52 protein-coding genes, 1 other RNA gene and 1 pseudogene (1 of these 54 only partly in view) are annotated in these 57,219 nt (G+C 64.1%); 16 read left to right on the top strand and 38 right to left on the bottom strand.

From position 1 onward, the window contains the following. The 9 genes from IVB42_RS28005 to miaA all read right to left on the bottom strand — a co-directional run. Window positions 1–279: the 5' end (the start) of an SDR family oxidoreductase gene (locus IVB42_RS28005; RefSeq protein ID WP_018454345.1), read on the bottom strand. 573 nt of this gene lie to the left of the window's left edge; the window shows 279 of its 852 coding nt (coding positions 1–279); its start codon is at window positions 277–279; the stop codon falls past the left edge of the window. 472 nt (window positions 280–751) lie between these two features. After that, entirely contained in the window at window positions 752–1,771 is a 1,020-nt protein-coding gene (gene ilvC, locus IVB42_RS28000; protein WP_007600992.1) for a ketol-acid reductoisomerase, read from the bottom strand. Window positions 1,772–1,918: 147 nt separating this feature from the next. Continuing rightward, complete coding sequence (locus tag IVB42_RS27995) at window positions 1,919–2,521, bottom strand: LysE family translocator (protein WP_018454344.1); 603 nt, start codon at window positions 2,519–2,521, stop codon at window positions 1,919–1,921. Between the two features lie 7 nt (window positions 2,522–2,528). Further along, window positions 2,529–3,404 carry an EamA family transporter gene (locus IVB42_RS27990; protein ID WP_018454343.1) on the bottom strand — a complete coding sequence of 292 codons (876 nt, stop codon included), beginning with the start codon at window positions 3,402–3,404 and terminating at the stop codon, window positions 2,529–2,531. Window positions 3,405–3,473: 69 nt separating this feature from the next. Continuing rightward, window positions 3,474–4,163: a class I SAM-dependent methyltransferase gene (locus tag IVB42_RS27985; RefSeq protein ID WP_007613338.1), complete on the bottom strand. Its 690-nt coding sequence runs from the start codon at window positions 4,161–4,163 to the stop codon at window positions 3,474–3,476. 3 nt (window positions 4,164–4,166) lie between these two features. After that, entirely contained in the window at window positions 4,167–4,709 is a 543-nt protein-coding gene (ilvN, locus tag IVB42_RS27980; RefSeq protein WP_007613340.1) for an acetolactate synthase small subunit, read from the bottom strand. A 23-nt stretch (window positions 4,710–4,732) separates the two neighbouring features. Further along, window positions 4,733–5,716 (bottom strand): threonine dehydratase, encoded by a 984-nt coding sequence (locus tag IVB42_RS27975; RefSeq protein WP_026232715.1) that lies wholly within the window; start codon window positions 5,714–5,716, stop codon window positions 4,733–4,735. Window positions 5,717–5,721: 5 nt separating this feature from the next. Then, entirely contained in the window at window positions 5,722–7,497 is a 1,776-nt protein-coding gene (locus IVB42_RS27970; RefSeq protein WP_018454341.1) for an acetolactate synthase 3 large subunit, read from the bottom strand. Window positions 7,498–7,827: 330 nt separating this feature from the next. Continuing rightward, entirely contained in the window at window positions 7,828–8,784 is a 957-nt protein-coding gene (gene miaA / locus IVB42_RS27965) for a tRNA (adenosine(37)-N6)-dimethylallyltransferase MiaA (protein ID WP_018454340.1), read from the bottom strand. A gap of 11 nt (window positions 8,785–8,795) precedes the next feature. Here miaA and serB point away from each other — a divergent pair, with 11 nt between their 5' ends. Beyond that, window positions 8,796–9,701 (top strand): phosphoserine phosphatase SerB, encoded by a 906-nt coding sequence (serB, locus tag IVB42_RS27960; RefSeq protein WP_018454339.1) that lies wholly within the window; start codon window positions 8,796–8,798, stop codon window positions 9,699–9,701. Between the two features lie 122 nt (window positions 9,702–9,823). Here serB and IVB42_RS27955 read toward each other — a convergent pair whose 3' ends face one another. The 11 genes from IVB42_RS27955 to IVB42_RS27905 form a co-directional block, all read right to left on the bottom strand. Further along, entirely contained in the window at window positions 9,824–11,326 is a 1,503-nt protein-coding gene (locus tag IVB42_RS27955; RefSeq protein WP_018454338.1) for a Do family serine endopeptidase, read from the bottom strand. 144 nt (window positions 11,327–11,470) lie between these two features. Further along, complete coding sequence (locus tag IVB42_RS27950; RefSeq protein ID WP_018454337.1) at window positions 11,471–11,677, bottom strand: DUF2065 domain-containing protein; 207 nt, start codon at window positions 11,675–11,677, stop codon at window positions 11,471–11,473. Window positions 11,678–11,748: 71 nt separating this feature from the next. Then, window positions 11,749–12,645, bottom strand: coding sequence for a protease modulator HflC (locus IVB42_RS27945; RefSeq protein ID WP_018454336.1), 897 nt, complete (start codon window positions 12,643–12,645; stop codon window positions 11,749–11,751). Next, entirely contained in the window at window positions 12,642–13,778 is a 1,137-nt protein-coding gene (hflK, locus tag IVB42_RS27940) for an FtsH protease activity modulator HflK (RefSeq protein WP_007600977.1), read from the bottom strand. The genes IVB42_RS27945 and hflK overlap by 4 nt, the downstream gene beginning before the upstream one ends. 153 nt (window positions 13,779–13,931) lie before the next feature. Then, window positions 13,932–14,441, bottom strand: coding sequence for a dihydrofolate reductase (locus IVB42_RS27935; RefSeq protein ID WP_018454335.1), 510 nt, complete (start codon window positions 14,439–14,441; stop codon window positions 13,932–13,934). Further along, window positions 14,441–14,926, bottom strand: a complete 486-nt coding sequence (locus IVB42_RS27930; protein ID WP_018454334.1) for a GNAT family N-acetyltransferase — start codon at window positions 14,924–14,926, stop codon at window positions 14,441–14,443. Before IVB42_RS27930 ends, IVB42_RS27935 begins: the two co-directional genes overlap by 1 nt. Before the next feature lie 5 nt (window positions 14,927–14,931). Further along, window positions 14,932–15,726: a thymidylate synthase gene (locus tag IVB42_RS27925; RefSeq protein ID WP_007613362.1), complete on the bottom strand. Its 795-nt coding sequence runs from the start codon at window positions 15,724–15,726 to the stop codon at window positions 14,932–14,934. A gap of 221 nt (window positions 15,727–15,947) precedes the next feature. After that, on the bottom strand, window positions 15,948–17,513 hold the full coding sequence (locus IVB42_RS27920) for a tripartite tricarboxylate transporter permease (RefSeq protein WP_018454333.1): 1,566 nt from the start codon (window positions 17,511–17,513) through the stop codon (window positions 15,948–15,950). Between the two features lie 7 nt (window positions 17,514–17,520). Beyond that, window positions 17,521–18,282 (bottom strand): tripartite tricarboxylate transporter TctB family protein, encoded by a 762-nt coding sequence (locus IVB42_RS27915; protein WP_018454332.1) that lies wholly within the window; start codon window positions 18,280–18,282, stop codon window positions 17,521–17,523. Between the two features lie 95 nt (window positions 18,283–18,377). Further along, complete coding sequence (locus IVB42_RS27910; protein WP_018454331.1) at window positions 18,378–18,908, bottom strand: chromate transporter; 531 nt, start codon at window positions 18,906–18,908, stop codon at window positions 18,378–18,380. Further along, complete coding sequence (locus IVB42_RS27905) at window positions 18,905–19,522, bottom strand: chromate transporter (RefSeq protein WP_247394830.1); 618 nt, start codon at window positions 19,520–19,522, stop codon at window positions 18,905–18,907. The genes IVB42_RS27910 and IVB42_RS27905 overlap by 4 nt, the downstream gene beginning before the upstream one ends. Window positions 19,523–19,606: 84 nt before the next feature. Here IVB42_RS27905 and ssrA point away from each other — a divergent pair. The 7 genes from ssrA (at window position 19,607) to IVB42_RS27870 (ending at window position 25,172) form a co-directional block, all read left to right on the top strand. Then, window positions 19,607–19,973: a transfer-messenger RNA gene (gene ssrA, locus IVB42_RS27900) on the top strand. 114 nt (window positions 19,974–20,087) lie between these two features. Further along, window positions 20,088–20,603 carry a ClpXP protease specificity-enhancing factor SspB gene (locus IVB42_RS27895; RefSeq protein WP_018454329.1) on the top strand — a complete coding sequence of 172 codons (516 nt, stop codon included), beginning with the start codon at window positions 20,088–20,090 and terminating at the stop codon, window positions 20,601–20,603. Between the two features lie 99 nt (window positions 20,604–20,702). Continuing rightward, entirely contained in the window at window positions 20,703–22,148 is a 1,446-nt protein-coding gene (gene fumC / locus IVB42_RS27890; RefSeq protein WP_244561280.1) for a class II fumarate hydratase, read from the top strand. A gap of 276 nt (window positions 22,149–22,424) precedes the next feature. After that, window positions 22,425–22,613: a DUF4169 family protein gene (locus IVB42_RS27885; RefSeq protein WP_018454327.1), complete on the top strand. Its 189-nt coding sequence runs from the start codon at window positions 22,425–22,427 to the stop codon at window positions 22,611–22,613. After that, a complete protein-coding gene (locus IVB42_RS27880) occupies window positions 22,610–22,864 on the top strand; it encodes a ribbon-helix-helix domain-containing protein (protein WP_018454326.1) in 255 nt (84 codons plus the stop codon). Before IVB42_RS27885 ends, IVB42_RS27880 begins: the two co-directional genes overlap by 4 nt. A gap of 140 nt (window positions 22,865–23,004) precedes the next feature. Then, on the top strand, window positions 23,005–23,280 hold the full coding sequence (locus IVB42_RS27875) for a FeoA family protein (protein ID WP_018454325.1): 276 nt from the start codon (window positions 23,005–23,007) through the stop codon (window positions 23,278–23,280). 20 nt (window positions 23,281–23,300) lie between these two features. Further along, window positions 23,301–25,172, top strand: coding sequence for a ferrous iron transporter B (locus IVB42_RS27870; RefSeq protein ID WP_018454324.1), 1,872 nt, complete (start codon window positions 23,301–23,303; stop codon window positions 25,170–25,172). 169 nt (window positions 25,173–25,341) lie between these two features. Here IVB42_RS27870 and IVB42_RS27865 read toward each other — a convergent pair whose 3' ends face one another. Further along, window positions 25,342–27,003 carry a hypothetical protein gene (locus IVB42_RS27865; RefSeq protein ID WP_018454323.1) on the bottom strand — a complete coding sequence of 554 codons (1,662 nt, stop codon included), beginning with the start codon at window positions 27,001–27,003 and terminating at the stop codon, window positions 25,342–25,344. A 319-nt stretch (window positions 27,004–27,322) separates the two neighbouring features. Continuing rightward, window positions 27,323–28,498 (bottom strand): GAF domain-containing sensor histidine kinase, encoded by a 1,176-nt coding sequence (locus tag IVB42_RS27860; protein ID WP_018454322.1) that lies wholly within the window; start codon window positions 28,496–28,498, stop codon window positions 27,323–27,325. 143 nt (window positions 28,499–28,641) lie between these two features. On the opposite strand from IVB42_RS27860, the gene IVB42_RS27855 reads away from it, so the two are divergent. Continuing rightward, a complete protein-coding gene (locus tag IVB42_RS27855) occupies window positions 28,642–29,139 on the top strand; it encodes a GNAT family N-acetyltransferase (protein WP_018454321.1) in 498 nt (165 codons plus the stop codon). 15 nt (window positions 29,140–29,154) lie between these two features. Here the strand turns inward: IVB42_RS27855 and IVB42_RS27850 are convergent, their stop codons facing one another. The 5 genes from IVB42_RS27850 to IVB42_RS27830 form a co-directional block, all read right to left on the bottom strand. Then, on the bottom strand, window positions 29,155–29,640 hold the full coding sequence (locus tag IVB42_RS27850; RefSeq protein ID WP_085360657.1) for a DUF417 family protein: 486 nt from the start codon (window positions 29,638–29,640) through the stop codon (window positions 29,155–29,157). A gap of 269 nt (window positions 29,641–29,909) precedes the next feature. Continuing rightward, window positions 29,910–30,152 carry a hypothetical protein gene (locus tag IVB42_RS27845; protein WP_018454319.1) on the bottom strand — a complete coding sequence of 81 codons (243 nt, stop codon included), beginning with the start codon at window positions 30,150–30,152 and terminating at the stop codon, window positions 29,910–29,912. A 58-nt stretch (window positions 30,153–30,210) separates the two neighbouring features. After that, window positions 30,211–31,329: a DUF2336 domain-containing protein gene (locus IVB42_RS27840; RefSeq protein ID WP_018454318.1), complete on the bottom strand. Its 1,119-nt coding sequence runs from the start codon at window positions 31,327–31,329 to the stop codon at window positions 30,211–30,213. 326 nt (window positions 31,330–31,655) lie between these two features. Continuing rightward, window positions 31,656–35,279, bottom strand: a complete 3,624-nt coding sequence (locus tag IVB42_RS27835; RefSeq protein WP_247471380.1) for an AsmA-like C-terminal region-containing protein — start codon at window positions 35,277–35,279, stop codon at window positions 31,656–31,658. Between the two features lie 139 nt (window positions 35,280–35,418). Further along, window positions 35,419–36,648 carry a cytochrome P450 gene (locus tag IVB42_RS27830; RefSeq protein ID WP_018454316.1) on the bottom strand — a complete coding sequence of 410 codons (1,230 nt, stop codon included), beginning with the start codon at window positions 36,646–36,648 and terminating at the stop codon, window positions 35,419–35,421. Between the two features lie 127 nt (window positions 36,649–36,775). Between IVB42_RS27830 and IVB42_RS27825 the strand changes: the two genes are divergently transcribed. From IVB42_RS27825 to IVB42_RS27810, 4 genes are all read left to right on the top strand, one after another. Further along, window positions 36,776–37,387 (top strand): TetR/AcrR family transcriptional regulator, encoded by a 612-nt coding sequence (locus IVB42_RS27825; protein WP_018454315.1) that lies wholly within the window; start codon window positions 36,776–36,778, stop codon window positions 37,385–37,387. Window positions 37,388–37,574: 187 nt separating this feature from the next. Continuing rightward, the gene (locus IVB42_RS27820; RefSeq protein WP_018454314.1) at window positions 37,575–38,111 is read left to right on the top strand and encodes a hypothetical protein; all 537 of its coding nucleotides are present in this window, start codon (window positions 37,575–37,577) and stop codon (window positions 38,109–38,111) included. 59 nt (window positions 38,112–38,170) lie between these two features. Next, complete coding sequence (locus IVB42_RS27815) at window positions 38,171–38,524, top strand: hypothetical protein (RefSeq protein ID WP_026232714.1); 354 nt, start codon at window positions 38,171–38,173, stop codon at window positions 38,522–38,524. A 22-nt stretch (window positions 38,525–38,546) separates the two neighbouring features. Beyond that, window positions 38,547–38,969 (top strand): hypothetical protein, encoded by a 423-nt coding sequence (locus IVB42_RS27810; RefSeq protein WP_247397559.1) that lies wholly within the window; start codon window positions 38,547–38,549, stop codon window positions 38,967–38,969. A gap of 76 nt (window positions 38,970–39,045) precedes the next feature. On the opposite strand, the gene IVB42_RS27805 is transcribed toward IVB42_RS27810, so the two are convergent. Both IVB42_RS27805 and IVB42_RS27800 read right to left on the bottom strand, forming a co-directional pair. After that, a complete protein-coding gene (locus tag IVB42_RS27805; protein WP_026232713.1) occupies window positions 39,046–39,501 on the bottom strand; it encodes a hypothetical protein in 456 nt (151 codons plus the stop codon). A 114-nt stretch (window positions 39,502–39,615) separates the two neighbouring features. After that, on the bottom strand, window positions 39,616–40,104 hold the full coding sequence (locus IVB42_RS27800) for a MarR family winged helix-turn-helix transcriptional regulator (RefSeq protein WP_231190451.1): 489 nt from the start codon (window positions 40,102–40,104) through the stop codon (window positions 39,616–39,618). 120 nt (window positions 40,105–40,224) lie between these two features. Here IVB42_RS27800 and IVB42_RS27795 point away from each other — a divergent pair, with 120 nt between their 5' ends. Continuing rightward, entirely contained in the window at window positions 40,225–41,133 is a 909-nt protein-coding gene (locus IVB42_RS27795; protein ID WP_026232712.1) for an alpha/beta hydrolase, read from the top strand. Between the two features lie 56 nt (window positions 41,134–41,189). After that, entirely contained in the window at window positions 41,190–41,993 is an 804-nt protein-coding gene (locus IVB42_RS27790; protein ID WP_018454308.1) for an isocitrate lyase/phosphoenolpyruvate mutase family protein, read from the top strand. Window positions 41,994–42,088: 95 nt separating this feature from the next. Here the strand turns inward: IVB42_RS27790 and IVB42_RS27785 are convergent. The 6 genes and pseudogenes from IVB42_RS27785 to IVB42_RS27760 form a co-directional block, all read right to left on the bottom strand. Then, a pseudogene (locus IVB42_RS27785) lies at window positions 42,089–43,394 on the bottom strand (glycoside hydrolase family 130 protein). A gap of 44 nt (window positions 43,395–43,438) precedes the next feature. Further along, on the bottom strand, window positions 43,439–45,715 hold the full coding sequence (locus tag IVB42_RS27780) for a glycosyltransferase family 4 protein (RefSeq protein ID WP_018454306.1): 2,277 nt from the start codon (window positions 45,713–45,715) through the stop codon (window positions 43,439–43,441). A 370-nt stretch (window positions 45,716–46,085) separates the two neighbouring features. Then, entirely contained in the window at window positions 46,086–47,039 is a 954-nt protein-coding gene (locus tag IVB42_RS27775) for a GAF domain-containing protein (RefSeq protein WP_247471389.1), read from the bottom strand. After that, window positions 46,988–47,833, bottom strand: a complete 846-nt coding sequence (locus tag IVB42_RS27770) for a PAS domain S-box protein (RefSeq protein ID WP_247397492.1) — start codon at window positions 47,831–47,833, stop codon at window positions 46,988–46,990. The genes IVB42_RS27775 and IVB42_RS27770 overlap by 52 nt, the downstream gene beginning before the upstream one ends. Before the next feature lie 172 nt (window positions 47,834–48,005). After that, window positions 48,006–49,298 carry an MFS transporter gene (locus tag IVB42_RS27765; RefSeq protein ID WP_018454302.1) on the bottom strand — a complete coding sequence of 431 codons (1,293 nt, stop codon included), beginning with the start codon at window positions 49,296–49,298 and terminating at the stop codon, window positions 48,006–48,008. Window positions 49,299–49,398: 100 nt separating this feature from the next. After that, window positions 49,399–51,789 carry an EAL domain-containing protein gene (locus IVB42_RS27760; RefSeq protein WP_018454301.1) on the bottom strand — a complete coding sequence of 797 codons (2,391 nt, stop codon included), beginning with the start codon at window positions 51,787–51,789 and terminating at the stop codon, window positions 49,399–49,401. Between the two features lie 349 nt (window positions 51,790–52,138). Here IVB42_RS27760 and IVB42_RS27755 point away from each other — a divergent pair, with 349 nt between their 5' ends. Further along, on the top strand, window positions 52,139–53,272 hold the full coding sequence (locus IVB42_RS27755) for an ABC transporter substrate-binding protein (RefSeq protein ID WP_018454300.1): 1,134 nt from the start codon (window positions 52,139–52,141) through the stop codon (window positions 53,270–53,272). Between the two features lie 6 nt (window positions 53,273–53,278). Here the strand turns inward: IVB42_RS27755 and IVB42_RS27750 are convergent, their stop codons facing one another. From IVB42_RS27750 to IVB42_RS27740, 3 genes are read right to left on the bottom strand one after another with little or no spacing between them, the layout of a single operon-like run. Next, the gene (locus IVB42_RS27750) at window positions 53,279–54,256 is read right to left on the bottom strand and encodes a hydroxyacid dehydrogenase (protein ID WP_018454299.1); all 978 of its coding nucleotides are present in this window, start codon (window positions 54,254–54,256) and stop codon (window positions 53,279–53,281) included. Between the two features lie 12 nt (window positions 54,257–54,268). Further along, complete coding sequence (locus IVB42_RS27745; protein WP_018454298.1) at window positions 54,269–56,146, bottom strand: TRAP transporter large permease subunit; 1,878 nt, start codon at window positions 56,144–56,146, stop codon at window positions 54,269–54,271. Window positions 56,147–56,153: 7 nt separating this feature from the next. After that, a complete protein-coding gene (locus tag IVB42_RS27740) occupies window positions 56,154–57,185 on the bottom strand; it encodes a TRAP transporter substrate-binding protein (protein ID WP_085350285.1) in 1,032 nt (343 codons plus the stop codon). Window positions 57,186–57,219: the final 34 nt, after the last annotated feature.

Raw genomic sequence — 57,219 nt, 5'->3', positions numbered from 1 at the left:
CACGGGACCGGCGACCGCGACGCCGGCGTTGTTGACGAGACCGGCCAGCGTCTCGCCGCCCAGCGCCTCGCGGACTTTTCGCGCAGCCGCGAGGACCGCCGCCTCGTCGGTGACGTCGAACAGCAGCGCCGTGAAGTTCGTACCGAATTCACCCATGAGCCGATCCGCATCGGCCTGCTTGCGGACACTACCGAAAACACGATAGCCGCGCCCGATCAGAAACTTCGCAATGGCCCAGCCGATGCCGGTGGACGCGCCGGTGACGACGACGGATCGCATGATCTTCCTCCCCAAGAGCTCCCGCGATCATGCAGGCGAAAGGTGCCGGGGCGCAATGCCGTCCACCGCTCAAGGAGACGCCGCGGGTGTCAGTTCTTAAGTTGAAGGCGAGGTGCGAACCTCGCGACGTGCGATTGATTGCATCCTGAAGGTATGGATGAAGAGCCGAATCCTTGACCCTGAAGACGCTGGGCTTTTGAGGATCGGGAGCTTCTGAGAAATTCCGAAAACAACGCGAGACCAAGAATGTGGTTTAAGCGTCAGTTCTTCATGCTCAGGGAGCACTTCAGCTCGCGAAGAATTTGAATGAAGCAGCAATGCTTCGCGCGAGACGAAAAGAGCGAGACCGCTGGTTGCGATCTCGCTCGAATATAATCGCGAAGATTTAAGAATTGGTTTGGCGAGCGAAGCTTGTGTTTTCGCTCGCGTGTCCGGATGCGGCGCAACCGATACGCCGCATCCGAACGGCCGCTTAGTTCTTCGACTTGTCGACCAGCGCGCCCTTCTTGATCCAGGGCATCATGTCGCGCAGCTTGGCGCCGACTTCCTCGATCGGGTGCTCGGCGAGCTTGGCGCGGGTCGCCTTGAACGAGGTCTGGTTGACCTTGTTCTCGAGCATCCAGTCGCGGGCGAACTTGCCGGACTGGATGTCGTTCAGAACCCGCTTCATCTCCTTCTTGGTCTCGTCGGTGACGATGCGCGGGCCGGTGACGTACTCACCGTACTCCGCGGTGTTGGAGATCGAGTAGTTCATGTTGGCGATGCCGCCTTCATAGATCAGGTCGACGATCAGCTTCACTTCGTGCAGGCACTCGAAATAGGCCATCTCCGGGGCGTAGCCGGCTTCGACCAGCGTCTCGTAGCCGCCCTTGATCAGCTCGACCAGGCCGCCGCAGAGCACGACCTGCTCGCCGAACAGGTCGGTCTCGCATTCTTCCTTGAAAGTGGTCTCGATGATGCCAGCACGGCCGCCGCCGACGGCGGAGGCGTAGGACAGGCCGAGGTCGTGGGCGTTACCCGAGACGTCCTTGGCGATCGCGATCAGGCAGGGCACGCCGCCGCCACGCTGGTATTCCGAACGCACCGTGTGGCCGGGGCCCTTCGGCGCGATCATCAGAACGTCGAGATCGGCGCGCGGGTCGAGCAGGTTGAAGTGGACGTTGAGACCGTGCGCGAAGACGAGGGCGGCGCCCTTCTTCATGTTGTCGTGCAGGTGCTCGCGGTAAATGTCGCCCTGGAGCTCGTCCGGGGTCAGCATCATGACCAGGTCGGCCCATTTGGCGGCCTCGGCGACTTCCATCACCTTGAAGCCGGCAGCTTCCGCCTTCTTGGCCGAGGCCGAACCCTTGCGGAGCGCAATCGCCACGTCCTTGACGCCGGAATCCTTCAGGTTCAGCGCATGGGCGTGGCCCTGGCTGCCATAGCCGACGATGACGACCTTCTTGCCCTTGATCAGGTTCAGGTCGGCGTCGCGATCGTAATAAACACGCATGGTCGTTTCCTCGTTCAGGGGCCGGAATCGGCCGTTGGTCAGGTCTTGTCGGTCAGGTCTCGGACGGTGAAATTTGCGGATTTCGGGGGCTGTCTAGAGCATTTTCGGCCCCCTGGGAAACCCGTTTCTGCATGGAAAGCTGAGGCATCATGCATCCATAACGACGGGGTAGAGAGACGCCAGCAGCAGGATCGCCATCAGGATGTTGAAGGCGCGGACCAGCCGCTCGGAGGTCAGCACCGGCCGTAGTGCAGTGCCGAACAGGACCCAGACCACGGTCGAGACCGCGCCGACGAGTAGGCTGACCAGGGTCTGGATCGCGATATTGATGGGGAATCGGGCAATCGCCGCGTAGGCGGTGATTGTGCCGATCACGATCACCCAGCCCTTGGCGTTGATCCACTGGAACATCGCCGCGCCCCAGAAGGTCATCGGGCCGCGGCCGGTCTCGCCGTCCGGCGTGGTCGGGCCGGACAAAGCAATCACGGCGGCAAGGTAAATCAGATAGACCGCGCCGGCGTATTTCAGGATGGTCTGAAGGATCGGATAGGCCAGAAACACTGTGCCGAGCCCGAGACCCACGGCGGCGATCATGAAAGCAAAGCCGATGACGATACCGGCGATGTGGGGGATGGTGCGCCGAAAGCCGTAGGTCAGGCCCGAGGCCAGCAGCATGATGTTGTTCGGCCCGGGCGTGAAATACATCACGACCATAAAGGCGAGGAAGGCATAGAAGAGCGAATAGGCCATAGTCACCTCACGCGGTCTTCGGCAGGACTTGCGGACGCTTCGCGAGCACCATCACCGCGATACCGCCGATCACGGTGAGCATGCCGGCGAGACGCAGCGGGCCGAACCGCTCGCCGAACACGATGCTGGACGCAGCCGAGCCGACGAACGGCACCAGCAGCGCGAACGGCACCACTTGCGCAGGGGGATAGTCACGTAGCAGCCGGCCCCACAGCCAATAGGCGATGCTGGTGGAGATGCCGCCGATCAACAGCAGGCAAATGAGGCCGGTGAGCGACATGTGGATCAGCGACTGCCAGGTCGGCGTTGGTCCGTTGACGACCAGCGTGAGCGCGAACAGCGGCACCGCGGTGGCGAGGCACAACCAGGCGAACAGATCGAACATCGGCACGCCGCGGGCGCCGCGCAGCAGGACATTGCCGACCGCAAAGCTGACCGGCGCGATCATCAGCACGGCGAAGGCACCGACGCTGAAATCATAGCCGACCGTGCCGCAGATCATCAAAAGGCCGATGGCTGCGATGACGATGCCCAGCGTCTGCACCGGCGTCGGCCGCTCACCGAATGCGATCGCGGCAAAGCCGATCGTGAACAGCGCCTGGCTCTGCACGACGACGCTGGTCAGCCCCACCGGCACGCCATGGGCGATGCCATAGGCCTGGCTCAGAAATTGGCCGAGAAAGAGCGTGAAGCTGATCGCGATCAGGAGCGACCAGGCGACTTTGGGCTTGCGGATGAATAGGCACGGCACCGCGGCAATGGTGAAGCGCATCGCCGTCATCAGCTCCGGCGAAAATTCGTCGAGCGCGATCCGGCTCGCCACGAAGGCAAGCCCCCAGATGACCGCCACCAGGATGGCGATGAGGATGTCGGCCGGCTTCATTGTCGTTCCCGGTTCTGCCCTGTCGTGCAGCCCTGTTTGTTGTTCTGGTCGAGCCTTGCTCGCCGGCCGTTACGTGGAGGAATTGGGTTTCCGCAGCAGATAGGTGCCGTGCATCGGGGCGTGGTAATCGGCCGAGACCAGCGTGAAGCCGACGTCGGTCAGCATCCGCTCCATGACCCAGCCGAAAGTGGAATACTCGTCGCGCATGTGGGTGACGACGCTTTCACGCGGGACATCGTGGTTCTTGATCTCAAAGTCGGCCCATTGGTCAACGTCGCGCTCGACGGCATCGGGCATCGAGGCGTAGACGATGTCGCGCAAATAGAAAGTGGCACCGGGCTTGAGCGCGCGATAGATCCGCGACATGGCTACCGCCTTCCAGAAATCCGGCAGATGGTGCAGCGTGAACTCGCTGACGATCAGGTCATAGGATTCCGGCCGGTAGGCGAAGCTGAGCAGGCCGGCGGACTGCGTGCGCACGGGCGCCTTGCGGTCGCGCGCGTAGATCTCGGCGAGCGCCAGCATCGCGGGCGAGATGTCGATGGCATCGACCTCGGCGCCCATCAGCGCCGCCTCGGTCGCGAGCACGCCGTTGCCGCAACCGATATCGGCAATGCGCCAGCCGCGCTGGACGCCGAGCATTTTCAGCGCGGCGCGCGCCCGTAGATCGGCATCGTCATGACTGTCGTAGATCGAGGCCACTGCAGGCCCGATCCCCATCCGGTTCCGCTCGTTGTAATACCAGTCGCGCGCCAGCATGGCTCACATTCCCTCAGGCCCGCGACCAATCGCGGCAACACCGGTGCGCGACACTTCGACAAGGCCAAGCGGACGCATCAGGTCGATAAACTGATTGATCTTGTCTGTATTGCCTGTGATCTCGAACACGAAGCTCTCGGTGGTGGCATCGATCACGCGGGCGCGGAACGCGTCCGCCAGCCGCAGCGCCTCGACGCGATGCTCGCCCTGCCCGCGTACCTTGACCATCGCCAGCTCGCGCTCGATCGAGCGCTTGGTCAGCGTCATGTCGACGACGCGATAGACCGGGATCATGCGGTCGAGCTGATGCTTTATCTGCTCGATCACCATGGGCGTACCCGTGGTGACGATAGTGATGCGCGAGAGATGCTTCTGGCTCTCGGTCTCCGAGACCGTGAGGCTCTCGATGTTGTAGCCGCGCCCCGAGAACAGGCCGATGACGCGCGCGAGCACGCCGGGCTCGTTCTGCACGAGCACCGAAAGCGTATGCGTCTCGTTCGGGTCGTGGCGCTCCTCGATGAAATAGGCAGATGCGGGCTGGTTCATTGTCGTCCCCTTCATTCTCGTCGTTACGCCGTCGCCTGATGAGCGACCGGCGCATCCGTCCCGACCCAACCGCGGAACAGATCGAAATCGATATTGCCGCCGGACAGCACGAGACCGACGCGCTTGCCCGACAATCCTGTCTTGTCCTGAAGCGCCGCGGCGAGCGCGGCGGCGCCGGCGCCTTCGGCGAGATTGTGCGTGTCGGTCCAGAGCGCATGGATCGCGAGCGCGATTTCATCGTCCGTCACCTGGACGATACGCGAGGCGCCCTTGAGGATGACCGCGAGCGCTTCCGGATCGGGAATCCGCGTCGCCATGCCGTCCGCGAGCGTGTTGCTGGTCTCGGTGGTCACCACCTGACCCGCCGCGAACGACAGCGCGTAGGACGGCGCCTCGGTCGACTGCACGCCCACGATCTCGGTCTTCAGGCCGAGCAGATCGCGCGCCATGATACAGCCGCAGATCCCCGAGCCTTGCCCGATCGGCACATAGAGGATGTCGAGATCGGGCGCGGCCCGGAACAATTCGAGCGCATAGGTCGCCACGCCCAGCACCAGGTCCGTATGGAACGACGGCACCATGTGCAGCCCGGCGAACTGCGCGTGGCGTCCGGCTTCCTCGCGTGCGGCCTGAAAGTCCTCGCCGTGCTCAACGAGTTCGGCGCCGAACGCCTTCATCGCGCGGTTCTTCTCGACCGAATTGCCGCGCGGCACATAGATCACGGCAGTTACGCCATGGCGGCTCGCCGCAAAGGCGAGGCTCTGGCCATGATTGCCGCGCGTCGCCGAGATGATGCCCGGAATGTTCGGCCGTTCGCGCTTCAGCCGATCGAGATAGACCAACCCGCCGCGCACCTTGAAGGCGCCCGTCGGCGTGTGATTCTCGTGCTTGACCACGACCTGCGTGCCGAGCCGCTCGGCGAGCAGCGGCCAGGCGTGCGCCGGCGTTGCCGGCACCGCCTGCCCCACGATCGCATGTGCGCGTTCGAGCTCGTTCAGGTCGAACATCACGCTCACACCAGCGCCTTACCGCCGGCGAACGCCTTCGCGGTGGCTTCGTCGTTGGCCTGCTCCGGCAACAGCATCTCGTTGTGCGCCTTGCCGGAGGGGATCATCGGGAAACAGTTTTCCAGCGACGCGACGCGGCAGTCGAACAGCACCGGGCGCTTGACCGAGATCATCTCCTGGATGGCGCCGTCGAGATCACCGGGCTTGTGCACCTGGAGGCCGACGCCGCCGTAGGCTTCCGCGAGCTTGACGAAGTCCGGCATCGCCTCCGAATAGGAATGCGACAGGCGGTTGCCATGGAGCAGCTGCTGCCACTGCCGCACCATGCCCATGTACTGGTTGTTCAGGATGAAGATCTTGATCGGCAGCTCGTACTGCACAGCCGTCGACATCTCCTGCATCGTCATCTGCACCGAGGCATCACCCGCGATGTCGATGACGAGGCTGTCGGGATGGGCAACCTGCACGCCAACCGCGGCCGGCAGGCCGTAGCCCATGGTGCCGAGACCGCCCGAGGTCATCCAACGATGCGGCTCCTCGAAGCCGTAGAACTGCGCGGCCCACATCTGATGCTGACCGACCTCGGTGGTGATGTAGGTGTCCTTGCCGCGCGTCGCCTCGAACAGGCTCTGGATCGCATGCTGCGGCAGGATGACGTCGTTGCTCTTCCTGAAATAGAGCGAGTTGCGGGCGCGCCACTGCGCGATCTGCTGCCACCAGGCCTTGATGTCGGGCTTCTTCGCCTCCGCCTTGAACACCTGGAGAATGTCGCCGAGGATGTTGCCGCAGTCGCCGATGATCGGCACGTCGACGCGGATGTTCTTGTTGATCGAAGACGGGTCGATGTCGATGTGGATCTTCTTCGACCCCGGCGAGAACGCATCGACGCGGCCGGTGATGCGGTCGTCGAAGCGCGCGCCGACGCACAGCATGACGTCGCAATCATGCATGGTCATGTTGGCTTCATAGGTGCCGTGCATGCCGAGCATGCCGAGCCAGCTCTTGCCCGAGGCGGGATATGCGCCGAGGCCCATCAGGGTGGAGGTGATCGGAAAGCCGGTGACCTCGACCAGCTCGCGCAGCAGCCTGGTCGCCTCGGGACCGGAATTGATCACGCCGCCGCCGCTATAGATCACGGGGCGCTTGGCGCCTGCGAGCAGCGCGACGGCCTTGCGGATTTGCGTCGCATCGCCCTTCACGCGCGGCGCGTAGGAGCGATGCACGTCGGATTTGCGCGGCGGATGATAGGTGCCGGTCGCGAACTGCACGTCCTTGGGCACGTCGACGAGCACCGGGCCCGGCCGACCCGTGGTCGCAACGTAAAACGCCTCGTGCAGCACCTTTGCGAGATCGTTGACGTCGCGCACCAGCCAGTTGTGCTTGGTGCAGGGGCGCGTGATGCCGACGGTGTCGCATTCCTGGAACGCGTCGTTGCCGATCAGGTGCGTCGGCACCTGGCCGGAGATGCAGACCAGCGGGATCGAGTCCATCAGCGCGTCGGTGAGCGGCGTCACCATGTTGGTGGCGCCGGGGCCGGAGGTCACCAGTGCAACGCCCGGCCTGCCGGTCGAACGCGCATAGCCCTCGGCGGCGTGGCCCGCGCCCTGCTCATGCCGAACCAGGATGTGCTGGACCTCGCTTTGCTGGAAGATCTCGTCGTAGATCGGGAGCACCGCGCCGCCGGGGTAGCCGAAAATGTCGGTCACGCCATGATCGATGAGCGCGCGGACGATCATCGCGGCGCCGGTCATCTGGTTCGGATCGTGGCTCTTGTCGCTCATTGGCTTGCTCCGGATGCGCTGTTGTCAGCGGCTTCGTTCGTGTCGGGTTTTCGGAAATAAAAAAGGCCCCGAAGAGGGCCCATGCACACCGCCTGTCATGTGGATGGCAGCTAGCCACCCCCGGCGGTGTGCCTGGGTACGACGGCGATAAGGAGTTTGGTAATAATGTTACGCATGGCAGGTGCCCGGCTTCCCAAAGGTTGCGCGAAACATAGCGGCCAGCGCCCCGATGTCAAGGCAATGCGGCCGTTCCCGCGCGATTTTGGCAGTGTAGCGGTGTTCCCGGGGTTGGGCGAGAGGTAAATTCGGGAGCCGAGGCACAAAAGCGTGTCAGCCTTGGTCCCGCGCCGCGTTCACGATCGCCGCCAGCCAGCCCCGAATCTCCCCCGGCTTCACCCACTCGAATTCGGGCAATTGGTGCCGGAACCAGGTGAACTGCCGCTTGGCGTAGTGGCGGGTGTCGGCGCGGCCGATGGTCGCCGCCTGCTCCAGGCTGAGCTCACCGCGCAGATGCCGGATTAGCGCCGGCACGCCATGAGCCTTCATCGCCGGCAGCAGCGGATCGAGGTTTCGGGCGGCGAGACGCACCGCCTCCTCTAGCGCGCCGGCACCCAACATGGCGTCGAAGCGGGCGTCGATGCGCGCATAGAGCTCGTCGCGCTCGGGCGCGAGGAACACCGCCCGAAAACTGTCCTTGGGCAAGAGCGGCGGCTGGCCCTCATGATGCCAGTCCAGCAGCGAACGGCCGGTGGCTTCGACCACTTCGAGCGCGCGCGCAATGCGCGTGCGATCGCGACGGTTCAAGCGCTCGGCCGCCCGCGGATCGGAGGCTGCGAGTTCGTCGTGCAGCGCTTCGACGCCGTTCCGCTCCAGCCGCGCCCGGACGTCCTCGCGCACCTCGAGAGGGATCGGTGGCACCACGGAAAGGCCCGCCGTGAGCGCCTTGAAATAGAGCCCGGTGCCGCCGATGAAGATCGGCAGGCGCCCTTCGGCTTTCGCCGCTTCGAGCGCCTTGGCCGCGTCGCCCACCCAGGCACCGGCTGAAAAATTCACGGCCGCATCGACATGGCCGTACAGGCGATGAGGCACCTGCGCCTCGTCGCCAAGGGTGGGGCGCGCGGTGATGATGCGGAGGTCACGGTAGACCTGCATGGAATCGGCATTGATCACGACCCCGCCCGCAGCGAGCGCAAGCTCGAGCGCCAGCGCCGACTTGCCGCTGGCGGTCGGGCCTGCGATAAGCACCGCCTTGCCAACATGCCTTCTGCCGACTTGCCCCTCGCTCACGAAAACCTCAAATGTCCCTCGTTGCCACGCTGATCTGCAACCCGAATAATCCCGCGCTCGACTCGACCATCGTCGACGGCGCCCGCGCCGTGCTGCCTCAGGCAGCTCCCGCGCACTGGCTGTTCGACGGGGTTGCAGTCGACATCCCGTTCGGCGCCGACAGTAACCTCGAAGGCGACCGTCACGCCATCGAGCAGCGGCTCCGCGAGCTTCGCGGCGACCTGCCCATCGACATCGTGGTGCAGCCAGTCGGCTTCCGGCGCAAGAAGCTTTTTCTCGCCGACATGGATTCCACCATGATCGGTCAGGAATGCATCGACGAGCTCGCCGATTTCGTCGGGGTGAAGGCCCATGTGGCCGCCATCACCGAGCGCGCGATGCGCGGCGAGATCGAGTTCGAGCCGGCGCTGCGCGAGCGCGTCGCGCTGCTCAAGGACCTTCCCGCCAGTGCCGTCGACGAGGTGCTGGCCAAGCGCATTACGCTGACGCCGGGTGGCCGCGAACTGGTCGCGACCATGCGCGCCCATGGCGCCTATGCCTGCCTCGTCTCCGGCGGCTTCACGCTTTTCACCAGCGCGGTCGCCACCAGGATCGGTTTCCAGGAGAACCGCGCCAACGAGCTCGTCGTCCGCGACGGCAAGTTCACTGGCGAGGTGAAGGAGCCGATTTTGGGGCGCGCGGCAAAGCTCGCGACGCTGGTGGATCTGATGGAATCGTTCGATCTCGACGACATCGACTCGCTGGCGGTCGGCGACGGCGCCAATGATCTCGCGATGATCCAGGCGGCGGGGCTGGGCGTGGCGTATCACGCCAAGCCCGCGGTGGCCGCCGCTGCGGCGGCGCGGATCGATCATGGCGATCTCACCGCGCTGCTGTACGCGCAGGGGTATCGGCGCGAGGAGTTCGTGGAGGCGTAGCCTCCTCCTCTCCGCCGTCATGCCCGGGCTTGTCCCGGGCATCCACGTTACGCTCGTCCGCATGGCAAGGCGTGGACGGCCGGGTCAAGCCCGGCCATGACGAGAGGTGAAAGCGAGCGCTCTTACTGCACGCTCAGCGCGACAAAACGCAGCTCGCCGTCGGCGTTCGACACCAGCAGCAGCACCGATTTCTTGCCGTCCTTCTTGAGCTGGTCGACCCGTTTCTGGATGTCGGCGCCGCTGGAGACGGCCTCCTGCGCCACCTCGACAATGACGTCGCCGGCCGAGAGGCGCTTCTCGGCGGCATCCGAATTGGCGTCGACATTGGTGACGACCACGCCCTTGACGCTGTCCTTGATCTTGTAGCGCGCACGCAGGTCCTTGCTCAGCGCGGCGAGATCGAGGCCGAGCGCCTTCTGTGTCACGGTCTTTTCAGGCGGAGGCTCGTCGGTCTTCACCGCGGCCTGCACCTTGTCGGCATCCTGCAACCGGCCGAGCGTGACCTTCTTGGTTTCCTCCTGGCTCTTGCGGATGATGACGACGTCGACCTCCTTGCCGACCGCCGTGTCGGCGACCACGCGAGACAGATCCTTCGGGTCCTTGACGTCCTTGCCGTCGAACTTGACGACGACGTCGCCGGGCTCGATGCCGGCCGGTTTGGCCGGGCCCTTGTCGTCGACACCGGCAACCAGCGCGCCGCGCGGCGGCTTGATGTTGAGGCTCTCGGCGATCTCGTCGGTGACGCTCTGGATGCGCACGCCAAGCCAGCCGCGGCGCAATTCGCCGAACTGGCGGAGCTGGTCGACGACACCCGCCACCGTCTTCGACGGTACGGCGAAGCCGATGCCGATCGAGCCGCCGGACGGCGAGATGATCAGCGTGTTGACGCCGATGACGTCGCCATCGAGGTTGAACAGCGGACCGCCGGAATTTCCGCGGTTGATGGAGGCGTCGGTCTGAATGTAGCTGTCGTAGGGACCTGAGGAGATGTCACGGTTCTTCGCCGAAACGATACCGGCCGTCACGGTGCCGCCGAGGCTGAAAGGATTGCCGATCGCGACGACCCAGTCGCCGAGGCGCAGCTTGTCGGAATCACCGAACTTCACCGACACCAGCGGCTTCGACGGCTTGAACTTGAGCACGGCAAGGTCGGTCTTCTTGTCGACTCCGACCAGTTCGGCCTTGATCTTGGTCCCGTCGTTGAGAATGACGTTAATCTCATCGGCGTCCGCGATGACATGGTTGTTGGTGACGACGACGCCTGACGTGTCGATGATGAAGCCACTTCCGAGCGAGTTGGTCTTGCGCGGCGCCGGGCTGTTCTCGCCGCCCTTGCTGCCGCCGCCGGGACCCTTGCGGTTCTTGAAGAAGTCGTCGAAGAACTCCTCGAAGGGCGAACCGGGCGGCAGTTGCGGCATGGCATTGCTGCCGCCGCCCCCGCCCTTGGCTTCGACGGTCTGCGAGGTCGAGATGTTGACGACCGCGTCAATCACCTTCTCGGCGACGTCGGCGATGCCATCCGGTCCGCGCGCATAGGCCGGTGTGCCGAGTGCGCTGAAAGCGCCAACGGCGAGCGCGGCCAGCCCTAAGCGCAAACGGGTCGGGGCAATGGTGGCAGCGGTCATTGTGATCTCCAGGAAACAAGGATTCGACGTCAAGACTGCGCTCGAACGGGGGGACGGCGCAAGCGCGGACCTTAACGGGCCTCAAGACCCGGATAATAAGGCGAAAACCGGTCCCTCGCCTTCACTTTGGCGTTGGTGCGACGGCTAAATTGGACGTCGCATAACCCAGATCAGGACCAGGCCGGCCACGGCCGAACCAATGCCGACCGCCCGCAGGACGTTATCCGGCGTGGCCATCGCGCTTTTCATGGCCTTGCGCATCCAGGCCGGACTTGCCGCGAACATCAAGCCTTCCAGCACGAACAGGATGCCCAAACCGATGAGGAAGTCGGCGAACGCAATGGACCTCATCGGATTGGAACCTCCCGTTGTGCTGTTCTTGTCTGGACGAAGGGCGGCCAGACTTGCCGCCCTTGTCTCACTTACGGCTTCGCTGGCGTCGTGGTCGCCGTCTTGCCGGACGGGTTACCAAAGAACCGGAAGAAATCCGAGTCCGGGCGCAGCAGGAAGCGGGTGTCGTTCGCGCGCAGCCCGGTCTCATAGGCCGCCATCGAACGGTAGAAGGCGAAGAAATCCGCGTCCTGGCCGTAGGCTTCGGCGAACAGACGGTTGCGCTCGGCATCGCCGACGCCGCGCGTCTGCTCGGCCAGCGACCTTGCATCCGCCTCGATCACGGTCGCCTCGCGGTCGGCCTTGGAGCGGATCTCCTGGGCCTTCTGGCCGCCCTGCGCGCGGAACTCGGCGGCTTCGCGCTCGCGTTCCGTCTTCATGCGCTGATAGACCGCCTGGCTGTTCTGCTCCGGCAGATCGGCGCGGCGGATCCGGACGTCGACGACCTGGATGCCGTAGCCGTCGGCCTCGTGGTCGAGCTGATCGCGGATGCGCTGCATCAGCTTCTCGCGGTCGTCGCGGACCACGTTGATGAAGGTGACCTCGCCGAGCACGCGGCGCAGCGCAGCGTTCAAGAGCGTGGTGAGCTGGATGTTGGCGGCCTGGATCGAGCCGATGCTCTGATAGAAGCGGAGCGCGTCCTTGATGCGGTAACGCGCGAAGGCGTCGACCACGAGCCGCTTCTGGTCGGACGCGATCGCTTCCTGCGACGGGTTCTCCAGATCGAGGATGCGCTTGTCGATGTTGATCACCGAATTCCACGGCGCCTTGAAGTGCAGGCCGGGAGCGGTAACGACATCGACGGGCTTGCCGAACTGCAGCACGATGGTCTGCTCGGTCTGCGCCACCGTGAACAGGGACATGTAGCCCACGATCACGACGAGCAGGAGGCCGAGCAGCGTGACGATACCTGTGACCGGAGATCTCATCGGTTGCCTCCGGTCGTCTGCTGGCCGGTTGCAGGCGGCCGCTTGGCCGTCAACTCGCTGAGCGGCAGATAAGGCACGACGCCCTGGCCCGACTGGCCGCCGTCATAAATGAGCTTTTCCGAACCGCCGAGCACGCGCTCCATCGTCTCCAGATAAATCCGTTCACGCGTCACGTCGGGCGCCTTCTTGTATTCCTCGTAAACCTTCAGGAAGCGCGAGCTCTGGCCCTTGGCCTCGGCGACGGTCTGCTCCCTGTAGCCTTCGGCGGCCTGCATGATCTGCGCCGCACGCCCGCGTGCCTGCGGCACGACCTGGTTGGCATACGTCTGCGCCTCGTTCTGCAGCTGCTCGAGATTGGCGCGCGCCGCCTGGACGTCGCGGAAGGCGTCGATCACCTGCGCCGGCGGGTCGACCTTCTGCATCTGCACCTGGCTGATCTGAATGCCGGCGCCGTAGCTGTCCAGGGTCTTCTGGATTAGTTCCTGTACGCCTTGTTCGGTAACGTTGCGCGCGCCGGTCAGGATCGGCTGGATCTGCGAGCGGCCGATCACCTCGCGCATCGCGCTCTCGGCGACCGCCTTCACGGTGCCTTCGGGATTCTGGATGTTGAAGAGGAAATCGCCGACGCCGTTGGGCTTGATGCGCCAGAGCACGGTGAAGTCGACGTCGACGATGTTCTCGTCGCCGGTCAGCATCAGGCTCTCTTCCGGCACGTCACGAATGGAGCGGCCGCGCCGCGCCGGGTCGTCGATCAGCGTCATGCCGATGGAGATGGTGGAAACGCGCAAGGCCTTTGGCAGCAGCACGGTCTCGATTGGATAGGGCAGATGGTAGTTCAGGCCGGGCTCCACGGTGCGGACATGCTTGCCGAAGCGCAGCACGACGCCGAGCTCTTCGGACTGCACCCGGAAGAAGCCCGACAGCAGCCAGAACGCGACGATGAGCAGCACGATCAGCGTGATGCCGATGCCGGAGAAATAGCCACCCGGCATGATCTGCTGGAGGCGATCCTGGCCGCGCCGCAGAAGATCTTCCAGATCCGGCGGCCTTGGCCCGACCGGTTGCGGGCCGTTGCCCCATGGTCCCTTCGGACCCGAGCCCCATGGGCCACCGCCCTGATTCTTCCACGGCATTCGACGCTCTCCTCGGCAGGGTGAAATTGCCCCCGCCCGCTTTGTCCGGTCCGGCTTTATAGGGGACAGGCAGGTCCCTTACAACGCAGCCCTCGCCGCCCTCCGAGCTAAGCTTGGGGGCAGAAAAGTCAATGTTAACATTGGCAAATGCGGTTAATGGCCTGCCCGCCGACGATATGTCACATAGGAGTAGTCGGCGCTGTCGTGGGGTCCGGCAGGATGACGGATGCGTTCAACCTCATCCCACTCTGCCCTGTCGATGTCGAAATGCGTGTCGCCTTCGGGCCGGGCATGCACTTCGGTGATCTCGAGGCGATCGGCGCGATCGAGCCATTGCCGAAAGATTTCGGCGCCGCCAATCACGGCGATCTCGGCGACCGAACGCCGCAGGGCATCGCCGCGCGCGATGGCGTCTGCGGCGGCAGTCGATGTCGTCACGATGGCGCCGGCGGCGCGATAATCCGCATCGCGCGTGACGACGATGTTGGTGCGGCCGGGAAGCGGCCGGGGCAGGGATTCGAAGGTCCTGCGGCCCATGATCACGGGCTTGCCGATCGTGAGCGCCTTGAAGCGCGCCATGTCGGATTTCATTCGCCACGGCATTGCGTTGCCGGCCCCGATGACGCCGTTCTCCGCGATCGCGACGACGAAGACGATCTCCATCAGGTCGCGCTCCCGGCAAGCCGCGTCAGCGCCGGACCGGTGACGCGGCACAGCGTCCAGTCCTCCAGCATGATGGCACCGAGCGATTTGTAGAACGCGATCGACGGCGCGTTCCAGTCAAGCACCGCCCATTGCAGCCGGGACCAGCCGTTCTCGACGCATTCCCTGGCGAGGTGCACGAGCAGAGCCTTGCCGAGGCCCCTGCCCCGATGCGATGGCCGCACATACAAATCTTCGAGATAGATGCCGTGGCGGCCGCTGAACGTCGAAAAATTCGCAAACCACACCGCGAAGCCGACCGGCTCGCCGTTCCACTCGGCGAGAGCGCAATGGAGTTGCGGTCGTTCGCCGAACAGTGCGTCGGCGATGTCAGCCTCGGTCGCCTCGACCTCGTGCGAAAGTTTTTCGTACTCGGCGAGCTCGCGGATGAAAGCGAGAACCAGCCCGGCCTCACCGGGACGCACACGGCGGATGTTGAGCTGCATCGACTTCAGACCGCGACCGCGGCCTTGATGTGCGGATGCGGATCGTAGCCGACGAGCTCGAAGTCCTCGTAACGGAAGGAGAAGATGTCCTTCACGTCGGGGTTGATCCGCATCACCGGCAGCGCGCGCGGTGCGCGCGTGAGCTGGAGCTTCGCCTGCTCCAGATGGTTGGAATAGAGATGGGTGTCACCGAACGAATGCACGAAGTCGCCGGGCTTCAAGCCCGTGACCTGCGCCACCATCATGGTGAGCAGTGCGTAGGAGGCGATGTTGAAGGGGACGCCGAGGAACACGTCGGCCGAACGCTGATAGAGCTGGCACGACAGCTTGCCGTTGGCGACATAGAACTGGAACAGGCAGTGGCACGGCGGCAACGCCATCTTGTCGACCTCGGCCGGATTCCAGGCCGAGACGATCAGGCGGCGCGAGTCCGGGTTGCGCTTGATCATGTCGATCACATTCGCGATCTGATCGATGCTGCGTCCGTCCGGCGCGGGCCAGGAGCGCCACTGGTGGCCGTAGACGGGGCCAAGATCGCCGTTGGCGTCGGCCCACTCGTCCCAGATGGTGACGCCGTTGTCGCGCAGATATTTGATGTTGGTATCGCCTTTCAGGAACCACAACAGTTCGTGCACGATCGCCTTCAGCGGCAGGCGCTTTGTCGTCAGCATCGGAAAACCGGCGGACAGGTTGAAGCGCATCTGATGGCCGAACACCGACAGCGTGCCGGTGCCGGTCCGGTCGGTCTTTTCGGCGCCGTCTGAAAGAATCCGCTCGAGCAGGTCCTGATACTGGTGCATGTGCGTGAGCCTTTGGGGAGGCGGCGAACTTAGCGGCCGCCCCCGCGCTGCGACAGCGGCGATTCGCCATCCATGCGCATTATACCCGGAAAAGTGAGCGCTCCCGGTGCAAACGACAAGGGGCGGAACTCAGCGTCCCGCCCCTTGTCTATCAGATTGATCCTGCTGGCCAACTTGCCGGCTTGGGTTCGGGTCACGGCGCGCCGACGCTGGCGGCGCCCCTAGTTTTCGGATTCGGTGAACACCTCGTCGCGCTTGGCACGCAACGCCGGCAGCACCGTGAGCACCAGGAGGAAAGCGGCGATGCCGAGCAGCACGGCCGACAGCGGACGCGTCAGGAACACGCTCCAGTCGCCGCGCGAGATCAGCAGCGCGCGGCGCAGGTTCTCTTCCATCAGCGGTCCGAGCACCATGCCGAGCAGCAGCGGCGCCGGCTCGAAATCGTGCTTGATCAGCCAGTAGCCGACCAGACCGAACACGCCTGCCAGGATGACGTCGACCGGCGCGTTGTTCACCGAGTAGATGCCGATCGCGCAGAAGATCACGATCGAGGGGAACATCAGCCGGTAAGGGACGCGCAACAGCCGCACCCAGATTCCGACCAGCGGCAGGTTGATGATGATCAGCATCAGATTGCCAATCCACATCGAGGCGATCATGCCCCAAACCAGCTCCGGCTGCTTCTGCATCACCTGCGGACCGGGCACGATGCCGTGGATGGTCATCGCGCCCACCATCAGCGCCATCACGGCATTGGGCGGGATGCCGAGTGTCAGCAGCGGGATGAAGGAGGTCTGCGCCGCGGCATTGTTGGCGCTTTCCGGCGCCGCCACGCCTTCGATCGCACCGCGGCCGAACCGCGACGGGTTCTTGGCGATCTTCTTCTCGAGCGTGTAGGACGCAAAGGACGCGATGACCGCGCCGCCGCCCGGCAGGATACCGAGGATCGATCCGAGCACGGTGCCGCGCAGGATCGCAGGCGCCGAGTCGATCAGGTCTTTCCTGGTCGGCATCAGGCCGGTGATCTTCTGCTGCACGAGGTCGCGGTTCATCTCGGCGCCGGCGTCGAGGTTGCGGATGATCTCGGCGAAGCCGAACACGCCCATCGCCACCGTCGCAAAGCCGAGACCGTCGGCAAGCTCCGGAATGTTGAACGCCATGCGCGAGGCGCCGGTCTCGATGTCGGAGCCGACCATCGACAGCATCAGGCCGAACACGATCATCGCGATCGCTTTCAGGACCGAGCCCTTGGCCAGCACCACCGCAAAGATCAGGCCGAGCACCATCAGCGAGAAATATTCCGCCGGGCCGAACGCCAGAGCGAGCTTGGTCAGCGGCGCACCGAGCACGGCGATGAGCACGGTCGCAACGCATCCGGCGAAGAACGAGCCGATCGCCGCGATCGCCAGCGCCGGGCCGGCACGGCCTTGCTTCGCCATCTGGTGACCGTCGATGGCGGTAACGACCGACGTCGCCTCACCGGGAATATTGACCAGGATCGAGGTGGTGGAGCCGCCGTACTGGGCACCATAATAGATGCCGGCGAGCATGATCAGCGCGCCGACCGGCGGCAATCCGAACGTGATCGGCAGGAGCATCGCCACGGTTGCGACGGTGCCGATACCGGGCAGCACGCCGACCAGTGTGCCAACCAATGCGCCAATCAGGCACATGAGAATATTGATCGAGATCGGGAGCGACAGACCGTAGAGCCACCAGGGTGACCACCAGGAGATCTGAAACACCACACCGAAACCAAGGCCCAGATTGTGGAAGAGATCGAACATCACACCCTCACTGAACCAGGAAGCGCGGGAACATCGGCATCGGCAGGCCTAGCACGTAGGGGAAGAGCAGCGCGCAGCCGAGCGTCAGGCAGGCGCCGACAATGAGCGCTTCGACCCAGCGTGTCTCATGCGTACCCATCGCCGCGATCATGAAGCTTGCGAACGCCGTTACCACCACCCCAAGCGGACGAATCGCCAGCGCGAAGAAGACGATCGAGAACATCACGAAGAGCGGCCCACGCCAGGCATAGTGCGCCATGCTGGGCCCGTCGGTCAGCAGCCCCGTCAACGCGATGCCGGCGCCAAGTGCGACGAGGAGCCCGCCAAACATCCGCGGCGCCGTGCCGGCGCCAAAGGAGAAGCCCCGCATCCCCTGCAAATCGCTAGAGGCCCACAGTGCGAACAAGGCGAGCGCCATCAGCACGATTCCGCCGACATAGTCCTGCGCGGACCTGATCGTCATGAAGAACGTGAGAATCGCCACCGCAAAGATCGGATAGGAATAGATCAGCGCCAGCAGCACATCGGATGACGCCTTCTTGGTGTCACCGCCGACCGCCCCGAGCAACGCGCCGGGCGCCCCCGCGAGCAGCGCAGTCGCGTGGCTGATGACGACGGCGGCCGGCCCGCGTCCAGCGCCCCAGCCAAAGATCGTCCCGAACGACCAGATGAATTCGAAAATCTGCGGCGCTATGGCCAGCAGACAAAAGCTGATCACCACCGAGGTGTTTCGGTTGGCTGTCGCCGAGTGGCCCATCGTATCGGCCATGCATGTCTCCTCCGCGACCCGTAAGCCACGAGCACTGTTGTTCTAATCGGCTGGAAATCGATGCCCCCGCCCGGATCCCTGCCTAGCCATTTTCATTACACAATGCCAGCAAAACCCAACAAGCCCCCGACGAGCAAAATCCATAGTGGATTGATGCGCGAGACGGATGCGACCACTGCAACCGTCGCGGTCAGAAGCAGCGCAGCAAGCGTACGATCGGTCGACTCGGCGAGGATCAGGGCGCTCGCCGCCATCAGGCCGATCGAGAGCGGAACCAGTGCAGCCTGGATCAGCCCGGGCCAGCGCGATTGGTTCGGCCGGTTGAGGAGCCGGCTGACATAATAGGCAAGCAACGCGGTGGGCAGGCACATGGCCAAAGTCGCCGCCAGGGCGCCGGGGATGCCGGCGACAGCATAGCCGATCAACGTGACGATAAGCACATTCGGACCTGGTGAGAGCTGCGCGATCGCATAGGCATCGGCGAACTGCTTGTCGGTCATCCAGTGATGCACATCGACCGCGATGCGGTGCATCTCGGGCACCGCCGCCGCGGCACCGCCGACCGCGAACAGCGACATCAGACCGAAGGTCGAGATCAGCCCCCAGATCGGGTTCTCCGCGTTCATGCTGCTACCTTCCGCCGCATCAGGAAAGTGGCGCCGACGCTGACGGGGATCGCGACCAAAAGCACGGCCTGGAGCGGCAGGCGAAGGACGCCGATGGCGAGGAACACGCCCAGCATCAGGATGAGCGCCAAGGCGTCCAGCCGCTTGAGCAGCGGCGTCATCATCCGGAAGACCACCGCGATCAAGAGGCCGACGGCCGCACAGGAAATGCCCGCGAGGATGCGGCGCAGCACGTCCACATCGCCGAACCGGGCGTAGATGATCGCGAGCACCGTCATGATCAGCGTGGGCGGCAGCAACAGCCCTGCAAAGGCGGCAATGCCGCCGGCGATCCCGCGCAGCCGCGCGCCGAACACCATCGAGAGATTGACGATGTTGGGCCCGGGCAGGAAATGGCAGAGCGCAAAAGTCTCGTTGAACTCGTCCGCCGTCATCCAGCGGTGCTGCTCGACGATGGCCTGCCGGGCGAATACCAAAACCCCTCCGAAGCCCGCCAGCGACATCCTGGCGAAGGCGAGGAACAGCGCGAGCAAGCCCGGCGGAACGGCGCTGGTGGCTGGACCGTCCGGCTCTTGAACTCGTTGTTGCGCGACCGGTGCGGAATCCTCGGACATGTCAGGAGCTTAGAACGCCGGCCGGCAGGCGGCCAAGCCTGCCGGGAACCTATCCAGAGGGAACCTCGGAATGATCCCTCGAAACACCTGTTATTTGAAACGTTTGCCCCCTATATTGGGAGTGCCGGTTCGCCGGCTATGGAAATAAACGGTCGTCGCAATAAACCATTCGGACCCGGGGGCGGTACCCGGCGCCTCCACCAAAGCCCACCAGCGGGCTGGCCCTGAAAGCGGGCTTTGGCGGGGGCGAAATAGGATCGACGAGGGCGTAAAGGGCGTTCTTTTTCCCGGTATTGTTCCGCCGTTATCGGGCTATGCAATAGTTGCCAACGACAACTTTGCTCCGGTTGCTCAGGCTGCGTAACGCAGTTTGAAAGACCATTCTGAAGTCCTAACGGGTTAAGCTCCGTTAGGCGGGGTTCGGAGGCACCTGGCAACAGAAGCCTCCACTTACCTCTTATTTCCTACCCCGCGGGGACTCCTGCTGACCCGTCAGGCGCGGTACTATTGCGACTTGGCGAGTCGGGCCGGCAGGGCCCAGCTCCTGGAATGCAACAGGACCACCATGGCGACCGATCATATCCGATACGATGTGCTGGCCCGCGACGCGCTGCGCGGCGTGTTGCGCAAGGTGCTGACCGACGCCGCGTCCCAGGGACTACCCGGCGAGCATCATTTCTTCATCACCTTCGTGTCGAAGGCGGAGGGCGTGAAGCTGTCGTCGCGGCTGCTGGCCCAATATCCAGAAGAGATGACAATCATCCTGCAGCACCAGTTCTGGGATTTGACCGTGCTCGAGGACCGCTTCGAGGTCGGCCTGTCTTTCGGCGGCATTCCGGAGCGGCTGATCGTGCCGTTCAGCGCCATCAAGAGCTTCCTTGATCCGTCCGTGAAATTCGGCCTCCAGTTCGACACCTCCGATGTCGCCGACGTCTCGGCCGAGACCTTGCCGGCCGCTCCCGCCCCGTCCGCGGTCGCGGTGGCCCCTGCCACTGACCCTGCGGAAGGCACTGAGGAGCCGGCGGCTCCGAACCAGGGCGGCGCCGAAGTCGTGCGATTGGATCGTTTCCGCAAGAAATGATCTAGATCGGGTCGGCGCCCGTCGCAGGCGGCCAAACTCCCTATATAGAGGCACATGATGAGGCCGCGCGGCATTTCGCGCGGCGGAATGGATGTGCTCATGGCCAAAACTTCCCTCTCGAAGACTTCCCCCTCGAAGACCGACGGCTCCTCGCGCCCGGCGACCCGCACCGAGACCGACAGCTTCGGCCCGATCGAGGTCCTCGCCGATCGTTATTGGGGCGCGCAGACCGAACGCTCGCGCCAGAATTTTCGCATCGGCATCGATCGCATGCCGATCTCGCTCGTGCATGCGCTCGGCATCGTCAAGCTCGCCGCAGCGCAGTCCAACCAGGAGCTCGGTTTGCTCGACCAGCGCCGCGCCAACGCCATCATCCGCGCTGCGCGCGAGGTGATCGAGGGCAAGCTGGACGATCATTTTCCGCTGGTGGTGTGGCAGACCGGCTCGGGCACCCAGAGCAACATGAATCTCAACGAGGTCATCGCCAACCGCGCCAATGAGATCCTGGGCGGCGAGCTTGGCGCCAAGAAGCCGGTGCATCCCAACGATCACGTCAACATGAGCCAGTCGTCGAACGACTCGTTCCCGACCGCGATGCATATCGCGGCGGCAAGCCGCATTACCGCCGATCTGGTCCCTGCCCTTGGCGAATTGCTGCGTGCACTGCGCAAGAAGGAGAAGGAGTTCGCAAAGATCGTCAAGATCGGCCGCACCCACACCCAGGACGCGACGCCGTTGACGCTCGGCCAGGAATTTTCCGGCTATGCCGCACAGGTCGAAAGCGGCATCGCCCGGCTCAAGGTCGCGGTGAAGGAGCTCTATCCGCTGGCGCAGGGCGGCACCGCCGTCGGCACCGGCCTCAATTCGAAGCCGCGCTTTGCAAAACTGTTCGCAAAGCACGTTGCCGGGATTACCAAGCTGCCGTTCACCAGCGCGGCCAACAAATTTGAGGCGCTGGCTTCGAACGACGCCTATGTATCGGCGCACGGCGCCATCAATTCGGTCGCGACAGGCCTGTTCAAGATCGCCAACGACATCCGCCTGCTCGGATCGGGTCCGCGTTCGGGCCTCGGCGAACTCATGCTGCCGGAGAACGAGCCGGGCTCCTCGATCATGCCGGGCAAGGTCAATCCGACGCAGTGCGAGGCGATGACGATGGTGTGCTGCCAGGTGTTCGGCAATCACACCGCGATCACGGTCGCCGGCAGCCAGGGCCATTTCGAGCTCAACGTCTATAAGCCCGTACTGGCCTACAACATGCTGCACTCGATCCGGCTGATGGCGGACGCCGCGCGCTCCTTCACCGAGCATTGCGTCAGCGGCATCCGCGCCGACGAGAAGCGCATCAAGGAACTGATGCAGCGCTCGCTGATGCTGGTGACGGCGCTCGCCCCCAAGATCGGCTACGACAACGCGGCCAAGGTGGCCAAGACGGCGCATGCCAACGGCACCACCCTGAAGGAAGAGGCGCTGCGGCTTGGCTTCGTCTCAAGCGAGGAATTCGACCGCCTGGTGCGCCCCGAGAAGATGACCAGCCCGGGATAAATTCCGAATTCCGATAGCCATCCGTAATGATACGGAGCCCCTAGCTCCATTAAATGTAGGGCTTAAAGGACGGGATTTGATTACCGTCAATGTCGCGGCGGGATTGCGTGTTACGTAGCCCCTCCGCCCCCACGGGGCGGAATTCATCGTTTGATGGCCCAAGGGTCGATTGACGAGGACAAGCGAATGGCGATCAAGTCTCATCGGGCGCAATTCGGCGCACAGTTTCTGAATGTTTCATCCTGCCCACGGAGGATCGGATGATGGAGACGCGACATGGCGAACGTCATCAACCTGAATCGTTTCCGGAAGCGCGCCGAGCGGGAAGCCACGGCGAAGCAGGCGGACGCCAACCGAACGAAGTTCGGCCGCACGAAGGCGGAGCGGTCGGCGGAGGAGACGCGCGCGGATCAGGCGAAGACGCACCTGGACCAGCACCGGATCGATTGCGAGGAGCAGCCATGAAGTCGCCCGTCGTGAAACGGTCGATCGTCGTCGCCGGCCACAAGACCAGTGTCAGCCTGGAAGAGGCGTTCTGGAACGGCATGAAGGAGATCTCGGGCCTGCGCAACATGACGCTGTCCGAGCTGGTCGGCGAGATCGACAGCAACCGCCAGCAGGGCAATCTGTCCTCGGCGATCCGCCTGTTCGTGCTCGACTACTTCAAGAGCCGCGCCATGGCCGCCATCCAGGCGGAAAAGGTCCCGGCCCAGTAGCCGTCTTTGCGCCGATCCTTGATGCCGATCCTGGCGCCGATCGCTTCTGTCACGAAGCTGGTACTTTAAAATCACTCTAAGGTGCAGTTTCAGCGACCGAGCGCGCTTGACCTCGATGCCCTGCGTTGAAAATACAGGGCATGACCGACATCCATGATACGCGTCCGCAGATGCCGCTGGGCCTGGCCCAGCGCGGCTATACCGGCGTCATCCAGCACCTTTCCCCCAAGGACGCAGGCTCGGCACTCTCGGACATCGAACTCGAGAGTCGGCTGATCGAGCTCGGCTTCGTCGAGGGCGCGCGGGTCGAGATCCTGCACGAGGGGTTGGTCGGCCGCGACCCGATCGCCGTGCGGGTCGACAGCATCACCATCGCGGTCCGCCGTCGCGAAGCCATGGCCATTATCGTCGCCTGAAGCGACCGGACCCCAATTCCATGGAAGCACCCCTGCTGCATCTCGCCCTGGTCGGCACGCCAAACAGCGGCAAGACCTCGCTGTTCAATGCGCTGACCGGCAGCCGGCAGAAGGTCGCGAACTATCCCGGCGTCACCGTCGAGCGCAAGGAAGGCTTCTTCGTCACGCCCTTGGGACGCCAGGTCTCCGTGGTCGACCTGCCGGGCACCTATTCGCTGCGCGGACGGAGCCCGGACGAGGAGATCACCCGGGACTTCGTGCTCGGCAAGGCCACCGGCGAGATCGTGCCCGACCTCGTGCTGTGCGTGGCGGACTCGACCAATCTGCGCCTGACCATCCGCCTGCTGCTGGAGCTCAAGCGCACCGGCCGGCCGATGATCCTCGTGCTCAACATGTTCGACATCGCGACCCGCCGCGGCATCACTGTCGACGTCGAGCGGCTCGCCAAGGAGCTCGGCGTGCCCGTGGTCACCTCGATCGCGGTGCGCAAGGGCGGCACGGCCGACCTGCTGTCGCTGACCGACGAGATTTCGGCAAAGCTCGCCGCCGAGCCGGGAGAGAACAATTGGCGGGCGCTCAGCGTGGCCGACTTGCGCGCCACCCAGCGCGAAGCCGACCGCATCATCGCCGACTGCGTCAGCCTGCCCAGCCGGCCCGACACCTGGACGGCGCGGATCGACGCGGTCGTGCTGCATCCCGTCGGGGGGCTGATCGTGCTCGCGGCGATCCTGTTCGTGATGTTCCAGGCGGTGTTCGCCTGGGCGCAGCCGCTGATGGAGTTGCTCAATTCCGGCTTCGACTCCCTCGGCGAGTTCGTGCACGCGACCTTACCCGCCGGCCTGCTGCAGAGCTTCCTTCAGAACGGCGTGATCTCAGGCGTCGGCAGCGTCATCGTGTTCCTTCCGCAGATTATCATCATCTTCCTGTTTATCCTGCTGCTGGAAGATTTCGGCTACATGGCGCGCGCCGCGTTCCTGATGGACCGCATCATGGGCGGCGCCGGCCTGCACGGCCGCGCCTTCATTCCGCTGCTGTCGAGCTTCGCCTGCGCCATCCCCGGCATCATGGCGACGCGCGTGATCGACAACAAGCGCGACCGGCTGACCACGATCCTGATCGCGCCGCTGATGACCTGCTCGGCGCGCATTCCCGTCTACACGCTGATCATCTCCGCCTTCATTCCGGCCAAAGACGTCTGGGGCTTCATCAACCTCCAGGGCCTCGTGATGTTCGGCCTCTACGCTGCCGGCATCATCAGCGCGCTGCTGGTCTCGTTTCTCATCAAATTCTTCATGCTGCGCGACTATGCGCCGGCGCCGTTCATGCTGGAGCTGCCGGACTACAAGATGCCGCGGCTGAAATCGATCGCGATCGGCGTCTACACGCGGGCCAAGATGTTCCTGCACCGCGCCGGCACCACGATCTTCTCGATGATGGTGCTGATCTGGTTCCTGGCCTCGTTCCCGCAGCCGCCCGCAGGCGCCACCGAACCGGCGATCGATTTCAGCCTCGCTGCGATCATCGGCAAGGCACTCGAGCCGCTGCTGGCGCCGGTCGGCTTCAATTGGCAGATCGCGGTCGCGCTGATCCCCGGCATGGCGGCGCGCGAGGTCGCGGTCGCGGCGCTCGGCACCGTCTATGCGATCGAAGGCGGCAAGGAAGCGGCCGAGCAGATCGGCCAGGTGCTGGCGACGAAATGGTCGCTCGCGACCGCGCTGTCGATGCTTGCCTGGTACATCTTTGCCCCGCAATGCGCATCGACGCTGGCCGTGATCCGGCGCGAGACCGGAAGCTGGACCTGGATGGCCGTCACCTTCTTCTACATGCTGGTGCTGGCCTATGCCGCGAGCCTTCTGACCTACAATGTCGCGGTCGCGTTCGGGGCGGGGTAGGCCCCAAACAAAAAACTGCGAAAACAACCCCATGCACAGTAGACGGGTGTTGTGAAATCAATGACTTACACTTGTGCGAAAATCGTCCGGCCGCAGGGCTGCGCCAGTTGCTCCGTCGGGCAAAACAGGAGCATGATGCCATCATCGCCACGACCGACCATATCTGGCGTCAAGCCGGTTTATGCGCCAGCACCGTTCCAATCCGCTCCTTCTTGAGCGCGAACTGCGCGGCCAATGCGAGGCCGAATGCCAGGCAGAACGTCGTCCCAGCCGCAATGAAGCGCAGCTTATTGGTTTCCCAGATTGCCCCCTCCTGTGCCATCAGCGACAGCAGTTGGGGCAGAAGCAAGAACACATTGGTTGCCGCAAAGCCGAAGCAATTGAACAGCCGCCACGCGACCGTTCGCATCGAATTGTCGATGTCCGGCAGATCGGAGCAGCTCTGCCTGTCGAGATAGTACGAAATATAGACTGTCACGAGCGCCGGCCCGAGGCCCCACCGCAACATCGCAAAGTAAAGGCTGGCAAGGGACATTTCCCGCAAATTGCCCTCGCCAAAGTTATGCACGGCCAACGTCAGACCAGCGGGCCCTACGGCGAGCGCGACCAGGAAGCTCCAGCAATAAGTGGTGAGGTGGGACTGATCTGAATCGCTTCCCAGAGATGACATCGCAAATCGAAGCAAGAGAACGACGACGATTGCCAATCCATAATTGCAAAGCGAATACATGACCCATGCAATCGAGCGATTGGGGTCCTGCGCCCAGACGACGCCTCTGCCTTGCAGCACGTCATAAATCACGGCCGAAATGGTCACGCCCAGATAAACGGAGCAGATCAAGGCAATGATATAGACGATCCAGTACCGTAGCGGATTGTCGTGAATGGGCGCATCGATTTCGATGCCGAATTTGCTGGCCTCATTGCGCAGGTCGATGCGGGAGCCGTTGCGATAGATCAGGTAACACGCGACAAGCCGGGCAAATCGGTTGTAGAGGTCCTTGATCAGTTGCGTGGCCTGGGGCGCAGCAAGGCCCGTCAACGTCCCAGCCTTCCACTGGCTCATCGTCGGCGCCCCCTGCTGGAAGTCTGCCATCAGCTTGTCGAAACCAAAGCTGTCCTCGGTGAAGAAGGTGGCGTCATCTCCGGTGTCGCGTCCCTGCGTCAGCCACCATTTCATGTAACAGATTTCCGCCCACATCCGATCCGGGGTGTTCGGATCCTTGCGGAAGTCCTGATCGACGACATCTGGAGAATTCGCGATGACTTTCGAGAGCACCTCCTGCGGCACACGCAGCGAAAAGCGGATTTGCGCCATGATCTGCTTCGCGAGCTGAGGCACGCTGATCCAGCTCTGGATCACATCGCGCACCATCAGCAGGACGTTCCATTGAGCCTCCTTCGTCAGGAGGAACAGATACACGATCCCCATTGCGGCGACGACGGTCAGGTACGGAGCAGACTGACTTTTCGCAGCCTCTATGAAGGCTACTGGAAATGCAGGAACCAGCGGCGCCAGGGCAATGACGTCGCGGTTCTCATGGATGAGAAGAAGGAAGAAGCCGCATGAGAATACGACAAAGATGAACCCGCCCAATCGATACTGCTGCCGGGTCGTCATGTATCGCGGGAAAGTCGGGACTTCGGCAATGTTGACCGCGCGGCCAAAAGCCTGCCAGGCCAACCGGCCTGCCACCACCAGGCCCAACAACGTGATGGACCAGCGCACCAGCGAAGGAACCAGGTCGGACGCGGCGTCACGGACCTGATCTGCGGAGGCTTGTGTCGATAGTAAAATGGAAATGACAATTCCCAACACGATGCTAGCCATAGCCTGAACTCCCTCTTGAGCGAGATAGTTCGAACGGGCCGCTCTACGCGGAATTAGGCGTACCGTAAATCCGGAGCGACCACGTGTGTGTGAACCAATTCACATCCTCTGGACGTTTTCGTGCAGCTCTCTCTCTGAAGAGGCACAATGCCTTGCCCGCAAGAAAATCGCCGGACCGCATCCGGAAAGAGCCTCGCACAATCAGCGCTATCAGCTGTTCGCCGGTTGCACCGTCGCGCAAAACAGGCGCATGATGGTATTGTCGGAGAATTGGCGCGACGCTTCGTGACGGCAAGCTAGGCCGGCGTAGCACGCCTTCTCAGCCGCGGGCCGGGCTCGCCGGAAACGTCGCGGTGAACACCGTTTCATCTCGCATCGACGACGCGACGATCAACCCGCCATGGGCGCGCGCGATCTCTTGGGCAATGTACAGTCCGAGCCCAAGCCCTTTCTGGTTCGGCAGAACGTCGCCGCGATCGAACGCAGTGAAAAGGCGCGGGATCGCATCAGCCGGAATTGGCGCGCCTTTGTTGGCAACGCTGAGATCAAAGCCAGCGCCGGTCGTCTGCGCCAGCACCCTGATCGGCTTGTCGGCGGCGCCATAGGAAATCGCGTTGCCGAGAAGATTGGACAGCATCTGACCTATGCGGTCGGCGTCGATTCTCACAGGTCCCGGAACGTTGACGACCGTTTCGATGACGCGATCCGGGTGCACGTTCTCGAACTCCGCGACGATTTGCCTGATGACAGGCTCGAGTGGCTGTTCTTTCAACTTGAGCTGCATCCCGGCGCCGAGCCGCGCGCGGGCGAAGTCCATGACATTGTCGATCAGGCCCGCCATCCGGCCCACGCTTCCCTGCAGGAGGTTGATCCAGTTCTTCCCCTCGTCATCGACCTTCTTGTTCAGAAGCCGCAGGCCGCCCTGGATCGAGGCAAGAGGGTTTCGGAGGTCGTGACCGAGCACGGCGATGAACTGCTCGCGCAGTTCCGCATTGCGTTGTTCCAGCGCGAGCCTGTTCTCGATCAGTTCGACGCGCTCGGCCGCGTCGAGATGAGACGCGATCAGCTCGGCAAAAAGCTTGAACATGCCGATGACTTCGGGAGTCCGAAGCTTGCGCGGCTTCGGATCGATCGCACAAAGAGTTCCGAAGAATGAACCGTCGGGCAGAATGATCGGCACGGAGATGTAGCTTTGGAAGCCATATTGTGCAGGCGTGTGATGCTTGCAGTAGCCGGCGTCTTTGCTGACATTCTCGATGACGACCGCCTCGCGGCTCTGCCGGATCTCATGGCAGATCGTGGTCTCGACCTTGAGCTCGTCACCGGGTTTCAGCCCGAACGCAAGTTCGTCACGCGAGGCACATGTGATCCACCTGTCCTCGGTGACGCGGGCAACGGCCGTAAACCCCATGCCGGTGGTCCGGCTGACCACGTCGAGGATGGTCGAGACCGCAGCGATCCCGCTGATCTTGGCTATGTCGCGCTCGAAATCCATTGCCACTCCGCTTGGGAACATTCGCCCCGGGCCGGCCGCCCAACTGAAAGCGCGTCCTTGCAACGGTGAAAAGCACTGCCAGCCAAGTCATTCCGCGTCAATGTTACTCGACGCCCCACCTCGGAAGCGGCTATCTGTTCCCAATGGAACATTTCAGAACGGCGAGGCTCAGCGCCGAAAGGCTTCGTGAAAATCATCTCGCCGACCTCGTCGCGTTGCATCTCGATGCCGAGGTTTCGCGCTATCTCGGCGGCGTCCGTTCGGCGGAGAAGACGAAGACCTATCTCGACGCCAATATGGCGCATTGGGATCAGCATGGCTTCGGTCTGTGGGTGCTGCGAACGAAAGACGGGGCATTCGCCGGGCGAGCGGGCATCAGGCATATCCTCGTGGACGATGTCGACGAGATCGAGATTGCCTACGCGTTCAAGCGCGAATTCTGGGGCCGTGGCCTTGCAAGCGAGACCGCGACCGCACTCACCGATATTGGACTGTTACACCATGAGCTGCCGTCCCTCATTGGCCTGGTCTATGTCGGCAATGGCGCATCGCGCCGAGTTCTGGAGAAGTCCAACTATCTCCTCGAGCGAACCACGTTCCGTCACGGCGAGAACGGCGTCCTCTACCGGATCCGGCGGTGAGAGACGGCCTGACGATCACCCGGTGCGCAGCCGGACAACCGATTGCGGCAGGGAGGCCAGAAACAACACCGCGCAAACGCACAGCAGGACGATGTCCTTGAACAGAAATTCGCCGGTCAGATTCCACGCCATCGGATCGGATGAAAGGCTCCATTTGACCACACCGGGCGTCGTGAAGAAGAACGACCAGGTGATCGCAAAGGTCACCATGCCCATGAATGAACCGAGGGCGGACGAAACCGGGCTGAAGCTGCCTGCCGCGAGCAGCGCCGCAATCACGAATTCAGCGACACCGAGGACATAGGCCTCTCCCCTCAGGCCGAACACCGACAGCCAGGAGATGAACGGGCTGTTGCTGATGAACTGCGCGATGCCCTGCGCAGATTGCGGCGTGAATTTCTGCATGCCAAACGATACGAAGATGATCACCATGACCCAGCGCAGAATGGCAAGAGGACGATAGGAACCGCCCCCGACCTCAGCGACGTTGAACTCTTTCATCCGACCATGTCTCCCCGGTTTCACATCCATCAGCTCTGCGAGACTACGCTCGCTGAAGGCTGTACGAAGGGGAGCTTCGGTCGTTACCCGCGTCGGCCGGTTCCGGAGATCACAGCTGCGTGCGATGCGCGTGTTCGCGGGATGGCCGCCCGGTCTGGGGCTGTCGGCGCGTTAATGTGCCGTTGAAGGAGCGACGGCGGTGCCCTGCGCTCGCAATGACGGTGTGGAAACAGCCGCTATCGCGCGGATGGAGCGGACGCCCGCGGAGTCTACCTGAAATACCCGAGCACGAGATCGACATCCGCGCTGCCGGCCGCCGTGCCGTTCAGCTCGGCGTCGATGACGCGGCGGCAAGCCTCGATCGCGGCATGGTCGCCGAGGTCGTTGGCGGCTTCCAGCACGAGCCATGCCGCATCGACCGAGGCCTGGTCCGCTGCTCCGCCGCCGATCTCGCCGGCTGCGGCGTTGTTGAGGTTCTTCTTGCGAACTGCGGTGCCGAATTGAGGCAACATTGAAAATACTCCCTGCCAATTCCCGGATGATGCTCGGTGTACCTGTTCGGTGTACCGCTCAGTGCACCTGCAGCTCGGGCTGACGACCCGTGACGGGATCGGTGCCGGTCTTGCGCGATTGGTAGAACTTCAAGACGCTGCGCGAGGTCTCGATCTTGAGCTTGCCGAAATCGCGCTCGTTGTCGTGGAGCTCGCGCGCCGTGATCAGATGATCCTTGGCGCCGAGGAACAGCAGCGACATGGTGGTGTCCCAGGAGAAGTCGAGCGCCTTGCACAGCACCAGGATCATCTCGCGATTGCGGTCCATCATCGCACGCTCGATCACGTCGACCGGCAGCGACGACAACAGCGACAGGCCGATCTGCACCTCGTCGGACCGGTGCTGGCGAGCATAGTTCGAGATCGAGTCCTGGTTGAGGTTGCCCTGCCGGTACTGCGTCGTCACCACGCGCTTGGCAACGAAATAGCTGCGCGAGGACGGGCCGAACTTGGACTGCAGATCGCCGGTGACGTCGCTTACCGAGCTCTGGATCTGCGCCATCATTTCCGGGCGCTCGTGCTCGAGCCGGCGACGGACGTCCTCCGACGCCTTCGAGATCAGTTGCTGGAAGATGTGACGCGGCACGTCCTTGCGCAGGCCAAGCTGCTCGGCGAGAATCGAGTCACCCTCGGCGCGGCGGACCATGTGGAGCAGACCCGAACCTGAAAAGCGCGCGCCCTCGTTTTTGGCGACCGACGTCACGACCTCCTGGTCGCCGCGCTTGACCAGCACGTCGGTGACGGCCTCGCCGATCGACTTGCGCTGGGCGATCGCGAGCAGATGCGACTGGCTCTTGGTCATGGCGCTCTCGACCAGCAGCTTCTCGTCGATACGATTGGAATCGCGCAGCACGGGACCGGCGACCTCGATTTCGTCGGCGATCGCGAGTTGCGCAATGACATTGAGCGGAGCGTGATCGCAGGCTGCCATCACCTCGGAGAGCTGCACCCGTGCGGCGACCTCGATCTCGTCGGCGAGCCGGCCGATGACTTCGCCGAACGTGCTGATCTCGTCGTCGCTGTAGCGACCGGTGATCAGAATGTCGGTCGCATGCCACAACGCCTTGGTCCGGCTTTCGTCGGTGCCGCGTGCGATTGCGTCGTCCAGATCCTGCAGAAGTGTTGTCGCGCCGTTCATCCCGATGACCCCAGTTCTTGGCTGGCCATCCTGCTTGTGCCGGCAGGACGCCGAGTTCCTCTGGGAACAGAGGCTAGGGAACAAACGCGAGAATCCGGTAAAGTCGGCAGATCAGTTTTGCCGCGGAAAATTCGATAAAAAGCGAGAGAATGAGTTTACCGGTACGTCACGAGGAAGCTGCGCCCCCTCTCCCGCTTGCGGGAGAGGGTTGGGGTGAGGGTGTCTCTCCGGCGTCATGGCCGGGCTTGTCCCGGCCATCCACGTCTCACCGCCTGGGACGGAGAACGTGGATGCCCGGGACAAGCCCGGGCATGACGGACTATCGCCTACGGATTTGACGGCGTCAGCACCAGCGGCGGCTTTGGCTTGGGCTTTGCGGGCGGCGGGCCCGGGGCCGGCCTGACGTCGATCGGCGGAGGCAGCGGCGCGATCTGCGTGCTTGCAAGCGGCGGGCTTGGTGCCGCGGGAGCGGCCTGCGGCGCCTTTGGCGTCGGCGCAACCCTGATATCGGACTTGGGCTTCGGCGGCGGCGCACGGCGCGGATCGCGGCCGGGCATCGGCACATCCGTGAGCGACGGCTCCGGCGCCGGTTCGGGCGACACCAGCGTCGGCAACGCGGCGGTGGCCGGCGGCGGCTCGCCGCGCTCGATGGCGTCCAGCCGGCGCGTCTCGCGATCGATCGTGCGTACCGCGAGCCACGACGACAGCGGCCCAAGATCGACGGTGCGATTGAGCCTGTCGGGGGGACCGGCCGCGAACAGCTGGATTTCGGGCGGCGCGCCGGAGAGCCCGGTCATGATCGGCGTCAGGCTGGCACGGATGTCGGCCTGGTCGGCGGGGATGTCGTAACCGCCGGAGACGATGGCACGCGCGTTCTTCGCCTCTAGCGACGTTGCGCCGACGCGCAGGCGCCCGTCCCGGATCGTGAACGGGATCTGCGCCGAGGCCACTGCAATCGGACCCGCCGACAGCACGGGCTCGACCAGCTGCCGCAGCCGATTGTCGTCGGCAATTTGGCCGCCGTCGCTGGCGCGGATGGCGATTTCGAAGGCGCGTGGATTGAGGCCGGAGATTTCAGCGGATTCGAGCGTCACCGTACCGTTGCCGGCGAGCGCACCGGTGAGCGCCGCGACGCTACGGCCCTGGCTGGTCAGCGCCATCTGCGCCGAGGCTCGTCCCTTCGGCAGCGCGAGGTCGCGGTAGCGCAGCGCCGCCGCGTCGACATTGCCGAGCTCGATGCGCGCGTTGAGCGTCAGACCATTGGCGCCATTGCGCGCATCAAGGCTCGCCGACATCTCGCCGCCGCCGACGCCGCCCTTCATTGCGTCGAGCGCGAGCGACTGACCGTCGCTCCGGACCGTACCGCCGAAGGGGCGCAGCTCGATGCCGCCGGGCAACGTGCCGTGCAACGCCTGGAAGGCGACGCGGCCGCGCCAGCCGCCGAGAAGCCCGGCACTCAGCGGCGCATTGGCATCGTGTCCGGCCGCGCCGATGGCCATCGCGAGCGCGGGCACGAGGTCGAGCGTATCGAGGCCGACTTCGCCGTCGACGGTCTTCTCCTGATCGAGCGTCACCGCCAGATGACCGCGCAAATGCGAGCCGGCCAGGGTGCTCTCGAGATCGTTGAAGGTCAGGCGGTTGCCGGAGAGGCCGACGCGCGAGGACAGATTGACGCTCTGCACCGATTTATCGGCCGGGCTGGTCCCGAACAGCGGCCCCAGATTGGCGTTGCGCACGCGCAAATTTACGCTGCCTTTCGGCTCCGACAATTCGACGTTGCCTTGTGCGTCCGCATCCAGCCCGCCGCCGCTAAGCTTGGCATTCAATTGCAGCTGATGGCGCCACGCGCCGCTCAAGCGGCCTTCGAACTGCGAAGCGCCCTCGCCTGCGGCCACCACGCGATCGAGCCCGAGCAACGCCAGCAGTGCACTGGCTTGCGGTGTCGCGACTTTCGAGTCCAGCGTGAAGTCGCTGTTGCGCAAGCGGTCGACGTCGATGCCGTTGACGGCGGCCACCGGCGTCTGCGCAGCCAGCGTCGCGGTGGCCTTGAGCTGCGGCGCGTCGAGTTCGAGGACAGCGCGCGCGTCGTTGCGATCGGCGTGCTCGGCGTTCTTGTCGAGGCTGAGGTCGAGCTTCAGGCGGGTCGCAGCCGGCAGCGACGGGATGGCGTCGAAGCGCGCGCGCACCGATGGCGCAAACGGCTCGAGCAGTGCAGTGAGATCGCGCAGCGAATTGGCGGAGGATTTCAGCGCGAGCTTGCCCGTGGCCTTGGCGCGGTCGAAGCTGCCACTTGCTTCCGTGGTCACGCCACTGGCCTGGCCGAACCGCAACTGCTCCAGCGAGAGCGATGCGGGGCCGTAGCCGAGTTTCGCGGTGAACGGCCGCAGCTCCTGCCCGGCCGAGATCGCGCGGCCGATATCGAGCGACAGCTTCGCTTCCTCCGGCCATTCGCCCTGCGGTCCCGAAAGCGCGCGCACAAAACTTGCGGCCGCATCGAGGTCAAGGCGGTCGGCCTTGAGCTCCGCGTCGATCCGCGAGCCCTTGCTCGCGCCGGTCTGGACGAAAGCGATGCGGCCTTCGACCGCGCCGCCGTCGATCTCGGCCTTCAGCCTGTCGATGGCGAAATGGTTGGCGGCGATGGTCACGTCACCGGCAAGGCGCAGCGGCCGCGTGCTGCGGCGGTTGACCTCGCTGCGGCCCTGGAGCCAGGCCACTAGCGTATCGGGATCGGAGGAATCGACGCTGAGACGGCCGCTGAAGCTGTCGGCGCCGGGCGTCGCGCCGTTGAGCGAGAGCTGCGTCTGTCCCGGCGCGCGCAGCTCGAGCCGCTGGAAGGTCCAGGATCGTCCGTCGGTCGCAAGCTCGGCCGTGATGTTCTGGAGCGGCCGTGCGCCGAGCATGATCTGGTCGGAGTTGAACTCGATCTGTGCCGGGATCGGCGCCTGCGGGATTGCGGCGAGGCCTGCGCGGAGCGCCGGAAGGATGCGCTGCGGCTCGTCCTTGCCGGTCAGCTTGTCGGCATCGACCTGGCGCGCCGACAGCACCGCACGCAGCAGCGGCGAAGCCCCGAACCTGATATCGCCGACGCCGCCGAGCTTCAGCGCGGAGTCTTCGGACCCGAAGCTGGCGTCGACCTGCTCGAACTTGGCGCCGGCCGGATCAGCCTTGAGTTTCGTCGTGAGCTTCCAGGGCATCGGCCCCGCCTCGCCCGGCTTCTTCGGCGCCGGCACGGCGAACGTCAGCGCGCCCTCGAATTTCGGCAGGCGGTTGTCGAAGGCGAGCACGCCTTCGAGATCGGCGAGGATCGCGCGCTCGCCGGGATCGATGTTGAGGTGGAGGCGGGTGGCATTGCCGTCGGCGCTCGGGCCGGAGGAGACGCGGAACGGATAGCGCACGCCGCTGAGGGCAAAACTGCCGTCGCCCCGGACCGAGCCGGCCAGCGAGCGCACATCGCCGGAGAAAGCGATGTCGTTGAGCTCCAGTGTCGAATGGCTGGCGGCATCATGCAGGGCGATGCGACCGGTGAGATTCAGCCGCTCGATCGCCAGCGATGCCAGATTGAAGCTCCCGCTCGCGGTGGACGGCAGATCGACCCGCCCGCGCGCGTCGAGGCCGAGATCGACCGCCATGCCATTGACCGAAAGCTCGGTGGCGCGCCATTCGCCGCGCATCAGCGAGCTCAGGCTGAATTCGACATCGAGCTTGTCGGCGCGCAGGCGGCCGAGATCGTTGTTGCCGCCGAAGGTGACCGCGCGCAGCCGCAGCGTCGGCGCCGGCAACAGCCGCGCGTCGAGCTCGCCCGCCACCCGCACCGGCACGCCGATGATCCTGCCGGCCTCTGCTTCGAACTGGGGCCTGAACTGGTTCCAGTCGACGAAGTACGGTCCGATCAGAGCGGCCAGCAGCGCTAAGATAAAGGCAATCGCCAATCCGAGCAGCGTCGTCTGCACGGGTCTCCCCTCGGCCAAACCGGATGCGGGCCTTGCCTGAGCCGCAGGGCCTCAGACGTACCGGAACAGCCCCTTATATAGGGGGAAGTGTGGCGAAGTCACAGCGACTGTTGCGCGCGGAGGTTAACGCCGGCAGCCATCACCAGCTCGCAGGCAGCCGCTTCAGGCCGCGCAGCACGAAGGTCGGCCGCCATTCGGGGTTTTCGACGTCGTCGATGCGCAGGTCGGGCAGCCGACGCAACAGCGTGGCGATGGCGATCTCGGCCTCGAGGCGGGCCAATTGGGCCCCCAGGCAGAAATGGATGCCACCGCCGAACGACAGCGGCCTCACATTCTGGCGGGTGACGTCGAGCCGGTCGGGCCGGTCAGGATAGACCGCCGGGTCGCGGTTGGCCGAGCCCAGCAGGCAGAGCACGGTCTCGCCCTTGGGGATCTTGGCGCCGCCGAGATCGTCGATATCCTCCAGCGCGACCCGCCCGGTCATCTGCACCGAGGAATCGTAGCGCAGAAACTCCTCGATCGCGCCCACCATCAGGTCCGGCCGCGCCTTCAAAAGCGCGAGCTGGTCCGGATTGCGATGCAGCGCCAGCAGGCCGTTGCCGATCAGATTGACCGTGGTCTCGTGGCCGGCGCCGAACAACAGGATGATGTTGGCGGTCAGTTCCTCGTTGGTGAGCTTGTTGCCGTCTTCCTCGGCCTGCACCAGCTGGGTAATGAGATCGTCGCCGGGATTTTTGCGACGAAGCTCGAACAGCTGCTGGAAATACATCTGCGCCATCATGTTGCCGGCGTTGCCCTTGGCGATCTCCTCCGGCGACAGCGGCACGGGATCGAGCAGCCGTCCGCCATCGCGCGAGCTGTTATAGAAAGTCTCGCGATGGTCCTCGGGGATGCCGAGCATGTCGCAGATGATGGTGACAGGCAGGCGGAAGGCGAAGTCTTCGATCAGGTCCATGTGGCCGCGGTCGATCACGGCATCGATGGTCTGGTCGACGATCTCCTGGATGCGTGGCCGCATGTCCTCGACGCGGCGGGCGGTGAAGGCCTTCACGACGAGGCCGCGCAGGCGGGTGTGGTCAGGCGGATCGGCCTGCAGCATCCAGTGGCTCATGCTGCGGAAGACCGGCTCCTCCATGATCTTCTCGCTATAGCGGCGCTTGGAGCGCTCGACGAAATCCTTGCCAAAACGCTTGTCGCGCATCACGAGGCTGACATCGGCATGGCGGCTGGCGACGAACTGGCCGAACGGCGTCACGTGAATCGGGTAGATCGCGCGGAGCCGGTCATAATGCGGATAGGGATCGCGGATGAAGTCCGGCGACAGCGGGTTGAACAGCGGACCGCCGGTGCCCTGCACGTGCTCGTTCATGGTGACCTCATATCGGTTGCCGCATGAATCGCATACGCCGCAGCCCCTCTTGCGCAGCGTAACCATCCCGGAATTATCAACTCGATACATTGTTGTATCGAGTTGCATTTTGCCCTAAACTGCCCCGATGTCAAGGGTGAGAACCAGGCCGACCAGGGACGACACGCGCGACAGGCTGTTCGAGGCGGCGGCGCGCGTGTTCGAGCAGGACGGCATCGGCGGCGCCAGCATCGAGGCGATCGCGGCGGCGGCCGGATTTAGCCGCGGCGCGTTCTATTCCAACTTCAAGAGCAAGGACGAGCTGATTATCGCCATGCTCGAGGAGCATGTCGCGCAGTCGATCCGGCGCAACATGGACATCCTCGCGCAGCACGACAATCTCGACGACTTCATCGCGGCGCTGAAGGCGATGGATCGCACAAGGCAGGATCCGCTCGGCCGCTCGCCGCTGCTCCACATGGAGATGATCCTGTTTGTCGCCCGCGCCGAGAAGCGCCGACCGGAGCTTGCAAAGCGCCTGCGCGCGCGGCGCAAGCTGGTCGCCGACATCATCGAGGCAACGCTGAAGAGCAACGCGAAGGGCGACACGCTCAATCCCCCCTGGATGGCCTCCGTCGTGCTGGCATTGGAAGACGGCTTTCGCCTGCACCGCCTGATCGATCCGGAGACGACGCCGGCCGACAGTTTTCTGCGCGCGATCACGGATCTGCGGCGCAGGACGGGATTGTCGTTGAAGTAGCGTTTGTTTTCTTCAGATCGTCGCGCTTCGCTGTTCCCGCTCGGCATCGGCGCGCCGCGCCGCTGGAACCTCGTCGCAATTCTCGCGCGCATTTTCCACATCCTCATACCGATCCAAGGAACGTTTCTGCAGCTTGCCACTTTATCCCGTGCCTGTTTTGGCAATTTGATCATTCGAGGAGACAGCGATGAGGATTCTGAAATTGTCTGCGGCCGCAGCTGCGCTGCTGGCCGGTACCGCGCTCGCCGTGGCGCAGTCGAGTTCGACGGTCGGCACTGGCGGGTCGTCAGCCGGCGGTGGCACCAGCAACTCGACCGTAGGCACGGGCGGTTCATCGGCGGGTTCGGGCAGCGGATCGGGCTCGGCCTCGACGCTTGGCACCGGCGGCTCGTCGGCGGGCGGCGGCACCAGCAGTTCGTCGATCGGCACCGGCGGCTCCGCCGCAGGCTCCGGCAGCGGCTCAGGCTCGGCCTCGACGCTCGGCACCGGTGGTTCGTCGGCGGGTGGCGGCAAGAGTTCGTCCAGCGTCGGCACCGGCGGCTCTGCGGCAGGCTCCGGCTCCAACTCGGCATCGACAGTCGGCACGGGCGGCTCGTCGGCCGGCGGCGGCAAGAGCGGCTCGACCGTGGGAGCGGCCGGCTCCTCCGCGGGACATGCCAGCGACATGGGCATGGAAAAGGGCAAAGGCCACCACAAGGACGAGATGAAGAAGGACAAGGACTGACATCCGGCCGGCGGAGCGGCAGCAATGCCGCTCCTTCGTCCTTCCTGAGGAGGACTGGCATGAACAGACCAATCGTTGCGATCGCAGTTTTGACTTTGATGAGCAGCGCCGCTGCGGGGGAAACCATGCAGAAAACCGGCAAGACCGCGTCCGGCGAGACCTGCCGGGTCACGGTGGAAAAACATCCCGACGGCAGCATTACCGCGCTGGGGTCATCGGGTTCGGGCACCACCGGCTCGACCTCATCGAGCGGCTCGCTGTCGAGCTCTAGCTCGGCCGGCGGATCGTCGGTGCACGTCCAGGCCGGTGGCGGCAACGTGTCGAGTTCGTCCTCGACGGCCGGCGGCCCGGGTTCGACCAGCGCGAGCACCGTCACGGTCAACGGCTGCACCATCTCGACATCGTCGCCCTAGCAAAAGGATTTCACAGATGAGAATGTTGATCGCGACCTCGTCGGTCGCACTTCTGCTCGCCGCCGCCTCGCCGTTGTCGGCGCAAACCAGCATGACCGGCGGCACCGGGGGCTCGGCCGCGGCCGGCGGCACCTCGGCCAGCACGCTCGGCGCCGGCGGCACGTCGACGTCGGGCTCCGGACAGACCGGCTCGTCGATTGCAGCGGGCGGCAGCGCCGCGTCTGCCAACGGCAAGGCGCAGTCCGGCACCAGCATGAACAAGGGCAACGGTCCGGTGCTCAATTCCAATGCGCGCGCGCAGGCGCATGAGGGTGGTACGTTCAGCCGCTCCCACACCCGCACGAAAGTCAAGGCGGGCGAGGAGGTCGGGTCGACCACCAAGACCATGTCGCACGTGCCGGGCTCCAAGCCGACCATGTCGACGACATCGACCAACGTGCGCTGAACCATCCTCACGAGACTGCTGCCCGCAACCTGCGGGCAGTTTTTCTTTGTGAGCAGGTTTTTCGTTGGTGAACGGATCAACCGCCGCTCAGCGTGCGGCTGACGCGGGTCACGAGTGCATCCCACTGCCGCTTCTCGGCGGCCGGATAGTTGATCAGCACGCAATGCACGTAGCGGCGGCCAAAGTTGCAGCGGTCGTACCAGATCTTGCCGCCCCGGGTGCTGGAGACCACGAAGAAGCGCGGCGTGATGCGCTTGTAGGTGATGCCGGGCGGCGGATTCTTCCGCGCCAGGAAAGCGGCCGGTGAGCTGCCGTCATTGGGAACGGCCTGCACCGTCAAATCCGCACGGCCGTCGCTGGTCCGGTACTGCATGCCATAGCCGTCGGGCCGGCCGGCTTGCTCGGTGAAGATGGACGAAGGGATATCGACGCTGGTCCCGGTCTCGGGAATGCGATAGCCACTCCAGCTGTCCGCGCGGGCGGCCGCCGGAAAGGCACAGAGCATGACAAGGATGGTGGCGATCTTCTTCATCGTATGGACCGGCTTGTGCTGGTGGGCCGACAACGTGGGGAAACGCCGGACGTTCCTTTCCGCGATGTGAACGCGCGTTGCGCCCAAGCCGGATGATAGTCTCGAGCGCGCCCGCTAGCGAGCGCGTTTGCCCTTGTCCGTGGGCAAGGGGCAATTCGTACAAGCGCTGTCGTCGCACATGCGGCAGATCGTGAAGCGATCCATCTCGGAGGTATCCTGCCGAGCCAACAACTCATGGAGCAGCGTTTCAAGGCGCTTCGTTTCAGCCGGCGACAGTACATCCAGAAGCGACGCGACGGCCGAAATCCGCGAAGTCATCAAATCGTTGCGGGTTGCGGCGCCCTTCGCCGTCAGGTGCAAGGCAACCTCGCGGCCGTCCTGTCCGGGCCGACGTTCGACCAGCCGATCCGACACCAGACGGTCCACCAGCCGGACCGTTCCTGAATGCGACAGGCCAAGGATCCGCCGCAGCTTGTCGTTGGTCATGCCCTGGCCATAGCCGATGACGACCAGTGCCGCAGGGGTCTCGCCACCGCGGCCGATGACCTCGCGCGCGCCCTGCTCGATCCGATCCATGACGGCGAGCGAAAGCGCCCCCAGCAAATTTGCGATTCCAATTTCCATACACCGACAATATGTGCGGAGCGCACAAAAAACAACTTGACGATATGTGCGCTCCGCACATAATTTGGATCGCGGGGCTCGATCACATGGAGAATGACGATGAATACTCGGAGCGCGGCACGACAAGCGAATGCCCAAGCGGATACCAGGGGCACCGAACCCGCCTTGAAATACGTGCAGGCCAACGGCGTGCGCTTCGCCTATCTCGAACAGGGCGATGGCCCCCTGGTCATGTTCCTGCACGGCTTTCCCGACAATGCCTGGTCGTATCGAAAGCAGCTGCAGGTCTTCGCGGATGCCGGGTATCGTGCCGTCGCGCCGTTCCTGCGTGGCTATGCGCCGACCGAGATTCCGGCGGACGGCATTTTCGATCCGATCGCACTGGGCAAGGATCTCGAAGCCCTCATCGCGGCGCTGAGCGACGACGGACAGGCACGCGTCGTCGGCATGGATTGGGGCGGCACCTCGACCTTTCAGGCGCTGGCCACGGCGCCATCGGCAATCAAGGCCGCCGTGGTCATGAACACCGCGCACCCGATTACAATTTCGAGCATCAGACGGGATCCGGAGCTCGTTCGAGCCGTCTTCCACGTCTATTTTTTCCAGCTGCCCGGCGCCGAATCCGCGGTCAATACCGAGGGCCTCCCCTTTGTCGACTATCTCTGGAAGCTGTGGTCACCGACATTCAACAATGCCGAGCACATCCGTTCGATCAAGGAGACACTCAGCTCGCCCGGCACGATGGCCGCGGCGCTGAAATATTACGGAGGCCTGACCGATGCGGGGCTCACGGGCCGGCTGCCGATCAATGACATGCACACGCCGACGCTGACGATCTATGGCAGCAACGATCCGACAGCGAGGTACTCGGTCAAGGAGGAGCCGCTGTTCAAGGGGCCGCACAAGCGGATTGTCCTGCCCGATGTCGGGCACTTCCCGCACCTCGAGCGTGAGGAAGAAGTCACCGGCCTGATCATGGACTGGTTCAAGACGCACGCGCCTGACTGAACGCAGAGGGCGGTGGCCCACAACATCCTTCGATTTTCTAATCTGGAGTGCGCGCAATGGACGCCAAGACACAACATCAATATGCCGAGACCTTTCATGCCCTTCACAGGAAGGGCGATCCGCTCGTCCTGTTCAACGCCTGGGACGCCGCCACCGCCAAAGCCATCGCGAAGACCGCTCCGGCCATCGCGACCAGCAGCGGCGCGGTCGCCTCCGCACTTGGATACGCCGACGGAGAAAATGTCCCGTTCGACATGGTGACCGGCCTCGTATCGCGGATGACTGCGGCCGTGTCAGTTCCAGTCTCAATCGATCTGGAGGCAGGATATGGCGACACCCCGGAGGCCGCCGCCAGATCGGCGACCGAGATTTTGAAAGCCGGCGCCGTCGGCATCAATATCGAGGACGGGCTATCGGGGGGAAAGCGGCAACTGGTCAATCCCGAACTCCATGCCGCCAAGATCAAGGCCGTGCGCGACGCCGCGAAAGATCTTGGAGTTCAGCTGTTCATCAATGCGAGAACAGATCCGTTCCTGCTGAAATTCGGATCGCCGGACGAGTGCATGAACGAAGCGGCAAGGCGGGCGAAGGTCTATGCCGAGGCCGGCGCCGACGGAATTTTCGTCCCCGGCCTCACCGATCTCGCTCTCATTGAAAAGTTGGTTCAGCTCACGCCTCTGCCGGTCAACATCATGGTGACACAAGGCGTTCCCGCACTTCCGGATCTGGCTCGCGTCGGCGTTCGGCGGGTCAGCCTCGGGCCGTGGCCGATGATGGCCGCGATGCGGATGATCGGACAGGCCGCGGCCGCGGTCGCCGCGACCAAGCAGTACGGCACGTTCCTGCAACCGGATGCCTGAGCCCGGATATCACCAGCTCGACGCAGTGTTCTGCGCCGACCGCTTCACGCTTTTCCAATCCACCGGATGGATGTCGGGAACGGTCAGCGCAGTTCCTATGCGCTCCTGTCCATGGCCGCGATCAAGGATCCGATCTCGATTGTCGCGACATTGCAGTAGCTGTCGGAGACCGCGTAGGGGAAGATGATCTTGTCGTGGTGGCGCATCGCGCCGCAAGTGTAGACGACGTTTGGAACATATTCCTTCGCGTTCGGAAGGGTCCGGGCGCAATAGTGGCTCGCGCAGGCGGCCGAGCACCTTCGAAGGGTCGTTCTTGTCCAGCAGCGCGGCCCCGATCGAATATTTTCGCAAAGGTCCGACGCCGTGCGTCAGCAGCAGCCACCCGACGTCGAGCTCGATGGGTGATCCGCAATTGCCGATCTGCACGAATTCCCAGGGGTATCGCGGCTTCAGAATCGGCTGGCCGCCATCCCACGTCTGGAGATCGTCGGAAAAGATCAGATAGAGGTTCTCGTTATCCTGGCGCGCGATCATTGCATATCTGCCCCCGATCTTGCGCGGGAATAACGCCATGCCCTTGTTGCGCGCGGCACTGCCCTTCAGGGTCGATAGCCGGAACGATACAAAGTCGGACGTCTCGATCAGCTCCGACCGGATCGCCCGTCCGCTATAAGCGGTGTAGGTCGCGTAGTAGATCGTCTCGCCGGCGTTGCTGAAATGCACAAAGCGGGCGTCCTCGATCCCGTTCGACTGCGCTTCAGTGACCGGGAAAATCACCCGCTCGCTCAGATCCTGGCCGGCCGCAAATGTAACATCAATCTCGTCGCCGCCGGCGCCCGATGTCAGCTTGACGAGATCGGGGCTGGATGCAAGGCGCGCCGTCGGGTCGATGGTCACGGTCCCGTCTGCCGCAATAAGCCCCGAGCGAAATGTCAGGGACGACACGTGACCCTCGCCGACGGCACGAAGACTTAGGATGAAGCGAAGGCTGCCTTCCGGCGTTCCGGATTGATCGGGATGCGGCACGATACTCGGATTGAACAATGCCGAGGCCTCGAACGAATATTCGTTGAGAAAATAGGCGCCCGCGAGTTGGCGCTGCACCTGCGTGAATACAGCATGGTCGGCCAGCGCCTCTTCCATTTCCGCGGCGCGTGTCTCGAATATCTGCAACAGGTTGCGGTGACGGCCGAGGAAATTCTCCAGAACGTCGGCCAATTGCCGGTCAGCCGTCTCGGCATCGAGCGCGAGGACCCGTTCGACGATATGGTTGGCGCGGGTCTTGTCCGTCGGATTGAGGTCGCGCGGCTCTGTTGCCGGCTTGAAAGGCCGAACGATGACACGGGTCGGATCAGGCCGCAGCTGAAGGGCTTGACGTTTGAGGAAGGGAGATTGCGACAAGACGGCCTCGATGGGTTGAAGGAGGAAATCGTAATCCTGCTCCGTCAAGCGACGAGAGGAGCAGGCTTGGCCCGGCTTTCGCTCAGGCGGGCAATTTGCCGAATCTCGGAAAGCCCAAGCAAATAAGACACCACGGATTCCCCTCCCCGGTTCTCATTGGGACGATCGGGATGCAGGCCATCCCGGCAGCTTCCGGTCTCCAGATCGACCAGCGAGGCCGACAGGTCGTTGCTGCCCAGAAACCACGCGAAGACCCGCGCGGCTTCGGCTTTCCACTCGACATCGTGATCGGCCCGCCACGCGGCGAGGCATGCCGCGATGGTCGCCGCGGCCTCCAGCGGCTGCTGGTCGAAGGCTTGCGACGGCTGGCGTCGATCGCCAAACCCCGCCGTGCCGATCGGGCGGAATTGGCCTTTCGCTGAGGTTTGCCGCTTCACAAGCCAGCGCAACGACTCCAGCCCGATATTGACATAGCGCGATGTCTTGCTGGCAAGACCGGTTATGATCAGCGCCTGGGGCAAGCGCGCGTTATCATAGGCCAACCCGTCCTCGAACCAGACCCAATCGCCGGTTGCCACGGTGTCGAAGATCAAGATCAAGCGATCGGCAAGCACGGCACGCAGGCGGGTCGCCTGGACATCGCCCGGGACAGCCGAGCAGTAAGCATCGAGGCCCAGCAATACGAACGCCCACGCACGGGGCGAACGAAAATCTTCCACTGTCGCCATTGCTTCGGAAAACAAGGCCCCGGCCCATGAGCGCCGCGACGAGCTGGCGTCGGTCAACGCGCACACCCCCAAGGCCCAGAGCGTACGTCCGTGACTGTCCTCCGACCCCTTGTCCTCCAACCAGCAGCGGTTGAAGCCCATGAAATTGCGAAATCGTCGTGTATCCGGATTCCAGGCGTGCTGGACGAAAGCGGCAAATCGTGCCGTCAGCGCATCCGGCAGCCGCTCTTCACCCGGATTGTTGAGCGCACAGGCCACGAGCAGCGCCCGGGCGTTGTCGTCGACGCAATAGCCGTGGGCACGATCCGGCACGCTATGAACGGCATGCTGAAACAGTCCCGTGTCGTCGCACATCGACAGGAAATGGCCGAGCTGCATTTCCGGCGGGGCGCGGCTGTCGCGCAGCAGCGTGCCAGTATCCATACGCGCGATGGTCTTGAGCCGATGCCGGCGGCCGGCGTTCTCGAAGACCGACATATAGCGCTCGGCGGTTCTTTCCCATGTCATCGCGCGGCTGCTCGAATAGGCGCGCTTGCGCATCGCCTGCCGAAGCACGTCGTTGGTGAGCAACTTGGCGATTTCAATGCCGAGCGCTGCCGCGTCGCCAAACGGAACCAGGATGCCGCGGCCCTCGGCCAATAGTTCACGGGCATGCCAATACGGGGTGGACACCACGGCTTTACCGAGGCCAAAACTGTAGGCCAGCGTGCCCGAGGTCATCTGGGCCTCACTGAGGTACGGCGTCACGTAGACGTCAGACATCGAGATGAAATCGAGCAGCGTTTTCTTGTCGACGAACTGATCGAGGAACACGACGTGATCCTCGACGCCAGCCTGGCGCGCGTGCGCCATCAGGGACTCACGATAAGCTTCGCCACGGTCGCGCACGAGGTTGGGATGCGTCGCACCGAGGACGACGTAAACGGCGTCGGGTCGGGTCTTCAGAATCGAAGGCATCGCATCGATCATGACTTCGATACCCTTGTTCGGCGACAGCAATCCGAAGGTCAGGATGACCGACTTGTTGCTGAATCCGAGCGCAGCCTTGGCCGCGTCGGGTTCGACGAACGCAAATTCCGGGATGCCATGCGGGATGATCTCGATCTTCTCGTCAGCCATGTGATAGACGGAGCGCAACAATTCCCGACCTTTTTCGGCCATCACGACGATCTTGGACGAGCACTCGACGATGCGCGTGATGACGTCGCGCTGAGCCTCTGTCGGCTCGGACAAGACCGTATGCAGGGTTGTCACGATCGGTATGGTCAGGCGCGACAGAAGCGCCATGATCTGGCCTCCGGCTTCGCCGCCGAAAATTCCGAATTCGTGTTGCAGCGAAACGGCCTCGAAGCCGCCGCTGTTCAGATAGGCAGCCGCACGGACATAATCATCTTGCCTGTCGTCGTCGATCTCCAGGCCCACGGTGGTAGGATAATCGTAGACCTGGCCGTGATCGGTCATCGCGACGATGACCGTCTCCAGATCACTCCGGGACGCCGCAACGGCGCTCTGCAAGTCAGTAGTGAAGGTCGCGATGCCGCAGCGGCGGGGAAGCGAATTGCCGATGAATGCGATACGATTTACGGCAGCCAATTTGGCGTCTCCGATTGTTTGAGCGTGGCGGTCTCGAAGGGAGACGGGACCAGGGTGCCGGGAAAGGCGTGCGGTGCGAGACTGGCGCTCGCGGCACTGCGCTCTGTTAGCGCAGCAGGGTTTATCTTCGGGCCGGGATAGGCCAGCAGCGCTTTCAAGCCGCTCGCACCGACCTCGATTTCCGCATGGTCGGCTTCCAGGAAGATCGCGTCCCCCGGCGCCAGCCTCGTCGAGCCGAGTTGGGCCTGGCCTTCTATCGCCAGCAGCCAGGTCTCTTTCGGTGCGTCGAGCATCCAAACGGAGCCAGGAGCAAGGTCCGTCTGCTCCAGCGCAAAATAGGAATTGACCGTGAGGACCGTTCGCGCGCCGCTCAGGCGTTCGGACGGCGATTGAATCTGGCGTGGGCCTGCCGTCGCCACCGCGACGGCATGGTCGATGTGCAGTTCGCGCGCTCGTCCATAGTCGAACAGCCGGAACGTGGCGTCGCTGTGCTGCTGGATTTCCACGAGCACGATGCCGGCGCCGATCGCGTGGATCGTTCCAGCAGGAATGAGAATGACGTCGCCTGGATGAACCGGCTGCCAATCCACGATATCGGCGATCGAGCCATCAGTACGCGCTCGGCACCCTCGGCGTTGCGCTGCGGCAGCAGGATCACGAACTCGTCGCCGCCGAGTCGCCCCAGCATGTCCTCGGGCCCGATCTGCTCGCGCAGGCGCTGCGCGAGCTGGATCAGGAGCTCGTCGCCGGCGGCATGACCGAGTGTGTCGTTGACGTCCTTGAAATGATCGACGTCGAGGAAGGCCAGCGCGACGTGGCTGCCGGTCGGGCAGGCATCGATGGCGGTGGTGATCAGGCGCCGCAATTGCGCGCGGTTCGGCAGGCCCGTGAGGATATCGTGATAGGCGAGCCGCGCGATCTCGGCGCGCGCTTCCTTGCGCTCGATCGCGAAAGCGCCGAGATTGACGCAGGCCTCGACGATGCGCCGATGCCAATTGCTCGGCGCGCGCGGCTCCCGGTAGTAGAAGGCGAACGTGGCGATGACCCGTCCGTCCTTGGCCTTGACCGGCGTCGACCAGCATGCGCGCAGGCCAATCGCGAGCGGCATCGCCTTGTACGGCCGCCAGCGCGGATCGGTCTCCAGATCCGTCGCCAGCACCGGCTCGCCGTAGAAGGCCGCGGTTCCGCACGAGCCGACATTGGGGCCGATGGCAACGCCGTCCAGTGCGCGGGAATAGTCCTCGGGCAGACTTGGGCCGCCGAGCGGATGGATCAGGCCCGCGGCATCGATATGAAGCAGCGAACAGACGACGTCGGGCGCGATCTGCTCGACACGGCGGCACAGCCGGTCGGCAATCTCGCCGATCGGAACCTCGTCGGCGAGCGCGCCCATGATGAGCTGCTGCAGCGAGCGCAGCTGCTTGGTCTCGGTGATATCCTCGAGCAGCGCGAAGATGTGCTTGACCTGGCCCTCCTGTCGCGGAAGGCATCGATGCGGGCGCAGACCCAGATCTCCTCGCCGTCCTTGTCATAGGCGAGCATCTCGACCTCGCCGCGGTGGCCACCCTCCATCAGGCGCTTGACGAGCTTCGCAACGGCCTTGCGATCGGTGTGGCGGCCGGCGAGCAGGCCCCTGGCACGGCGGCCCTCGGCTTCCTCGCTGGTGTAGCCGAACAGCGTCGTGAAGGCGGCATTGACGTAGACGATGCTCTGGTCGGTGTCGGTGATGAGCACCGCGCGGTTGGTCTGGTCGGAGACGGCGTGGAGAAGCCCGATCCTGGCGCGGCGTTCGGCATTCGCGGTGACGTCGCGCGCGAACACGATGCGATAGGTGATGCCTTCACTTGCAATGGATGAAAGCGAGATGGCCGCCCGGATGCGGCTGCCGTCGTTTCGCACGAGGCTGATCTCGTCACGGAATTCTGCAACCGGATCGGCCTGAAGGCATTTGAGGGTGAGAATTTCGGCGTCGTGACCGAGCACATCAGCGCGTGCGAGTTTCCAAATCCGCTCCGCACCGGCATTGAAATGCGTGATGCGATGCGCGCTGTCGACGATGACGATGCCCTCGTCGGCGCGTTCGAGCGCGGCCAACAGCACTTCCGGAGTTTCTGTCATGGCACAATCGGAGGCGGACATCGCTAGACCCGGAGGCATCGGGAAAATATGCAACCGACGCTAGCGCCACCATGGTGTCCAAGTCCTTTTTGCAGTCCCCTCGCACCGCGCCAAGACGCGACATGATTAACATTCCGCGAAAGAAACGAAGGTAATTGGGCGCGCACGGAACCTATTCGGCGCCGGTTTCCACCTGAAGCTTGCCGGCAACGGCGCGCACCTTGCGGGGCGCAGCTTGCCAGATCGAGAGCGCCGACAATCCGCTCACGATGATGGCGACGCCAAAGGCCAGCGTGTAGTCGCCGACCCGATCGTAAAGCAAGCCGGTGACCCAGGGACCGGCAGCGCCGCCGGCCAATGCCGCCAGCATGATCGTGCCGAAAATGCTGCCCTGGTGCTTGCCCTGAAAAATCTCGAACACCACTGCGCCCATGATCGAGGTCAGGCCGTAACCGAGCGCGCCTTGCGTGAACACCATGAGGTAGACCAGCCACAATGACGGCTGGAATTTCAGGGCCATCAGCGCCGCGAAAGAGATCGCAAAACCCGCGCAGCTGATCGCCCACACCCATTCCCGCCCGATCCGGTCGGAGACATGGCCGAGCAGGATCTGGCCGGGAATGCCGAGCAGGCTGACGATGCCGAGTGCCCACACCGCGACACCCGGGCTGAAGCCGATGTCGAGCAGGAATTTGGTCTGGTGCACCTGCACCGCGTACCAGATGTAGAGGCCGCAGAAATAGCCGAGCGCGATCCACCAGAACCGTGTCGTGGCGACCGCTTTCCGGAGTGTCCATTCGGTCCCGGCCCAGACGGGATCGACGACGTTGGAGGCGGGTTTTGCGGCGCCTGCGGCCGGGGCCGCATCGCCGTCAGGCCGAAGGCCGATATCCTCGGGACGTCGATGCAGGAACAGATTGATCGGCGCCAGCACGATCAGGATCATCAGGCCCATCGCCGTGCAGGCGGTGCGCCAGCCGGTCCCTTCGATCATGTGTTGCACCCATGGCAGCAGCGTGACCGAGCCGATGCCGACCCCGGCGAAGGCGATGCCGATGGCGAGGCCGCGCGTGCGGATAAACCAGTTCGGCAGGAACAACGACTGCCCGGAATAGCCGAGACACACCGAACCGGCGCCGACCATGACGCCGATGGTGACATAGAGATGCCATGGCTGGCTCGTGAGCGGCGCGAGCAGCAATCCGCCGCCCATCAGAACGACGCCGAGCTCCATCACCGCGCGCGGGCCGGCGCGGTCCATCAGCCGGCCGATCAGCGGGCTGACCATGCCCGACACCACGAAGCCGAAGGAGAAGGCGCCCGCGGTGACGCCGCGCTCCCAGCCGAATTCGGAGATGATGGGAGGGAAGAACAGCGAGAAGGCGGTGCGCGCGTTGACGCCGATGGCCATGGTGACGAAGGTCACCGCGACCACGACCCAGCCGTAGAAGAACGGAAGCCGCATTGTGTGTTTCATCCCTGGACGGTCCTTCCGACCATCCAGGACTGCCCGGGTCAAGCGCTTTTCGCGCATGCCTCATTGAGCGATCCTTGGGCGGCCGCCCTCAGGCCGCGTCGCGTTGCGACGATTTGGCGGGCGCGTCGAACAGGATCCGTTCGATCGGCTGCGGGCGGCCGAACAGATAGCCTTGCGCGAAATTGACGCCGAGCGCCTTCAGCCGCTCGTACTCCTCGCGGGTCTCGACGCCCTCGGCGGTGACCGACATGTCCAGCCCGCGCGCCAACGTCACGATCGAGGAGATGATGGCGGAGCTGCGCGGCTGATGCGTGAGGTTCCGGATGAACGATTTGTCGATCTTGATCTTGTCGAACGGGAAAGCGGTCAGATAGCTGAGCGACGAATAGCCGGTGCCGAAATCGTCGAGTGCGAGCGCGATGCCGATGCTCTTCAGCCGCTCCATGAAGGCGTGGTTCTCGACGCCACGCTCCAGCAGCACGGATTCCGTGATCTCGATCTCCAGCCGCTGCGGCGGCAATCCGGAATCGGCGAGCGCCGCGCTGATCATCTCGAACAGCTCGGCCTCCTTGAACTGGATCGGCGACAGGTTGACGGCGACCGCAAGATCGGACGGCCAGCCGGCCGCGTCCGCGCAGGCGCGCCGCAGCACAAACTCGCCGAGCGGCACGATCAGCCCGGTCTCCTCCGCAAGCGGGATGAACTGGTCCGGCGCAATCAAGCCGCGCGTCGGATGCCGCCAGCGCACCAACGCCTCGAAGCCGCGCCGCGTGCCGCTGAGGGCGTCGACGAACGGCTGGTAGTGCACCTCGAGCTGGCACCGCGCGATGGCGTCGCGCAGATCGCCTTCCAGCGTGCTGCGCGCCTCGAGCTCGGCCGACATCGCCTTGTCGTAGATGGTGAAGCAGTTGCGGCCCGACGATTTCGAGCGGTAGAGCGCCAGGTCCGCCTTCTTCAGCAGCTGCTCCTGATCGCTGCCATGATCGGGCGCGATCGCAATGCCGATGCTGGTACCGATCTCGACGCGGTGTCCGGGAAGAAGGAACGGCTCGGCCACGAGCTTGGCGATCCGCCCCGCCAGTTCGGTCGAGCAGACGCGCTGATCCTCGCAAGCTTCCTGGATGATGGCGAATTCGTCGCCGCCGAGCCGGGCCAGCACGTCGCTGGTGCGCAAAGCGGATTTCAGCCGCTGTGCGACCTGACGCAGCAGCGCATCGCCGGCACCGTGACCGAGCGAGTCGTTGACGTTCTTGAAGCGGTCGAGGTCGAGCATCAGGATCGAGAAGGTCGGACCGGCGTCCTTCAAACGGCCCTTGAGCTCGTCGAGCCGGGCCAGGAAGAAAGCGCGGTTCGGCAATCCGGTCAGGATGTCGGTCTGGGCGAGTTCGAGCACCCGCCGGTTCGCCAGTGACAGCCGCTGCGAATTGCGGGTTGCGAGCATGAGATAGGTCGAAAGCGACAGCGTCAGCAGCATGCCGACGATCAGCACCGCACCCGCGCGATCGTAAGTCGTCTCCAGCGGACCGCCGGCAGCCGGAACCGCCCGCACCTGCCAATCGGTGTCGCCGATCTTGAGATTGCCCGACCAGTGCAGGGCTAGCGCGACGTCCCGCATCGTCTGCGGCGCCGTCGCGGCCGACGAGTAATCCGGCAGCATTTGCTCCAGGCCGACGATCTGACCCGCGAACGGCGGATAGACGTTGACGCTGACCGCGGGGCTTGCCCCGGTGGTCACGCGAATGGACTGGATCAGCAGCGGCAGGTCGAAGACGCCGACGACGAAGCCGGCGAGATTGCGGCGCCGGTCCACGACCGCGTCGCGCGACGTTCCCTTGGCGTAGACGGGAATGGCGACGAGGACGTCGGGCAACCGGCCGCCCTCCTTCGGCTCGTAGAGGCGGGTGCGAATGGCCCCTATCCGGTCGGTGTCGCGCGCGCGCTCGAGGACCGCGCGGCGCTCCGGAACGGTCGCGTAGTCCATTCCGTAGACTGGAGACGTCTTCGGCTGGGTCGAGTAGAACACCGGAAAATATTCGTCGCTCTGCGGCGCGGTCGCGAACGCATCGCCCTGGAGCGACTTGATGCGATAGCCGGACACGCCGTCCGTGATCGCCGCGGCCTCGTATTCGGCGCGCTCCTTGCGGTTCACCCGCGGCACCCAGGAGATGCGCAGCATGCCGGGATGGCGCTCGAACAGGCGGGCGCTGAAGGTCTCGAATTCGCTGCGGGTGATCTCCTGATTGGTCGATTCGAACAGCGTGCGCAGCGCGACGAGCCTGGAGATGTACTCGCTCATGCCGTTCTGCATGACGATCACTTCGGTCTCGGCCGCGTTCTCGAACTCGATCTTGTTGACGCGGCCTTCCCATCGCGCCACGGCGGCTGCAGCCACGACCGAGAACAGAAGACCGACGCCGACTGCGACGAGCGCAGGGCGATAGAGCCCGAGCAGCGGCGCGGCACGCCACCATCCGGTCATACGCCCCCGATCCTGATCGTTCTGATCCCGACCGCCCATTCCAAAAACCGCCGTCCCCTGTCCCGCTCAACCGAACCTCTGGTTGAGCCGCCGGAGCCACTATCGGAACAGGACCGCGGTTAAGAACTGCACAATTTCGGAACCCGGCTTTTCCGCATTACCCGGTTTAATTAATGAAGTGCAGGATGATGCGGGCTCTGTCGAAGCAAGTTGCCGGTTTTCCCCGGAGTAGTACGGAGCCGTCGATACATCGCCGATTCATCCCGTGGCGATAGCTTTCACGAAGCTACTCACCGCACCCAGCAAGACTTTTCTGATGTATCGATCTCGATCTGCGACATGCATCGTCATGACCGTCGCCGTCCTGGCAGCAATCATGCTGCCGGCGAAAGCCGACGAGATCGGCGTCAGCGAGGATGCGATCCTGTTCGGCCAAGCCGCAGCGCTCGAGGGTCCCTCCTCCACACTCGGACAGCGCATGCGGCAGGGCATTGTCGCAGCCTTCACCGAGATCAACGCCAAAGGCGGCGTCCACGGCCGCAAGCTCCAGCTCATCAGCCGTGACGACGGCTACGACCCCGACCGCTCGCTGGCGCAGACGCTGCGGCTGATCGAGGACGAGAAGGTGTTCGCGCTGATCGGCGCGGTGGGCACGCCGACCGCGGTGGCGACGATACCGATCACCAGCGCCAGGAACGTGCCCTTCATCGGTCCCTTCAGCGGCGCTGAATTCTTGCGCGACTTCGAGCTTGCGAACGTGGTCAACATCCGTGCAAGCTATGGCGCCGAGGCCGAGGCGTGGGTCAAGCATCTCACCGAGGATCGCCATTTCACCCGCATCGCCATTTTCTACCAGGACGACTCGTTCGGGCGCGACGGTCTTTCCGGCGTGAAGCGCGCGCTTGCCAGGCGCGGCCTCGAGCTCGCCGCCGAAGGCACCTTCGAGCGCAACACCCGCGCCGTCGCGTCGGCCTGGCGCACGATCAAGCGCGTCGAACCCGAGGCGATCGTCATGGTCGGGACCTACGGTCCCTGCGCCGAGTTCATCAAGCTCGCGCACCGCAGCGGCGCCAATCCGACCTTCGTCAACATCTCCTTTGTCGGCGCCGTTGCGCTCGCCAAGGAGCTCGGCCCCGAGGGCGAAGGCGTCGTCGTCACGCAGGTCGTGCCGTTTCCCTGGGACCGCTCGCTTAAGCTGGTCGCCGACTACCAGGCGGCGCAGACGGCGTTCGACCCGGCGCTGACACCGAATTTCGTGGCGCTCGAAGGCTATATCGCCGGCCGTCTCGCGGCCGCGGCGCTGGAACAAGCCGGACCGCAACCGACGCGCGCGAGCCTGCTGCGCACCATCAACGATGTCGGCCGCTTCGACATCAGCGGCAGCACCATCACCGTCGGCATGCGCATGCTCGACGCGCCGCCGAAGGTGTTTTTGACGGTGATCCAGAAGGACGGGACGTTCAAAGCTGTGGACCGGCTATAGAGCAGATCACGGCCGCCGCGTCCAGCGGTCGGCGTTGACGGCGCCTTGCGGGATCTCGCCTTTGACGATCGCTTCGACCTGCCGCACGGTTTCCAGCGACTGATATTCGATCGCCTGCGGCGTCAGGCCGCCGACATGGGGCGTGGCGATGACGTTGGGAAGCTTCGCAAGCTCCGGGCTTGGCATCTGGTCGGGCGCGCGGCCCACATCCATCGCGGCACCCGCGATTCGATTTTCAAGCAACGCCTTCGCCAGCGCCGCTTCGTCGACCAGGTTGCCGCGGGAGAGATTGATGAAGACCGCATGCTTCTGCATCCGCGCCAGCGCCGCCTCGCCGATCAGATTTTCGGTCTGCTCGTTGGCGATGGCAAGGCAGACGACATAGTCGGACGCGGCGAGGAGCTCGTCGAGGCTGACCTGCCGGATGGCACCGTCGGTCACGGTCGCAAAGGGATCTGCGACCAGCACTTCCATGCGCATCACCTTGGCGATTTCCCCGAGATAGCGCCCGATGCTGCCATAGCCAATGATGCCGATCTTGCTGCCGGCGAGTTGACGGCCCATCCGCGCTTCCGGCTTGCGGCCGGCGTGATAATCGGCCGTCGCTCGCGATACGCCGCGGGAGAGATCGACCATGAAGCCAACCGCGAGCTCGGCAACGGCTTGCACGAAGCCAGGCCCGGCGCGGGTCACGAGCACGCCGGCGTTCGAGGCCGCCTCGACATCGACGTTGCGGATGTCGACGGCGCAGCGGACGAAGGCGCGCAGGCGCGGCAGTTGCGCAAAGATCTCGCCGCGTCCCTCGGTCATGCGATCGGCCACGATGATGTCGACATCTTGCGCAGCGCGCACGAGGCTGGCTGAGACCAGCGTCTCATCGCTCTCGTGCAGGATCACCTCGGCGGTCGCGCGCAAGCCGTTCAGGCTGCGATCGCCGTAGTAATTGCGGCGCATCTCCGGCGTGTGGGCCAGCAGGACTTTCACGGCGATACTCCCTCAATAGCCGAACGCGCGCGGCAATGCCGTGCTGAGCCATGGCACGAACGCGATCACGAGCAGGCAAAGGAACAACAGGCCGAGATAGCCCATGATCGGCTTCACCGTCTGCTCGATCGGCACATTGCCGATCAGGCAGGCGCCGTAAAGCCCGAGCCCGAGCGGCGGCGCGAACAGGCCGATGCCCATCGCGATCACAAGCACCACCCCGAAATGCAGGGGATCGATGCCGAGCTGCACGGCCACCGGCAGCAGCAGCGGCCCGAAGATGATCAGCGCGGCCGCCCCCTCCAGCACCGAGCCCATCACGATCAGCACGCCGATCGCGAGCAGGATGAACAGCCAGGTGCCGCTGGTCTTGGACAATCCCAGCATGAAATCGCCGACCGCATGCGGCACCTGCTGCAGGGTCAGCGTGAACGCCAGCGATTGCGCTGCGGCAACGATGAACAGCACGAGCCCCGCGCGCGTCGCTCCCTGGACGAAGCTGTGCGCAGCCGATGTGAAGCTGAGTTCGCGGAACACCACGCTGCCGACGACGAGTGCATAAGCCACGGCGAAGGCCGAGATTTCCGTGGCGGTGGCAAAGCCGCTCTTGAAGCCGAAGAAGATCATGAAGATCAGGCCGAACGAGGCGATCGCGCCGCTCCACAGGCCCGACACCGGCATCTGCGGCGCGATGACCTCGGCATCAGCTGGAGACTCAGTTGGAGTCTCAATTGGAGTCTTGCCGAAGATGATGGAGACGGCGATCAAGGCCAGCGCCATCAGCGCCGCGGGCAACAGCCCTGCGACGAACAGACCACCGATCGACAGGTTCGCGACGAAGCCCAGGATGATCAGGTTGATGCAGGGCGGAATAGTCTCCGCCATCACCGCGGAGGCTGCGAGCAGCGCCACGGCGCCGCCCGGATTCTGCTTGGAGCGGCGCGCGGCCGGAATCAGCACGGAGCCGACCGCGGCGACGTCGGCCATCTTCGAGCCGGAAATGCCGGAGAACAGCACCATCGAGGCCACCATCACGACGTTCAAACCGCCGCGCATGCGGCCGACCCCGCGCTGCAACAGCTCGATCAGCCGCACCGACATGCCGTTGGCTTCCATGAGGTAGCCGACGAGAATGAAGAACGGAATCGCGAGCAGCACGAAATTGTCGATGCCGCGCGCCATCTGCTGGGCGAAGATCACGCCGGGCAGCGCGCCCTCGACCCAGATGAAGATCAGCGCGGCCAGCGCCAGTGCAAAGCCGATCGGCAAGCCACCGACCAACGTCGCAAAGAAACCGATCAGCATCAGCGTGCCCGCCGACGGCACCGTGGCGGGCGACAGATAATCCCAGGCGAGATAAAGGCCGGTCACGACGGCAATCGCGACGAGGCCTCTGACGATGTCAGGGAGCGGCCTGGCGCAGAGCTGGTCGATCGCAAACACCGTCATGAACAGCGCGCCGGCGCCCATCGGGTAGAAGGTCAGCTCCAGCGGCAGGCCGGATCCGGTGGTCTGGCCCGCCGTCAGCGAGCCGAGCTTGATGGCGTTGTAGGCGACGTAGCCCGAAATCAGCACCACCAGCAGCGCGCTCGCGGCGTCGACCAGCGCGCGCAGCCGTACCGGAGCCAGATCGCGGAAGAAAGAGACGCCGACATTCTCGCCGCGCGCGAGCGCGCTCGCCGCGCCGAAGAAGGCCGATCCGACCATCAGTCCGCGCGCGACGTCGTCGGACCACTCCACCGGCGCGTTGAAGCAGAAGCGCAGCAGCACGGAACCGCAGACGACGACGAGATCCGTGGCCAGCAGGATGGCCGCGATCGCGTCGCTGAAGCGAAGCAGCAGGGCGATGCTCCCGTGGCGGCCGCCCGAGAGAGGTACGGCAGCTGTCATTGCCACGTCAGGCCTGCGTGGCGCGGATGATGTCGATCACCGCCTTGGATTCCGGCCGCGCCTTCATGAAGTTCTCGATCTGCGGCGCGACGCGCTTTTTGAACGCCTCGCGGTCGCATTCGGCCACCGTCACGCCCTTTTCGGTCAAGGCCGACAGCGCTTCCTTCTCGACGGCGAGCCCGTGGGTCCGCGTGTCGGCCGCAGCCTTCTTCGCGGCATCGAGAAATCCCTCGCGCAGCTTCGGATCCATGCGATTGTAGGTCGTGTCGCTGAAATAGATCGCGAGCGGCGAGAAATTGTGCTGCGTCAATGCATAGAATTTCGCCGTTTCGAAGAACTTGCTGGCCAGGATGGTCGGCGGGTCGTGCTCTAGCCCGTCCAGCACGCCGGCCTGCAATGCCGTGTAGATTTCGCCGAACGCCAGCGGCGTCGCGGCGGCTCCCATCAGGCGCAGGCATTCCGTGATGACGGGATTTGGCAGCGTGCGGATCTTGAGACCGGCGAGATCTTCCGGCGTCTTCACCGGCTTCCTCGCAAGTACGCTGCGTGAACCGAAATTATAGGCCCAGGCGATGATGCGGATGTTGCTGCCCTTGAGCAGCGCGTCCTCGATCGGCTTGGCCGCGCCAGCGTCGAACGCCTTGGTCTGCTGCGGAAAGCTCGAGAACAGAAAGCCGAGGTCGTAGGTGCCGACCAGCGGCACCAGATTCGCCGAGATCGAGGAGCCCGACACCATGAGGTCGATGACGCCGAGCTTCACTGAGTTGATGACGTCGATTTCCTGACCCAATTGGTTGTCGGGAAAGAACGCGACCTCGACCTGCTCACCGAGGCCGTTCGCCTTCAGGTTCTTCACCAGATTGTCGTAGTAGACCCGGCCGTTGGCGAATTTGGGATCGTTCGGCAGCGACGAGGAGCATTTCAGCTTCAGCGTCGCGGCTTCGGCGCGGCCGATGAGTGCGGGGGAAAGCACGAGGCCGGCAGCAAGTCCCGTCGACGACTTGATGAACGCGCGACGGTTCACGGGCACGATGGACATAATGCGGTTTCTCCCCAATTATTGTTTTTCGAGC

This window comes from Bradyrhizobium sp. 45 (genome assembly GCF_023073155.1).
GTDB lineage: Bacteria > Pseudomonadota > Alphaproteobacteria > Rhizobiales > Xanthobacteraceae > Bradyrhizobium > Bradyrhizobium canariense_D.
The sequence above is the reverse complement of the archived record's forward strand: the minus strand, read 5'-3'. Positions and strand labels throughout refer to the sequence as shown.

Bases quoted from the DNA above. Each gene is read 5' to 3' on its own strand.
- IVB42_RS27825 (WP_018454315.1), top strand. From the start codon at position 36,776: ATGTCAAGGGTGAGAACCAGGCCGACCAGGGACGACACGCGCGACAGG.
- IVB42_RS27830 (WP_018454316.1), bottom strand. From the start codon at position 36,648: ATGAACGAGCACGTGCAGGGCACCGGCGGTCCGCTGTTCAACCCGCTG.
- IVB42_RS27840 (WP_018454318.1), bottom strand. From the start codon at position 31,329: ATGAACGGCGCGACAACACTTCTGCAGGATCTGGACGACGCAATCGCA.
- IVB42_RS27790 (WP_018454308.1), top strand. From the start codon at position 41,190: ATGGACGCCAAGACACAACATCAATATGCCGAGACCTTTCATGCCCTT.
- IVB42_RS27850 (WP_085360657.1), bottom strand. From the start codon at position 29,640: ATGAAAGAGTTCAACGTCGCTGAGGTCGGGGGCGGTTCCTATCGTCCT.
- IVB42_RS27770 (WP_247397492.1), bottom strand. From the start codon at position 47,833: ATGACAGAAACTCCGGAAGTGCTGTTGGCCGCGCTCGAACGCGCCGAC.
- IVB42_RS27885 (WP_018454327.1), top strand. From the start codon at position 22,425: ATGGCGAACGTCATCAACCTGAATCGTTTCCGGAAGCGCGCCGAGCGG.
- IVB42_RS27945 (WP_018454336.1), bottom strand. From the start codon at position 12,645: ATGAGATCTCCGGTCACAGGTATCGTCACGCTGCTCGGCCTCCTGCTC.
- fumC (WP_244561280.1), top strand. From the start codon at position 20,703: ATGGCCAAAACTTCCCTCTCGAAGACTTCCCCCTCGAAGACCGACGGC.
- IVB42_RS27815 (WP_026232714.1), top strand. From the start codon at position 38,171: ATGAACAGACCAATCGTTGCGATCGCAGTTTTGACTTTGATGAGCAGC.
- IVB42_RS27870 (WP_018454324.1), top strand. From the start codon at position 23,301: ATGGAAGCACCCCTGCTGCATCTCGCCCTGGTCGGCACGCCAAACAGC.
- IVB42_RS27760 (WP_018454301.1), bottom strand. From the start codon at position 51,789: ATGACCGGATGGTGGCGTGCCGCGCCGCTGCTCGGGCTCTATCGCCCT.
- hflK (WP_007600977.1), bottom strand. From the start codon at position 13,778: ATGCCGTGGAAGAATCAGGGCGGTGGCCCATGGGGCTCGGGTCCGAAG.
- IVB42_RS27865 (WP_018454323.1), bottom strand. From the start codon at position 27,003: ATGGCTAGCATCGTGTTGGGAATTGTCATTTCCATTTTACTATCGACA.
- IVB42_RS27795 (WP_026232712.1), top strand. From the start codon at position 40,225: ATGAATACTCGGAGCGCGGCACGACAAGCGAATGCCCAAGCGGATACC.
- IVB42_RS27895 (WP_018454329.1), top strand. From the start codon at position 20,088: ATGGCGACCGATCATATCCGATACGATGTGCTGGCCCGCGACGCGCTG.
- IVB42_RS27860 (WP_018454322.1), bottom strand. From the start codon at position 28,498: ATGGATTTCGAGCGCGACATAGCCAAGATCAGCGGGATCGCTGCGGTC.
- IVB42_RS27930 (WP_018454334.1), bottom strand. From the start codon at position 14,926: ATGCAGCTCAACATCCGCCGTGTGCGTCCCGGTGAGGCCGGGCTGGTT.
- IVB42_RS27765 (WP_018454302.1), bottom strand. From the start codon at position 49,298: ATGCGGCTTCCGTTCTTCTACGGCTGGGTCGTGGTCGCGGTGACCTTC.
- IVB42_RS27970 (WP_018454341.1), bottom strand. From the start codon at position 7,497: ATGAGCGACAAGAGCCACGATCCGAACCAGATGACCGGCGCCGCGATG.
- serB (WP_018454339.1), top strand. From the start codon at position 8,796: ATGTCCCTCGTTGCCACGCTGATCTGCAACCCGAATAATCCCGCGCTC.
- IVB42_RS27915 (WP_018454332.1), bottom strand. From the start codon at position 18,282: ATGGCCGATACGATGGGCCACTCGGCGACAGCCAACCGAAACACCTCG.
- IVB42_RS27910 (WP_018454331.1), bottom strand. From the start codon at position 18,908: ATGAACGCGGAGAACCCGATCTGGGGGCTGATCTCGACCTTCGGTCTG.
- IVB42_RS27880 (WP_018454326.1), top strand. From the start codon at position 22,610: ATGAAGTCGCCCGTCGTGAAACGGTCGATCGTCGTCGCCGGCCACAAG.
- IVB42_RS27855 (WP_018454321.1), top strand. From the start codon at position 28,642: ATGGAACATTTCAGAACGGCGAGGCTCAGCGCCGAAAGGCTTCGTGAA.
- IVB42_RS27975 (WP_026232715.1), bottom strand. From the start codon at position 5,716: ATGTTCGACCTGAACGAGCTCGAACGCGCACATGCGATCGTGGGGCAG.
- IVB42_RS27845 (WP_018454319.1), bottom strand. From the start codon at position 30,152: ATGTTGCCTCAATTCGGCACCGCAGTTCGCAAGAAGAACCTCAACAAC.
- IVB42_RS27820 (WP_018454314.1), top strand. From the start codon at position 37,575: ATGAGGATTCTGAAATTGTCTGCGGCCGCAGCTGCGCTGCTGGCCGGT.
- ilvC (WP_007600992.1), bottom strand. From the start codon at position 1,771: ATGCGTGTTTATTACGATCGCGACGCCGACCTGAACCTGATCAAGGGC.
- IVB42_RS27740 (WP_085350285.1), bottom strand. From the start codon at position 57,185: ATGTCCATCGTGCCCGTGAACCGTCGCGCGTTCATCAAGTCGTCGACG.
- IVB42_RS27875 (WP_018454325.1), top strand. From the start codon at position 23,005: ATGACCGACATCCATGATACGCGTCCGCAGATGCCGCTGGGCCTGGCC.
- IVB42_RS27810 (WP_247397559.1), top strand. From the start codon at position 38,547: ATGTTGATCGCGACCTCGTCGGTCGCACTTCTGCTCGCCGCCGCCTCG.
- IVB42_RS27925 (WP_007613362.1), bottom strand. From the start codon at position 15,726: ATGCACCAGTATCAGGACCTGCTCGAGCGGATTCTTTCAGACGGCGCC.
- IVB42_RS27935 (WP_018454335.1), bottom strand. From the start codon at position 14,441: ATGGAGATCGTCTTCGTCGTCGCGATCGCGGAGAACGGCGTCATCGGG.
- IVB42_RS27905 (WP_247394830.1), bottom strand. From the start codon at position 19,522: ATGTCCGAGGATTCCGCACCGGTCGCGCAACAACGAGTTCAAGAGCCG.
- IVB42_RS27995 (WP_018454344.1), bottom strand. From the start codon at position 2,521: ATGGCCTATTCGCTCTTCTATGCCTTCCTCGCCTTTATGGTCGTGATG.
- IVB42_RS27920 (WP_018454333.1), bottom strand. From the start codon at position 17,513: ATGTTCGATCTCTTCCACAATCTGGGCCTTGGTTTCGGTGTGGTGTTT.
- IVB42_RS27985 (WP_007613338.1), bottom strand. From the start codon at position 4,163: ATGCTGGCGCGCGACTGGTATTACAACGAGCGGAACCGGATGGGGATC.
- IVB42_RS27755 (WP_018454300.1), top strand. From the start codon at position 52,139: ATGACCGTCGCCGTCCTGGCAGCAATCATGCTGCCGGCGAAAGCCGAC.
- IVB42_RS27950 (WP_018454337.1), bottom strand. From the start codon at position 11,677: ATGAGGTCCATTGCGTTCGCCGACTTCCTCATCGGTTTGGGCATCCTG.
- IVB42_RS27955 (WP_018454338.1), bottom strand. From the start codon at position 11,326: ATGACCGCTGCCACCATTGCCCCGACCCGTTTGCGCTTAGGGCTGGCC.
- IVB42_RS27745 (WP_018454298.1), bottom strand. From the start codon at position 56,146: ATGACAGCTGCCGTACCTCTCTCGGGCGGCCGCCACGGGAGCATCGCC.
- IVB42_RS27990 (WP_018454343.1), bottom strand. From the start codon at position 3,404: ATGAAGCCGGCCGACATCCTCATCGCCATCCTGGTGGCGGTCATCTGG.
- IVB42_RS27805 (WP_026232713.1), bottom strand. From the start codon at position 39,501: ATGAAGAAGATCGCCACCATCCTTGTCATGCTCTGTGCCTTTCCGGCG.
- ilvN (WP_007613340.1), bottom strand. From the start codon at position 4,709: ATGAACCAGCCCGCATCTGCCTATTTCATCGAGGAGCGCCACGACCCG.